Here is a 57,671-nt window from a genome sequence, read left to right as displayed (position 1 = left end):
GAACATCCCCGCTCCCGCCCCATGGGGGAAGGACTGGATCTTTTCGGCTTGCGCAAGGATGGAACCGAATTTCCAGCGGATATAAGCCTAATTCTCCTAGAGGCCGAGCAAGGTCGTTTCGTATTGGCTACGGTTCACGACATCAGTCGCCGCAAACTCGCCGAGAAAGCCTTGGCGAACCAGACGGTGCGCTTGCGCGCGATTCTCGAGACCGCCGTCGACGCCATCATCGTGATCGATGAGCGGGGGCTCATCGAGACCTTCAATCCCGCGGCCGAGCGCATGTTCGGGTACACCGAAGCGGAGGTGAAAGGTCAGAGCATTACTCTCCTGATGCCCTCCCCTTACCGCGACGAACACAACGCCTACATTGCCCGCTATCTCAGAACGGGGGAACGCCGGGTCATCGGCATCGGCCGCGAAGTCCTCGGGCTGCGTCGGGATGGATCCACTTTTCCCATCGAACTGACGGTCGCCGAAACCCCTCTGGGCAACCATCGCCTGTTCACCGGAATCATTCGCGATGTGACCGAACGCCGAAAAGCCCAGGAACAACAGGCTGCTCTCCTCGAACAGCTGACAGAAAAAAATGCGGAATTGGAGCGGTTCATTTACACCGCCTCGCACGATCTCAAGAGTCCCTTGATTACCATCCAGGGATTTTCAGGCATGTTGGAACAAAGCGCGACGCGGGGAGATTTCGAGCGTATGCGCGGAGACATCCGGCGGATCCGTGCGGCGGCGAGCCGAATGCAGACCTTGCTGGAAGATCTGCTGGAGCTGTCTCGCATCGGCCGCGTCGCGAATCCGCCCGAAAAGGTCTCGATGCGCGCTCTCGTCCATGAGGCGGTCGAGCTTGTCAGGGACCGGCTTTCCGGGCGTAAACTGCGGACCGAGATCAGCCGCGGTCTGCCCGACGCGGTCGGCGATCCGAAGCGGATCTTCGAGGTGTGGCTCAACCTGATCGAAAACGCCGTCAAATTCATGGGTGACCAGGATGAACCCTTGATCGAGATCGGCGCGGAAGCAAGAGAAGGAGAAATCGTCTATTTTGTACGTGACAACGGTATCGGAATCGAGCCAAGCTACCATACGAAGATCTTCGGCCTGTTCGAGCGGCTCGATCCCAATACGGAGGGTACCGGAATCGGACTGGCGATCGTCAAGCGAATCGTCGAGGTGCACGGCGGAAGTCTCTGGGTAGACTCGGAAGGTCAAGGGCTGGGTTGCACGTTTTATTTTTCCCTGAGGGATCCAGCATGAAGGGAGAAGTCCTGAATATCCTGTTGGTCGAAGACAATCCGGATCATGCCGAACTGGTCATCCGCTGTTTTCAGGAACACCGCGTGGCGAACCGGATCTATCACGTCAGCCAGGGCGCGGAAGCCTTGGATTATCTGCTGCGACAGGGCGCGTATGCCGATCCGCAAACCAGCCCGAGGCCGCACGTCGTCCTGCTGGACCTCAACCTTCCCCGCATCAATGGCATTGAAGTCCTGGGTAGAATCAGGGCATCGCCGTCCATTGCGACTCTGCCGGTCGTCATTCTCACCACCTCACGAGCCGAGCAAGACATCGCCAGAGCTTACGGCCAGCATGCCAACAGCTATCTCGTCAAGCCCGTCGATTTCGAGAATTTCACCCGGATGATGGAAGATCTGGGCTTTTATTGGCTGGCCTGGAATCACTACCCCTGGTCCGACCGAACTGTTCATGAAACCTGAGCCATCCGCAGCTGCGCCGATAGCCGACACCATCCTTCACATCCTTTTGGCCGAGGATGATACTAGCCACGCCGAGCTCATACAGAGAGCATTCGAGGCTCAAGGCGAACCCGTTCGTCTGACGGTGGTACGCCATCTCCACGAGGCGCGGGAGGCGCTTGCCGTCGCCCTACCGGATCTCGTGATCACCGATTTGCGGCTGCCCGACGGGAAAGGTACGGAGCTTTTGCCGCAGGAAGGCTCGAATACGTCTTATCCGGTCATCGTTATGACCTGCTACGGGAACGAGGCGATCGCAGTCGAGGCGATGAAGGCCGGGGCTCTGGATTATCTCGTCAAGTCCGAGGCCACCCTGTCCGCCATGCCGCATATCGTCAAGTGCACCTTGAGCAAATGGCATGAGATTATCGAGCGGAAGCGGGCTCAGGAAGCATTGCGCCAAGCTTACGCCGAACTGGAAACGCGGGTGCAGGAGCGCACCTCCGAACTGGTGCAAGCCAATGAAACCTTAAGGCGGGAGATCGTCCAGCGCGCGCGGGTGGAGCGGGCGCTGCGCGAAAGCAAGCAGCGATTCCGCGCCCTAGCCGAGACAGTGCCGGATATCGTCTTCACGGTTTGTCCGGATGGGCGGGTCGACTACACCAACCCGCGCTTTCATGAATTCACCGGACAGCCGTGCGACTCAGAAAAGGGCTTCAGCTGGATGCGGGCTCTGCATCCCGAAGAAGTGGAACCCGTCAATGAACGCCGAAAGCATTGCCTCCAGACCGGCGAACCTTACGAGATGAAGCATCGGCTCCGCCATCGAGACGGCGAGTACCGGTGGGTGATGTGTCGCGCCCAACCGATCCGCGACGAGGCCGGCCACATCATCAAGTGGTTTGGCTCATGCTCGGATATCGACGATCTGATACAGGCCCAAACATCACTCCAAGAAGCCGACCACCGCAAGAACGAATTCTTGGCCATGCTGGCCCACGAACTGCGCAACCCCTTGGGCCCGATTCGAAATGCGGTGGAACTCCTGCGGCGGATCGGTCCGCAACATCCGCAACATCAATGGGCGGAGGATGTAATCGATCGGCAGACGGCCCATCTGGTCAGGTTGGTGGATGACCTTCTCGACGTTTCCCGCATCACGCGCGGCAAAGTGGAACTCAAAAAAGACACGATCGAGCTGAGCGATATCGTGGCCCGCGCCATCGAGGTCACGCGACCTCTCCTTGATGAACGGAAACACGCCTTCACCGTCACTCTCCCCTCCGCTCCCGTATACTTGGAGGGCGACAGCATCCGGCTGATCCAAGTCTTGGGCAATTTGCTGAACAATGCCGCCAAATACACGCCGAAAGGGGGCGCCCTCTGGCTCACCGCAAATCGGGACGGCTCCGACATCGAGCTTCGCGTGCGGGACACCGGTCTCGGCATACCGGCCGAGATACTGCCCCAGGTCTTCGATCTCTTCACCCAGGCCGAGCGCACGCTCGATCGATCCCAAGGCGGTCTCGGCATTGGTCTCACGATCGTCCGCCGCTTAGTGGAATTGCACGGAGGAACCGTGTGCGTCTCCAGTCCCGGCCCCGGCCAAGGCAGCGAATTTGTGGTCCGCTTGCCCGTGCTGCCGGAACTCTCACCTACCGACACGCTGCCCAAAAAGCCCATACGCTTGTAGGGACTCCCGCTTCCCGTATCCCTCTCTGGTCGGTGTCAGAGAGCCCGATAGGTAGGTCGGCAATCCCTTCCCAATCGCAAACGGTTGCTTTAGTCGCGACCCTTCCAATCGCGGCCTGCCCGTTTCAACAAGGTCCGAGCCGTGACCAAAAAGAAAACCGGCAGACGGCTCCGTCGAGCTCATCTGCCGGCTTCGGGAAAATCGCCGGGAGTCTTTAAAAAAGCTAAAGCATCCCGGCCGAAAGGCTAAAGTCGATTACACCGCATTACTGCTGCGCCGGCTGCTGTTGGTCGGAGCTGCTGTCGGAGGGAGATGCGCCGGAACCGGAAGGCACATGCTCGCCATGCCCGCCGTGCCCACCACGGCTGACGCCGCCGCCGCTCTGGCCGGGACCCGCACCGCCGCCGCCCGCTGCCGCGCTCGCGCCTTGGCGCTGGCGCAAGCCGATCGCGCCGCCGGACGCCTTGGCGATGTTCGCTTCGGTCAAGCCGCCCAAGGTCATGGCCGAATCGACCACGATGGTGGTGACGTCGGTGATGTCCATACGGTCGGCTAGTGAACTGGTTACCACGGCCTTGACCGGACCGCGACCCGGCGCCGGATTGTTCGGAGTGGCGGTCAGCACGATGGGATACGCAGTGCCCGCGGGGACGGTAATCGAGTACTGGTTCGAGGTGCTCGTAACCTCCGTCGTCGTCACTAACTGACCGTTCTTGTCCCGCACTTCGATCTTGGCATCCGTAACGGGACCGTGTTGATCCTGAACGTTCCCGCTGATTTTCGCTTCCGACATGGCCGGCGCAGAAGAACTGCCGCCGGGACCGGCATCGCAGCCGGCCAATAGCCCAGCCACGGCGATAGAGAAGGCGCAAAAACCATTTCTCAGAACAGAAAAGCGAGTCTTATCGAATTGTTGATTGGTCATACTCTGTAAACCGACTGTTTAGTTGAGTGGGTTCTAACTGTCCGCGTATTGAAACATCGGCGTGATAGCGCGGGGTTTATAGCATATAAGTTCTTTTTCTGTACATATTTCGGCCGCTTGACGAAAATCCGCGAAATTGCCTACGGCGGCCAAGGCGTTTGCTGGATCGGTTCACCCCAAAAGGCGGCATGAAAATCCATCATCTCCAACCCGATCAGGCCTTGACAAGCCTTCATACTCAACCCGAAGGGCTAAGTGAAACCGAAGCGGCCCGCCGGCTCCGTGAATATGGTGCCAACCGGCTTACGGAGTTCGAGCGGGAATCCGTCGCACTACGCTTCGCCAGGCAGTTCACTCACTTTTTCGCCCTGCTCCTCTGGCTTGCCGCGGCATTGGCGTTTTTCGGGGATTGGAAAGCGCCGGGGGAAGGCATGGAAACTCTGGGTTTCGCCATTATCGGCGTGATCCTCGTCAACGGGCTGTTTTCGTTCTGGCAGGAATACCGGGCCGAAAGAGCCATCGCCGCGCTGCAAAAGCTCCTGCCGCTGCAAATCAAGGTGATGCGCGAAGGCAGCGTGCGCCTTGCGGATGCTTCGGACATCGTGCCGGGCGATGTGATCCTGCTGCAGGAAGGCGACAACGTACCCGCCGACTGCCGGGTTCTGGAGGCTTTTGCCCTGAGGGTGAACAACGCCACGGTAACCGGCGAAGCCTTACCCCAAGCCAGAGACGCGCAGCCCTCGGCGACGGACGAGCTCATTCACGCTCGCAATGTCCTGCTGGCGGGCACCGCCGTCGTCTCCGGCGAAGGCCGGGCGGTGGTCTTCCACACCGGCATGCACACCGAATTCGGCAAGATCGCCCACCTCACTCAAACGGCGGGCGAACCCGTTTCCCCTCTCCAAAACGAAATCCTCCGCCTGAGCCGGATCGTCGGCATGCTTGCCGTCTCATTGGGCATCGTCTTCTTTTTCATCGGGCGGGCGGCCGGCCTGTCGTTTTGGCAGGATTTCATCTTCGCCATCGGCATCATCGTCGCCAACGTACCGGAAGGCCTGCTGCCCACGGTTACCCTCTCCCTCGCCATGGCCACCCAGCGCATGGCCAAACGCAATGCCTTGGTACGCCACCTGCCATCGGTCGAAACATTGGGCTCGGCCACCGTCATCTGCACGGACAAGACCGGCACCCTGACGCAAAACCGCATGGCGGCGAGACAAATCTTCTTCGGCAATGAAGTCTGTCATCCGGAAGATATCGACGAACAACTCGCGGCGACATACCCGAGACTTTGGGAGTGCGCGCGCAACTGCCAGAACCTCAAGGAAACGAGCCGCGACGGAAAGCGGGAGCTACTCGGCGATCCCATGGAGATCGCGCTGGTGCGGATGGCGGAACGGTTCCTGAAGGATACCGCCGCCTATCCGAAAATCGACGAGATCCCTTTCGATACGGACCGGAAGCGCCTTTCGATTTTGAGCCGCACGCCGGAGGGGAACCGGCTGTACGCCAAAGGCGCCCTGGAAACCGTGCTGCCGCTGTGCTCCGATGTGCAGATCGGCGAAGAAATCGCGCCGCTGACCGAGGAAATACGCCGCCGGTTTGTCGATGCCCAAGAAACGATGGCGGAACGCGGGCTTCGCATTCTCGCCTTCGCCGATCGCGAAATCCCCGAGACATACGCGCGCGAGCGGCTGGAAGAGCGGCTGACACTGACCGGCCTGGTGGGACTGGAAGATCCGCCCCGCCCAGAAGTACCGTCCGCCATCGAAAAATGCCTTCAGGCAGGCATCAAGGTCATCATGGTCACCGGCGATCACCCTCACACCGCCAAGGCGATCGCCCGGGAAATCGGTCTGCTCCGCGGCAATCACCCCCACGTGATCACCGGCGACGAATTGCGGCGGCTCTCCAACACGCAGCTACAGCTCGCGCTCGACAAAGAAGAAGTCATCTTCGCCCGGCTCGGCGCCGACCAGAAGATGCGCATCGTCGACGCCCTGAAACGCAAACGGCACGTAGTGGCGGTGACCGGCGACGGAGTCAACGACGCCCCGGCGCTCAAGACCGCCGACATCGGCATCGCCATGGGCATTGCCGGAACCGACGTGGCCAAGGAATCCGCCGACATGATTCTCCTGGACGACAATTTCGCGAGCATCGTCAGCGCGATAGAGGAAGGGCGGGCGGTATTCGGCAATATCCGCAAGTTCATGTCCTACATACTCACGTCCAACATTCCCGAACTCGTGCCTTACCTCGCTTTCGCCCTGTTCAGCATTCCGCTGCCCCTGACCATCATCCAGATTCTGGCGGTCGACCTCGGCACCGATATGGTGCCGGCCCTCGGACTCGGAGCGGATCGCCCGGACCCCGTCTGCATGAAAAAGCCGCCCCGATCGGCCAGGGAAAAACTGCTCACCTGGCCGTTGCTCACGCGCGCCTACCTGTTCCTCGGAGTTCTCGAGGCCCTCGCCGCCATGGCGGCCTTTTTCTACGTGCTCCATGGAGCCGGCTGGCAGTACGGCCAAACCTTGGCCCGAGACAACCCGATTTATCTCCGAGCCACCACGGCCTGTCTGTCGGCCATCATCGTCATGCAGGTGATGAACGTCTTTCTGTGCAAACATCCGGACCGCCCCCTGTTCCGCTCTCCCCTTTTCAACAACCGATTAATCCTGGTCGGCATTCTGCTGGAAATCGCCTTGATCCTGTTCATCGATTACACGCCTTGGGGCAACAACATCTTCGGCACCGCGCCCATAGAGCTCGACGTCTGGCTGTTTACCCTGCCGTTTGCATTGGGAATGTTGTTGATGGAGGAAATGCGGAAGGGACTGGCGAGATTAATGGCGGCGCCCTAAACCGGTGGCAGAATCGTACACCGTTTCGAAAGCGCGCGGGTTAGGCATCGATCTTATTCCATTCGGCATTCGAGTGAACATTCATCGTAGGGTGGGTTAGCGAAGCGTAACCCACCGATTCGAGGTCGCTCGGTGGGTTACGGCCTCGCGGCCTAACCCACCATCGATGGGTTTCGCTTCGCTCTACCCATCCTACAAAATGAATGCCTTATTGAAAGCGATTTGGAATTAACCCACCAAACAGCCGCGGTCTCTGCGGCTCTGCGGAACGAAATGCCGATTGCCCGGTAAGTCAGAAATTCTTTCGTTGCCGTGAAGCGGTTTTTGCTCTACTGACTCTTTCGGAGCGATAGATGAAACGCATGCCCATAATGAATGCGCCGAGAACGATCAACAGTACGGCAAACGGTATCGCCAAGGCGGTCTGACTCATGACCACGGCGGCCCCGATCAGAATCAGCACCAAAGGCTTCACTTCGTAAAACATCTTAACTCCTCGTCAACTCTTCTATGGCCGCACGGATCACGCGGGTTCGTTCGGCGCCTCGCGAGAAGTCCCGGTCGGCCGAAACTGGCCGACCGGGACCCACATGTAAACTGAGCCGTCGTTAAGAATAGCCGCAAGCCGATATTTTTATTGCCGCCTGCCCGATAACGAGTTCGTAAGATGCACTGAGTGCCCGAAACGCATTGATCGCGAACGATGCGGTTCGTCCCTCACCGCATCCTACCTTTTGGTATACCTGATAACGTCCACCCTACCTTTTTCTTCCCGTCAAAGACCCCAGCACGCCCCTAAGAAGCTGCCGGCCGAGTTCGCTGCCTATGCTTCGGGCGGCGCTTTTGGCGAAGGCCTCCATCGCGGTTTGCCGTTGTTTGCCCTTACCGCGCGACGGAGTGCCCAGAATGCTCCCGAGCGTATCGAAAATGCCTCCGGCTGCCGAACCGGAAGCAGGACGACCGGCTTCTTCGGTCCTTTGCTGGAGATCCTCGGCGGCACGCGCTTTGAGCATTTCGTAGGCCGACTCCCGGTCCACGGCTTTTTCGTAATGGCCCGCGATGGGCGACTCGCCGATGAGTTGCTTTCGTTGAGCGGCATCGATGGGGCCGATCTTGCTTTGAGGCGGCAGGATGAAGGCCCGCTCGACGATATGCGGACGGCCTTTTTCGTCGAGTAATGAAACCAAGGCTTCGCCGACGCCCAACTCGGTAATGACGGTCTTCTCGTCCAGGTCCGGATTGTCGCGCATGGTTTCGGCCGCCGAACGAACCGCTTTCTGATCCCGCGGCGTAAAGGCCCGAAGCGCGTGCTGGATGCGATTGCCGAGCTGTCCCAAAACCTTGTCCGGAACGTCCAGAGGATTTTGCGTCACGAAATAAACGCCCACGCCCTTGGAGCGGATCAGGCGCACGACTTGCTCGATCTTGTCCAGCAAAATCTCCGGAGCGTCGTCGAATAGCAGATGCGCCTCGTCGAAGAAAAACACCAGCTTGGGTTTGTCGCGATCCCCCACTTCCGGCAGATGCTCGAACAGTTCGGACAACAGCCAGAGCAGAAAGGCTGCATAGACTTTCGGTGCCTGCATGAGCTTGTCGGCGGCCATGATATTGATTACGCCCTGCCCGTCCGGCGCGGTTTGCATCAGATCGTCGATGTTCAGGGAGGGCTCGCCGAACAGCCGGTCTCCGCCCTGGCTTTCCAAGGCCATCAAACCGCGCTGGATGGCGCCGATGCTGGCGGCGGAGACGTTGCCGTACGAGGTCGTGAATTGGCCCGCATTTTCGCCCACGAACTGAAGCATCGCGCGCAAGTCCTTCAGATCGAGCAGCAGCATTCCGCTGTCGTCCGCGATCTTGAAAACCAGGTGGAGCACGCCCTCCTGGGTTTCGTTCAGGTTGAGCATGCGCGAGAGCAGCAAGGGCCCCATCTCGGAAATGGTCGCCCGAGCGGGATGTCCCTGTTCGCCGAAAACATCCCAAAAGGTCACCGGAAATCCGGCGAATTCATGACCCTGGATGGCGAGCAACGATAGCCGCTCGGCCATCTTCGGGCTGGCCACGCCCGGCTGGCTCAAACCGGACAAATCGCCCTTGATGTCCGATAAAAACACCGGCACGCCGATGCGGCTGAAACGCTCCGCCAGAACTTGCAACGTAACGGTCTTGCCGGTGCCGGTCGCTCCGCTGATCAGGCCGTGGCGGTTGGCCATGGACGGCAGCAGTGAAAGCGAATCCCGGCCTTTGGCGATTAACAATGCGTCGGTCATGAGTGGTCTCCGGCAAATGAAGTGATCCGTTAATAGTAATCGGCAACTAGCCGGTTGACCGGAAAAAGTCCGTACCCGGCGCGGGACAATGCTGTTGAACTAAGCCGTCATACCGGCAGGGAGTGCCGGTATCCAGTCGACAAGGACGTTACTCCGCAAGTCGTCCCGAACGTCTGGGTTCCGGCATTCCCTGCCGGAACGACGAGCCTGAGCCTTAACTCAAAACAGTATCGGCCGGCGGGAGCGGCCGAGCAAACTCAACCATCAATAATGACCGGATGATTGGCGAGCTCGTCGCCGTGCAGATCCGGTCCCGCGAAGTGCTTTTCCAAATGAGAGCCCACGGCTTGAACCCCGGCCACGATACCCGCTTCGAAGTCGCCTTTCCGAAAAGCCGCTTCCATCTCATGGCAGATACGCTCCCAAGCTTCCGCTCCGACCAGCCGGTCGATACCGCGATCGGCGACGATCTCCACGTCCCTATCCGCGAGCAGCAGATAAATCAAAACGCCGTTGTTCCGTTCCGTATCCCAGATGCGGAGATCGGAAAACACTTCCAAGGCCCTTTCCCTCGGCGTCTCCCGCCGCAGCAATCTCCGCCAATCGAGCGAAATTTCCACGGCGACGCGGATTTCTCCGCCGTGCTTCGTCTCGCTTTCACGGATCTCCTCGGCGATGGCTTTAAGCGCGTGGCGCGGCAGGACCCGCCGAAGCCGCCAGGGTCCGTAACACAGATGCTTTAGGATACGACCGAAATGCTTGAACATCACCAGCGCCCCGAAGCTCCGCCGCCGCTGAAACCGCCGCCGCCCCCTCGGAAACCGCCACCTCCGGAGGAGCCGCCGAATCCACCGGGCCCGCCGTACCAGCCGCCCGGCCCTACCCGACCCATGCCTCCGAACACCGTCATGAACACGAAGAAGCCGACGAAAAGCGAAAACAGGATCGGCAGACCGAAAAAGGCGACCAGCAGTCCGGCGCCCGCGCCGGCAATGAGCCCGCCGAGAAAGGGGCCGAACAGAAACCGGAGTATCCGCCCACCGAAGATGCCGCCCAGAATCGAAAGCCCGAAAACGCCGCCCAGATCCTCATCCGGAACTCTTTCGCCATCGGCTGGCGCGGGCAGAGGCTCCCCGCGAATCAGGGCGAAAAGGCTATCGATGCCTTCGGACAGGCCGCCGTAGAAATCGCCTTGTTTGAAAAACGGGAGCATCACGTCTTCCACGATCCGGTTGGCGACGGCATCGGGGATCACGCCCTCGAGCCCGCGCCCCACTTCAATCCTAACGGTACGGTCCTGCTTGGCCAGGAGGATCAGGACGCCGTCGTCGATCCCCTTGCGGCCTAGCTTCCAGGCATCCGCCACCCGTATGGAATATTGCTCGATGGTCTCGGGCTCGGTGGTGGGCACCAGCAAGATCGCGATTTGGCTGCCCTTTTCAGCCTCGAAGGCTGACAGCCGGCTTTCGAGTCCCGCCTTTTCGTCCGGCTTCAAGGTCCCGGTCAGATCGGTCACTCGCGCCTGAAGCGGCGGCACCGCAACCTCGGCCCTAGCCTCGGACCCGACAAACGCCAGAAGGACGGCAAGAATCCAAACCGGAAGCATGTTCGGCATCGATATCGACGTTCGCCTACCGGGCCGGAGCGGGGGCCGGAGCGGGGGCCGGGGCCGGCGTGCCGAAATCGACCGTGGGCGGCCGAGAGATTTCGCGTTCGTTTTCCACCGTGAAATTCGGCTTGACCTCCATGCCGAAAATCCGCGCGGTAATGTTGGTGGGGAAGGAGCGGACCGTGACGTTATAGTCCTGAACCGCCGCGATGTAGCGATTGCGCGCCACGGTGATGCGGTTCTCCGTACCTTCCAGCTGCGCCTGCAGATCGCGGAACAAACTGTCTGCCTTGAGCTGCGGATAGTTCTCCGCCACCGCCATCAATCGCGACAAAGCGCCGGACAATTCGCCCTGAGCCGCCTGGAACTGGGAGAAGGCCTGCGGATCGTTCAACAGTTCCGGCGTGGCCTGAACGGACCCGACCCTGGAACGCGCCTCGGTCACCTGGGTCAACACCTCCCGTTCGTGTCCGGCGTAACCCTTCACCACGTTGACCAAATTGGGCACCAGGTCCGCCCGGCGCTGATATTGGTTTACGACCTCCGACCAGCTCGCCTTGATCTGCTCGTCTTGCTGCTGCAGGGTGTTGTATCCGCATCCGCTCAGCAAGAGCACGTGTAATAAGACCAAGCCCGCGATCAATGTGCGCATGTTTTTCTCCCGAAAAGGCTGTCGGACGATGTCCGGAAAACGAATCCATAAAGTGTGCTACGTACAACAGGCATAAGACAATCTGTCAAAAGGCTTATTCGGAGTATCCCGTTCAGGAGTCCCGGCAACTCGTGTTTGTTCCGAAGTACGGATTCGTAGGATGGGTTAGGCGCGCATCGCACCGAGTCCGCAAAGTTCCTTCGGTGTTTCCGCGCGCCGTAACCCACCGGGGGGGGCGTGGACCACACCTTTTGGTGGGTTACGGCGCGCTCGCGGCACAGTGACTAATACCAAATCTGTCGCTATGCGCGCCTAACCCACCCTACGAAATCCGGTTTTCAGGACAAAACGAGGATCGCCGACGAAGCCCGCGCCCATTTGCGGTACCGGCGAGTGCTTTAGTATCCTACAAGGTTTAATTCGGCGACCGAAATCCCCGCGTATGGAAGACATTTACAAGCCGCAGACCATCGAACAAGAAGCCCAGGACGCCTGGGAAGCCCAGGGCGTTTTCCGCGCCGTCGAAGACCCGGCCAGGGAAAAGTATTACTGCCTGTCCATGTTCCCCTACCCCAGCGGGCGGCTGCACATGGGCCATGTCCGCAACTATACCATCGGCGACGTGATCGCCCGCTATCAGCGCATGCAGGGCAAGAACGTGCTTCAGCCGATGGGCTGGGACGCCTTCGGACTGCCGGCGGAAAACGCCGCGATGCAGAACAAGGTCGCTCCGGCGGCGTGGACTTACGCCAATGCCGATTACATGCGCAAGCAACTCAAGTCGCTGGGGCTCGCCATCGACTGGAGCCGCGAGATCGCCACCTGCAAGCCCGATTATTATCGCTGGGAACAATGGCTGTTCACCAAGCTGTTCGAAAAAGGCCTGATCTACAAGAAGGTCGCCCCGGTGAACTGGGACCCCGTGGACCAGACCGTGCTGGCCAACGAACAAGTGATCGACGGCCGCGGCTGGCGGTCGGGCGCGCCGGTGGAAAAGCGCGACATCCCCATGTACTTCATGCGCATCACCGCCTACGCCGAGGAACTGCTCGCCGGGCTGGACCAGTTGCCGGGCTGGCCCGAGCAGGTGAAGACCATGCAGCGCAACTGGATCGGCAAGAGCCACGGCTGCGAAGTGCATTTTCCCTACGAGGACGGCAGCGACGTCCTCAAGGTTTACACCACCCGCCCCGACACCCTGATGGGCGCGACTTATGTCGCCGTGGCGGCGGAACATCCGCTGGCCCTGGCAGCCGCGGAAGGCCATCCGGAATTGGAAGCCTTCATCGAGGAATGCAAACACGGCGGCACGGCGGAAGCCGATCTCGCCACCATGGAAAAGAAAGGCATGGCCACAGGCCGCTTCGTCATTCATCCATTAACCGGCGAAAAACTGCCGGTTTGGGTCGCCAATTACGTATTGTGGGGCTACGGCGAAGGCGCGGTGATGGCGGTGCCGGCGCATGACGAGCGGGATTTCGAGTTTGCGCATAAATATGGACTGCCGATCAAAACCGTCATCGCGTCCAAATCGGACGCTTATGAGACGGTCGATCCGGAGGGCGAGTGGATAGACGACTATGCCGAGTACGGCGTGTGCGTGAATTCGGGAAAATACGATGGCCTCGATTTCCAGCAAGCCTTCGACGCCATCGCCGCCGATCTCGAGGCCAAGGGCCTCGGCCAGAAGCGCACCCAGTTCCGCCTGCGCGACTGGGGCATCTCCCGCCAGCGTTACTGGGGCTGCCCGATTCCCGTCATTCATTGTCCGAACTGCGGCGACGTGCCGGTACCCGAAGATCAGCTCCCCGTGGTATTGCCGGAAGACGTCAAGATCGATGTGGGCTCTCCGCTCAAGAAAATGCCCGAGTGGTATCAAACAACCTGCCCGAAATGCGGAGGCCCGGCTGAGCGCGAGACGGATACCATGGACACCTTCGTCGAATCGTCCTGGTACTACGCCCGCTATGCCTGCCCGGACAGCCACGACGCCATGCTGGATCAACGCGCCAAATACTGGCTGCCGGTGGATCAGTACATCGGCGGCATCGAGCACGCCATCCTGCATCTTCTGTACGCGCGCTTCTTCCATAAGCTGATGCGCGACGTGGGCCTGGTGGACAGCGACGAACCCTTCACCAATCTGCTCACCCAGGGCATGGTGGTGGCGCCGACCTTCTACCGGGAGCAGGCCGACGGCAAGAAGCACTACTACAACCCGGCCGAAGTGGACGTGCAATTGGACGAGCGGGGAAGGCCGCTGGGCGCGAGCTTGAAGGCCGATGGACAGCCGGTCACGATCGGCGGCACCGAAAAAATGTCCAAGTCCAAGAACAACGGCGTCGATCCGCAAGCGCTGATCGATCGTTACGGCGCGGACACGGCGCGCTTGTTCATGATGTTCGCGTCCCCGCCCGAGCAGTCGCTGGAATGGTCGGACAGCGGCGTGGAAGGTGGATTCCGGTTCCTGAGGCGCCTCTGGAAACAGGTCGCCGTCCATGTCGACCAAGGCCCCGCCCCTAGGCTCGACAAGACGGCGCTCGACGAGGCGCAAAAGGCCATGCGGCGCCAGACGCACGAGACCCTTCGCAAGGTCAGCGACGATATCGGCCGGCGTTACACCTTCAACACGGCGATCGCCGCCAACATGGAACTGCTCAACGCCTTGGCGAAGTTCGACGATGCGAGCGATCGGGGACGCGCGGTGCGCCAGGAAACGCTGGAGCTCGTGGTGCTGATGCTGTCTCCCATCGTGCCCCATATTTGCCACCGCTTGTGGCACGAGCTCGGACATCCCGAAACGGTCGCGACCATGGCATGGCCAAGAGTGGACGAATCGGCGCTGGTGCAAAACACCGTGGAGCTGGTGGTTCAGGTGAACGGCAAGCTGCGCGGCAAAATCACCGTGCCGGTGGATGCCGCCAACGACGCCGTCGAGGCCGCCGCGCTCGGCGATCCCAACGTGCAGCGCTTCGTCGAGGACAAACCGGTCAAAAAGGTTATCGTGGTTCCGCGCAAGCTGGTCAACATCGTGGTGTAGTCAATGACAAGACGGTCTCTCGCAAAAGCGGCGGTTTCGGCAATTTTCGCCCTATTGCTCTCGGCTTGCGGATTCCATCTCCGCGGCAGCTTGCCGGCCACGATGGTCGCTAAAACCTTCTACATCGACGGTTTGGGGCGCGGAGACCTGTTCGTTCAGGAGTTTTCGCAGATTTTGTCTTATTCCGGGGGCAACCTCGCGGCGGCTCCCAACCAGGCCGGCGCGGTGATCCACATCGTCCAGGCGAGACAGGACCGCCGCCCGATCGGTCTGAGCAAGCAAGGCCGGGCCAACCTGTTCGATTTGAGCTATCGGGTCGTCTACGAGGTCTCGACGCCACAGGGCGAGATACTGCTGCCGCGCCAGGAGCTCGAGCTGAAACGGGATTATTTCAACGATCAGACCTCCCCGCTCAGTCAAACCCAGGAGGAATACCAAATCCAACAGGAGATGCAGCGCGAGGCCGCCCAACTCCTGTTTCGCCGAGTCGCTTACGCACTGAGCCGCCCGCCTGCGGACAAGTCGTGAAACTATCCGCCGAGCAGCTGGGAGAGCAACTGAAGAAGCGTCTGGCTCCGGTTTATTTCCTGAGCGGAGACGAGCCCCTGCAGCTTGCGGAAGCGGCCGACGCGATACGGCAGGCGGCGCGTGCCGCCGGGTACGGCAGCCGTGAATTGTTCTACGCCGATACCGGCTTCGACTGGGGCAGCTTGCAGGAGGCCGCCGATTCGTTTTCTCTCTTCGGCGAAAAGCGCATTTTGGACCTGCGCCTTCCCGCGAAGCCGGACAAAGCGGCGGCGGCAGCCCTGGCGCGTTATGCCGAGCGGCCCGCGGAAGACGCAGTCCTCATCGTCAGCAGCGCGAAAATCGGGGGCGCCGAACAAAAAAGCCGCTGGTACCAGGCCATCGACCGCATCGGCGTGGTGGTCCAGGTCTGGCCCCTGGAGGGCGAGCAATTGCTGCGCTGGCTCGACCGGCGCTTGAACGCGAAAGGTCTGTTGGCCGACCGCTCGGGCATCCGCATATTGGCCGCCCGCGTCGAAGGCAATTTGCTGGCGGCCGCCCAGGAAATCGAAAAATTGCACATCTTGTACGGCAAGGGCAAGATCGACGACGACCAGATCGTCAAGGCCGTCGCCGACAGCGCCCGTTACGATGTTTTCGATCTGGCCGAGGAAGTCTTGCGCGGTCACACTCAGAAAGCCTACCGCGTACTCACGGGACTCAAGGCGGAAGGCGTGGCGCCTGCGGTCGCGCTATGGGCGCTCACCCGCGACGTTCGCCTGATCGGCAACATCATGGCTCTGGTCGCCCAAGGCACCCCGACCGAATCGGCATTGGCGAAATGCCAAGTGTGGGACAAACGAAAATCGGCCGTGCTCCAGGCACTGCAGCGCCTGAACCGCGACAGCATTCACCGGACCCTCTTGCTCAGCGCCAAGGCTGACAGAGTGATCAAAGGCATGGAAACGGGCGACCCCTGGGAAGAACTGTTGTCCGTCTGCGTAAGCCTCACGGCACCTTCGGGAACACGCATTACGGCGAAGCCTCATTGACGTTTCATAGCTCACCGCTTTCGATTATTCACCTTTCCTTGAACGACCCATGTTAAACGACCTTCAAACTTACATGCTTAGGGTGGGCGAGCAGGCTCGCGAGGCCGCCCGCTCGATGAGCCGTGCGGAGACTGCCGCAAAGAACAGCGCTCTCCTGGCCATCGCCGACGCGCTGAAAAGCGATGCGCAGGTGTTGATGGCGGAGAATCACAAGGATCTCGAAGTCGGCCGGCAGAGGGGACTCGACGGCGCGATGCTCGACCGGCTGGACCTCACCGAAAAGCGCATAGACGCCATGGCTCAAGGTCTACGCGAAGTGGCCGCGCTTTCCGATCCGGTGGGCGAAATCACCGGCCTCACCTATAGACCCTCCGGCATTCAGGTCGGCCGGATGCGGGTGCCTTTGGGCGTCATCGGGATCATCTACGAGTCCCGCCCCAACGTGACCGCGGACGCCGCGGCGCTTTGCCTCAAATCCGGCAACGCCTGCATCCTGCGGGGCGGGTCCGAAGCCATACATTCCAACAAGGCCATCGCCGACTGCATACGGGACGGTCTTGAGCAAGCGGGACTGCCCCGCGACGCCGTGCAACTGATCGAAACCACCGACCGGGCGGCGGTCGGCGAGCTGATCCGCATGGAACGCCACGTGGACGTGATCGTGCCGCGCGGCGGCAAGAGCCTCATCGAGCGCATCACGGAAGAATCCCGCATCCCGGTCATCAAACACCTGGACGGCATCTGCCACGTCTACATCGACGACCGCTGCGATTTCGACAAGGCCATCAAGATTGCTCTGAATGCCAAGACCCAGCGCTTCGGTGTCTGCAATGCGATGGAAACCTTGCTGATCGCTGCCCCGATTGCGCCCGTTCTCCTTCCGGACCTGGCGCACCTCTTTCGGGAAAAGGGCGTGGAGCTCCGCGGCTGCCCTAGAACCGTGCAAATCTTGCCGGACTGTACGCCGGCAACCGCGGAAGACTGGGACACCGAATATCTCGCGCCCATCCTGTCCATCCGCGTGGTCGAGGGCCTCGACGAGGCGCTGGATCATATCAATCGGCACGGATCGCAACACACGGACGCCATCGTGACCGAGGACTACACCCGCGCGCGCCGTTTTCTCCGGGAAGTGGATTCCAGCTCGGTAATGGTCAACGCCTCCACCCGGTTCGCCGACGGTTACGAATACGGCTTGGGCGCCGAAATCGGCATCAGCACCGACAAGCTGCACGCCCGCGGCCCGGTAGGACTGGAAGGATTGACCACCCAGAAATTCATCGTTCTGGGCGATGGGCATATCCGCGCCTGACTTGCAACACGTAGGGCGGATTAGTATCGTAGGTCGGCAATCCTTTGCCGACGAATATGTCGGGAAAGGGTTCCCGACCTACTGCTACGGCCTCTCCCCCCAAGAGCGCTCATGATCGGCATATACGGCGGAACCTTCGATCCCATCCACTACGGCCACCTGCGGACGGCCCTGGAAGTCAAAGAAGCGGTCGAACTGGACGAGGTCCGCTTCGTCCCCTGCCGTTTGCCGCCCCACCGCGCTGCGCCGGAGGCCGAACCCGATCATCGCCTTAAGATGCTGGAGCTGGCCCTGCACGACGCCGAGCCCGGCTTCCGTATCGATACACGGGAACTAGACCGGCCCGGGCCGTCCTACATGGTGGATACGCTTGCGTCCATTCGAGCGGAGATCGGCGCTCGGCCGTTGTGCCTGATCGTCGGGCTGGATGCCTTCCTCGGCTTTCCCCGCTGGCACCGCTGGCGGGAGCTGTTCGATCTCGCCCATATCGTCGTCATGCAACGGCCGGGCGCGGCGCCCGATTTTGCGGGCGATTTGGCATCGCGCATCGCAGAACGCCGTACCGAACAGCCAGGTGCCATACGCCCTCAGCCGGCGGGAGCAATCCATTTCGTCGAGGTCACCCAGCTCGATATTTCGGCGACCCGCATCAGGGAAGCCGTAAAAACCGGCAAGAGCGCCCGTTATTTGATTCCCGAGCCGGTCCGGCGATTCATCCAAAGCGAAGCACTTTACCGGTAGCCCAGAAACGGCAGTCCCGCGCGTCCGCAGGCGCGAGCAAGGATGATTTCAAGCATATCGAACGAAAGCGACCGCAGGTCCAATCCCTTTGCCTCGGTCGGCGTGTGGATCTTGCGATGCATTCCCGCATCGCGGCGAAGAGCGGAATGGGCCCGGCCCGCGCTACTTTTGGCCGAATTCCTCCGGTACCCAAGATACACGCGGCGCTTATCGGCCGATGATGTTTGTTATGCGTGTAAAAGCACGCTGCGGCGCTTCTTGGCGGCCGCCACGCCGCTCAAACCGGCGAGTCCGGAGGCCAAGAGCCACACGGCCGCGGGCAAAGGCACCGGGGCCGGTTCGCCGCCGGACAGAACCGCGCCGATGGTCACGCGGATCGCGTTCAGATCGATCCAGGCCTCACCCTGACTGCCCACCGGAACGGCCCCCAGCATCGTCGTCAAGAGGACGTCCAGTTCTTCGCTCCGGGCGATCGACTGCTCGAACAGCGTGGTCCAGCTGCCCGCCTTTTCGCCGCCGCTGCCGCCGAGGCGGAAGGATTTTTCACCCGAGTCGCGGAACAGTTCGTCGTTGGTAAAGTCGTCGAGCCGGAGCCGACTGCTGGCCGAAGCGCTGCTGTTCTTTCCGGCGAGTGCGTAGTCGCCGCCCTCGGCCAAGTGAAACTGATCGATCAGAAATCCGTCCTTGGCGATGACCTGAAATTCCATGGTTTCCCTTAGGCGCTGGGAAGCCGAGGCGGCAGAACGATCGGAAAAGGCGAAGCTCAGGGTATCGCCGTCGATGGACGGTGTCCCGAAGTAATCCAGGTCCTCGTCCGCAAACTGGAAATAAACCGATTGGCCTTCCAGCAGGGCGGCCTGCGCGGCAGTCCCGCCGAAAAAGAAAAGAATCCCTGTGATCACACCGATAAATGTCTTCATGAGCAATCCACTCCCTAATCAGTCGGTTAAAAAGGCGAATCAGACGGCTTGCCGAAGCAAGCCGCCGATTGTTACAAGCACGTTTCATTCCACATACCGGATCAGCCAGAAATCGCATGCGCAAACGGATTATGGCGCGCCTTTTGCGGGAAATGCCTGGACCATAGGGCAAATGCCTCACCTGTTCGGCGTATTGTCACAAGAATTTAACATTCGTCGACTAGGGTTAAATATTTTTCGAATAATGCCAAGAATGAACGCTTTCACCGTAGCCGTTTCGTCAGCGCTCTCGCTGCTGACTTTCGCCGGTTCGGCCGACGCCGCCCCAACCGTCAAATCGGTCGAATTCATCGGGATGCCTGCTCCCGTCACCGCCGACGAGAAAACGGACATTTACAGCAAAGCCCGGATGAAAGTGATTTACCGGAACGGCAAGAGCCGGACTTACGATCTGAGTTATCACGAACTGATGGGCACCGCCGATTCGATCGCCGGGCATACCGTGGGCGGCTTGTACGACTACCATGATCACCCGCTGGCCGACACCTACGGACAAATCGCCTCGGATTCGCCGGACGGCAACTCCCTGATGGCGATACCGGGCATGAAGGCCCACGATCCTCTTCGAAACGAAGCCCTGGCCCTGGTCACCCAGTACGAATACAAGGAACTGCCGCCCGCCGGGCAATCGGGACGCTTCTGGAGCAAGCTGCCGGCGACCGCGAGCTTTGCCAAGCTCGATCAAAACAAATCCACCGGCGCCCTGACGGTTGCGGATTACCACAACATCAGCTTCGGCAGCATGAACGGCCTTTGGATAGCCTGCGCCGCCTCGCTTTCGCCCTGGAACACGCATCTCGGCAGCGAAGAATACGAACCGGACGCCAAGGTTCGCGGCGGCGGCGCCAAGACCGAGGACAGCGACGACACCACAGACATCGACTCGTTCAGCCGGTATTACTTCGGCGATGCCGCACACGCCAATGCCTATCACTATGGTTTGGTGCCGGAGGTAAAGATCGACGCCAACGGAACCGCATCGGCCGTCAAGCACTACGTCCTGGGCCGGTTTTCGCGGGAATTGGCCGAAATAATGCCCGACCGGCGCACGGCTTACATGGGCGACGACGGCGTCAATACCGGGCTGTTCATGTTCATCGCCGACCACCCCGAGGATCTGTCGTCAGGCACGCTTTACGCCGCCAAATGGAAACAAACCACGGCGTCGAAAGGAGGAGCGGCGAAGCTGACCTGGATCAAGCTGGGCTCGGCCGCGGATGCCGAAATCAGGGCCCTGGTCGATAACGGCATCAAGTTCGCCGACATATTCGACGCCAGCAATACCGACCCCCATGAGCATGGCTACAAGAAAGTCACCACCTACACCGGCACCGAATGGCTGCGGCTCAAGCCCCATATGGAAAAAGCCGCGGCTTTTCTGGAAACCCGCCGTTACGCGGCCTATCTCGGAGCCACGACCGAATTCTCCAAAATGGAAGGCGTCGCCCACGATCCGAGCGGACGCAAGGCGTATGTCGCCATCTCGCGTATCGAAAAAGGCATGGCCGACGGCACCGGCGATATTCGCCTGCCTCAAAACGACGGCGGGGCGGTTTACGAGCTCAAGCTGACCGACGGCCATGAAGCCGGAATCGATAGCCGCTTCGTGGCGTCCGCCATGAGATCCGTGCCGGAACTCCTGGGCGGGTGGCTGGGCAAGAATGACAACGGCGAAGACAGAAAGGATGCCGAAGGCAACCGCTGCGAGCAGGACAAGGTTTGCGGACCGGACAATCTCAAGTTTTCGCCCGCGAGCCGCACGCTTTTTATCGGCGAAGACACCAGCCGCCGCAACAATAACTACGTCTGGGCCTACAACGTCGACAATCGCCGCTTGGCGCGCATCCTTTCCACGCCGATGGGCGCGGAAGCGGCCGGTTTACAGATCGTGGAAAATGCCCACGGCTTTTCCTACATCATGAGCAATTTCCAGCACGCCGGCGAGGAAGTAAATAAAAACTACACAGGGCACGACAAGGATCTCGTGATCGCGAAGCTGAACGAGAAGTGGCACGCCCTGCATCGCGCGGTGATCGGTTACATCGGCACTCGCAAAGGCGCATTGCCCGCGTTGAAATAAGAGACGCAATCGGAGCGTTTTTCCGGTCGGTGCGGCAGTAGGTCGGCAATGCTTTGCCGACACACTGGGTCGACGAGGGCTTTGTCGGCAAAGGATTGCCGACCCACGCATTTCCCAATCCGCACCGCTAAACCGCGGGGAAAAACTCTAGGGCGGGCGCTTACGAGCATCGGAGCCTCAAACAGCGGAAGTTCGATGACCTCGCTGACCGGGATCCGCTCCGGTCATGAACGATTCGCACCCTTTGATCCAGGTCTTTTCACGCAATCGCTCCAAACGGCTCACCAGTTCGTGAACCAGACACGGATACGGGTGAACGTAATGCCGGGGCACCAGCCAGGTTTCCGGAAGTTCGCGCTCCGCAAGCCGGAAAAATTCGTCGCAGAACGCCAAACTGGCATCGGTAAGCCCGGTGAAATCCAATTCGATCCTGCGTTGAGGACAGCGGCGCAGCGCCGCGATGATGCGTTCGGCCTGGTATTCGGTTTCCAGCGCCTTGGTAAGAGGCTCGGCGAACCGGACCAACGGAATCGATAGCGGAGCGAGGGGTATGGCGGTCATTTCGTTCCCGGATCAGCTGCTCTTGACGATCTTGAAGACGATCCGGCGCCCCATGGGCCGCCGCCTTCGCCGTGCGGCCAAGGGATGGTCGGCGTAGGGTTCGTGGTTTTCGAGACCGGCAAGATGGCATTCGCCGCCGCGGTCGCGATAGTCGCGGCGGAACTGGTCGAGGAACTCCATCACCGTGTGGTCGATGAGGTAAGCATCCGCCAGATCGAAGATCACTGTCTGACCGACGGGCAATTCCGCCGCCACGCGCTTGAGCGCCAGAAAATTGGAGAAGATCGCGGAGCCGCCGATCCTGATGTGATAAGTGTCGCGCGATGTTTGCTTCAACGCATAATCGAGCCTGGCCAGGTGCTTGAGTTCCACGCCGCGAAAGATGTGGATCATCAGCTTGGCGGCAATGCCGATTGCAACCCCCACCAATAGATCGGTCGTCAGAATGCCCACAATCGTGACGCAGAAGAGCGCCAACTGTTCCTTGCCGATGTCCATGGTCTTGGCGAACTGGCGGGGCGAAGCCAGGCGAAAGCCGGTGTACACCAGAAGCGCCGCCAAAGACGCCAGCGGAATCTCATGGATGACATGGGGAAAAAACACCACGAAGAGGCCCAGCAGGAGGCCGTGAAAAAAGTTGGCCCAGCCGGTCTTCGCCCCGTTGTTGATATTCGCCGACGAACGGACGATCTCGGCGATCATCGGGAGCCCGCCGATCAGTCCGGACAGCAGGTTCCCCACGCCTACCGCGGTCAAATCCCGGTTCAGGTCCGAACGGCGCTTGTAAGGATCGAGCTTGTCAACGGCCGTGGCGCTCAGGAGCGATTCGAGGCTTCCGATCAGGCCGATCGACATCACGGCTCCCCAGAACTCGACCGTCGCGATCTTCGAAAAGTCCGGAAAGTAAAAGCTCGCCAGAACGTCTTCCGGAATCGAGACCAGGAACCTCGGCCCTATCGTGTACTCGTGGTGCGGCAGGAACAGGAAGACATGTTCGTGCTCCAGGTCGAAATACCGGCCCAGGGCCATGCCGACGACGATGACGATCAGGGGGGCCGGGATCATCCTGAGATACGGATTTCTGACCCACGACCAGATCATCAAAATAACCAGCCCCAGCAATCCGATCAGGGCGATTTCAGGGTTGGCGGCCATCACGCTGCACGGAATCCCGGCGATCGCGGAGAGTATTTCGCCGTCTTCCGGTTTCACTCCGAGCATCACGTGGATTTGCTTGGCCATAATGATGATCCCGATGGCGGCCAGCATGCCGTGCACTACCGCGGCCGGGAAATAGGCGTTGAGCTTCCCGGCTTTCAAGAGGCCCATGAGAATTTGCAGAACGCTGGCCATCACAATGGCGGCGAGAGTGTAGCGGTAACCCGCCATGGCATCGCCTTGGCCCAAGGATTGGACCGCCGAGAGGATCACTACGATGAGTCCGGCGGCGGGACCGTTGACGGTGACGTGAGAGCCGTTGATCCTGGACACCACAACCCCGCCGATCACGGCACTGATGATCCCCGCCATGGGCGGAAATCCGGAGGCCATGGCGATGCCGAGGCACAGAGGCAAAGCGATGAGAAACACCAAAAAGCCGGATACGAGATCCGATCGCCAATGGTCTCTAAGCCCCGGCAGACCGGTTCGGGGCACCCGGCGCAAAGCTTGGATCGAAACCATAGTCGCACTCACAAAACTGCATTAACCGAGTCCGGTGAAGCGACTTCCATGCCAGATGCAGAAAAATTCTATCTTATTGATTTTTCATATAAATGACTTATTTGGCGAGGTATTTGAGTGTGGACTGGTTCAAGACCACCCGCTTAGGCGGTGTATTTGAACCGCATCCGGGTCACCGAATGAACTTCTCCCAGTCGTTCGGGGCGAGAGTTTTCATCATGCTTGTGCGGACACGGCAACGGGCGGGATGAAAACCATTCCGCCCGCCCTCTTTTGCACAGGGGAATCGAGAGGGATTCAAGACGCTTGCCGAAAGCCGGCACTACGTCGGCTCCCTCACCGTACAATCGAACTTAGAGTGCTCCGGCAAACCGGCCAGCAGAAACCGGAAACGGAACGAAAACCAGTCAAAAATGCGATGTCCTGTACCGGCACTGGGACGCGTTAGCCTCGTGCCGGTGCTGAAAGCCGATAGCCGGATCAGCTCGATTCTTTCAACCCGTACTTCCGGATGCGATAGCGCAGCGTTTCGCGGGTCGTGCCGAGGGCGCGGGCGGCGGCGGTGACGTTGCCGTCGTGGCGCTCCAGGGTGGTTCGGATGATGTAGCAATCCATATCGTCCAACGCCATGCTCCCGTCGAGCGGAATGAACAATCCGTCCGCGCTCGCGGCATCGATGCCCGGCATTCCTTTTTCGCCGTGCCGGCGCAGCTGCAACCATTCGACCGGCAACAGCGGCCCCTCGGCGAACAGCACGCAACGCTCGATGACGTTCCGCAATTCCCGTACATTGCCGGGCCAGTCGTGCGCCCGCAATTCCGCCCAGGCCGCTTCCGGAACCACCTTGACGTGCTTGCCGGCCTTGGCGTTGAACTCGGCCACGAAAAGCTCCACCAAATCTTCCAAGTCCTCCTTGATGTCCCTGAGGGGCGGCAGGGTGAGCTTGAACACGCTCAAGCGATGGTAAAGATCGCCGCGGAATTCGCCGCGCTTGACCATGTCCTCCAGATCCCTATGGCTTGCCGCGAGGATTTGCACATCGACCGAGATTTCCTTCTCCGAGCCCAGCCGGCGGATTTTCCGGTCCTCGATCGCCTTGAGGAGTTTGGACTGAAGATCCGGAGCCATCTCGCCAATCTCGTCGAGGAACAAGGTGCCGCCTTCGGCCTGTTCGATCAATCCCCGGTGCCGTGACAGGGCGCCCGTGAATGCGCCGGCCTCATGCCCGAACAGTTCGGATTCCAGGAGCTCGCGCGGCAGCGCCGCGCAATTGAGCTCGATCAACGGGTTTTCCGCCCGTTTCCCGCCATAATGCAGGATGCGGGCCGCGAGGCCCTTGCCGGTGCCGGTTTCGCCGCCGATGATCAAGGCGCTGAAAGGCACTTGGGTCAAGCGCGTCAACATCTCGCGCACCCGCTGCGCCGCTCGGCTCTTGCCGACATAGGCCTCCGGCGAATAACGGCGATAGCGCTGGCGGACTTGCTGAGCCAGGCGCTTTTGGGCTTGGGCGCTGCGGGCGGCGGCGGCGATCACCAAGTCGAGCCGCGACATCTCGCACGGTTTTTCGAGGAAGTCGTACGCACCCAGGCGCAAAGCCCGCACCGAATCCGGCACGCTCCCGTACCCGGTGAGCAGCAGCCATTCGGTATTGGCGATCTGCCCTTGAAGCGATTCCATGAAATCCAGAGCGTTGCCGTCCGGCAGATTCATGTCGGACAGGATCAAGATCGGCTCGAATCCCTGTTCCAGCAGCAACTCCTTCGCATCCTTGAGGTCTTTGGCCCATTCCACTTCCCAACCCGCCTTGCGATAGTGGCGCGTCAGTTCGGAACCGAACAAGGCCTCGTCTTCGATGATCAGCAAGGTATTCAGCACGGCAAACTCAGACCCATTGACAAGGAAGCGTTAAACTCACCCGAGCTCCACGGGGCTCGACATTCGAAATATCCAGCTGCCCGCCCAGATCGCGCGTGAACCGCTGAACCATGGCCAGCCCGAGGCCGGTACCGCCGGGCCGCCCGGTTGCGAAAGGACGAATGCCGGTTTGCAGGATCTCCTCGGGAAACCCAGGCCCATCGTCGGTCACCGTGAGGAGAACGTGGTCATCCCCTCGACAGGCACAAATTTCTATCGTTCCGTTTTGATCTCCGATAGCCTGCGCCGAGTTCAGAATCAGATTGAGCAAGGTCTGGCGCAGACGGCATCCCGGCAGCCGGCAGACCAAATCGTTCGATGCGCTCCAATCGAGCCTGATGTTGGGCTGGATCTGATAACGGGTCAGTGTCACCAATTCGCGGATCAACACGCCGACGTCGCATTCGGCAACGGGCGCCGGGGTATGTCGGCCATTATCGAGCAGTTCGTTGAGGAGCCGTCCCATCCGCTTCAGCTCGGCGATGATCAAATCGACCCTCTCCGCCTGTTCGGTATCGTCGATCTCGTTGCGGAGATTGACGCAGGTCATCTGGATGCCGGCGAGAGGGTTGCGCAATTCGTGGGCGATACCGGCCGCCAGCTCGCCGACCGCCGCCAATCGTTCGGTACGGGACAGACTGGCCTGTTGCTCCAGCAAGGCCCGCGTGGCCGCGCGCACCTCCGCTTCGAGGGATTCCGCGTGGTGGCGCTTGACTTCCTCCAGCTCGGCCAGACGCTTGACCATATCGTTATAGCTATTGAACACCGGCAGCAAGAGCGGGTCGATCCGCGCGGTTTCGATCGGCGTGAAATCTTCGTGGGCGAGGCGCAGCAGCAGTTCCTTGAGATTGTTCAGCGGCGCCAGGATTTGGCGGCGGAAGAACACTCCCCCGAACAGCAGAATGGCCGCCAGTACTCCGAATACCAGCGAGATTTCGGTACGGGTCGCCTGGCCGATCTCCTCCACCAATCTTTCCCGCTCCAGTGTCTCTTGGTCCAGCATGGCGCTGGTTATTTTGAGTGCGCGCAGCAAGAGCGCTTCCTGGCTCTCCGGAGGCAAGCGCTCCCGGCTGATTTCGACGATCAGTCTGCTGACTTCGGTCAGTTTGTTCGGCGTATCGGCCGCGACGTGATAATCATGCCGCGCCAGTTCCGCAAGCCGGGTGGAAAGCTCGGAAAGCTGTTGCGCATGCAAGCGGCGGTTTGACCCGGTCGTAAAGTACCCCGTCAGCGCGTCCTGCAACTTGAATGCGACCTCCTGAATATGATGGGCGTAGCCGACGTAGGCGCGCACGGTTTCAAACCGCTCCAGGTTGCGCCAAATCATGCCGCCGAGGAGGACGAGCACCAACAGCAAAAGGCCGAGCAGCGCCCAGCCCCTTACTTGGGCATAGCGATAGGAAAATGGTTTCACGGTCTGATTCTCAAAGGCGCGAAGATACCCATGCTCTGATTCTGTCCCCCGGCCCATGATTCGGCGGCAGCCGGTCGTTCAGGCTGCGTATTCTAGCCCAGAGAGCGAGGCTCGCTTCAAAAAGCGATCTGTCCGCCAACGGCATTCAAGTGTCGACGCGTCTGATAACGCAAGAGGACAAACAGAAAGCACATCGACAAGGAGTAGCCGTAAGCCGCGCCCACCGCGCCGAATCGCTCGGACAGATAAAAACCGAGCACCAGATTGATGACTACCGCATAACTGGTGGAAACGAATACGCTGCGGCTCTGCTTCATAAACTGTAGGTAATAGGGCGAATCCGAGAAAATGGCGTTGACCGAGGCGCCCACCGCAAGCACGCACAGCGCTTCGTAGCCATGGCTGAAATTGGGGCCGAACCAGTCGAGAATGGTTTGTCCGAGCACCACGACGACGGTCAGAAAAGCGATCGCCAGCCCGCCCACCACCATTAGCCTGTGCCGCATCAAACGCCGCAAGGACAAGCCGTCCGCGCGCTCCATGAACATCGACGTCAGCGGCAGATAAAACCGGTTCGCCGTATTGGCCAGAAGCACGATGAAGGTGCCGGTCTGCGCGGCGACGGCATAGGTGCCCACGATCGCATCGGACGGATAGAGCAGTTCCAAGACGATCACTCCCGATCCGGCCATCACGCTCAACATCCAACTGTTCAGCAACAGCGGCACCGCCCGCCGCACCCATTTGGCCCTCAAAAAGTCGGGCCGAGCCCGCCACGTATCTTCCGGCATCGTGAGCCGGGCCAACTGGTGTATCGCACTCAGGGTCCATAGCCAGGCCAAGCCATAACCGCAGGCGACGCCGACCGCCGTCATCGGCAAATCGAATAGAAAAATCAGGTAGACGAAAAAAAGAAAGCTGGTCGGCAAAAGCAAGCGGTAGATCATGACCGCCTCGATTTGCCTGCCGTTCGCCGTAACCACCTCGACCAGAAACAAGGCGGGGGCGATGGCGGGCAAGAACAGGACGAGAATGACCAGGGCGATGGGAGAATTCGCTCCCGAGGCGATGCCGAGCATCAACCCAATGAAGGCGAGGAGTAGGCTGAAAAGTACGATCGTACGCAGGGAGAAGGTCCAAAACCCCAAGCTGCGCGTCCAATCTCCTCGCTCCCGATAAACCGGAATGCAGCGCAATGCGTACTTGTCGAGTCCGAGCGTGGCCACGGTGGACAAAATGGTGATAGCGGACAGAGCTACGCTGAAATCGTCGAAATCCCGAACCGAAAGGTTGCGCGCCAGCGTGATATTGATCACGTAAAACAGCAGATAATTCACCAACGCAAGAACGCACAAGATCAGAGAGCCGGAATAATCAGCGCGCGATAAGGACTGAGTCAGCATGAATGCGAGTGTGGGTTATCGTGGAGTTCCGGCCAATCCGTTCGAGCCGATTTTGTTCTTGGTCATCGATGTGGATGTTTTGCTTGTTTTATGACCGACTGATGAAATTCGGCAATCGACTGCCCTAAAAGAGCCGCCTTGGCGCATGGTCTCCAGATTTCTATTATGCCAGTATCGGCTCGATAATTATTCGACATTCGACAAAATCATCGGGGCCTTCCCAGGTTTTCCCTAAAAGAACTTTTTCAAACATTCGTCAAAATCGAATCGCGCCGTTTCGGCGCCGTCTAAGTCAGGAAGACGTGATGAAACGACGCCGACATCCCCGAAAAACGGAGCATGATCATGAAACAGACAGGAAAAGCCCTGGCGATTATCCTGGGCTTGTGCGTCTTGAATCCACTCCTTCCGGCGGAAGAAAAACCGGCTCGACCGCAGGCGCGTTCGCCTGAAATCCAGGGAGGAGAACAACAGATAAAACGTCTGAAAGAGCGGCAAGAGTATCTATTGAAAATGCACGACCTGATGCACCAGATTCGAGATGCCAAGACTGACGAGGAGCGGGAGCGTCTCAAATTGGAGCACCTCAAACTCCTCCAGATTCGGACGTCCCCGCACGATCCGGATATGATGCAGGAACATATCCAAAAACTTATGGAACAAGGTACCGAGATGAAGGAGCGATCAAACAAATAATCAAAACCTCGCGGCCGATCTATTCGCCGGAAACGTTCGGCTCTTTGTTCCGTCTGCTTGCCTCATTTCCTCACATGCCTGCCTCGACTGCCGCCGTACAGCTTGGATTTTATTATTATTATAATTAGTTATAAGTTTTATATCTTTTATTCTTTTTAGTTTTAACCTTCGCTGTTAACATGCCTCCAACGACGATTCGGAAGCATGGCCTTGTCCCTCACAAAGCACACGGAATCAAGGCGCCCGAACGCGGAACCGTAGGATAAAGACTAAACAGGAAAATAGCCAAGGCTTGCGCTATGACGCTCAACAACCGTTTGCCTTATCAAGCTTCACAAACATCGCTGACAACCCAAAAGATCCTGGAAGCCTTGCAGGGGCTACGTTTTGGCTCGGTCGAGATCATCGTGCATGACGGACGCATCGTCCAGATCGAACGCAAGGAAAAGCTTCGCCTCAATCTCGCCTGTCCCGCCGCGTCCGCGGACTAAGACAGCGATCAGCAGTACACATTCTTTTTTCCATTATCGAAATCAGCCCACCGGTTCACCGGAGGTTCAACAAGAAAAATACGACTCGGCACGCTGACCGGATCACCGGAACTGCCTGAATGTGATAAGGGGTCACGATCATGCAAAACCGATGGTCTTTACTGTGGGCGGCGGGGGTGGGCAGCGCCTGGCTGGGGTTCGCACCCGAAGCTTCGGCCATTACTGCCGAACAGCGTTTCGAAAAGCTGGAACGCCACATCCTGGAACTCGAAAGACGACTCGAAGCCTCAGAGGCGGAAAACCAGAAGCTGCGTTCGAAGAAGCCCGCATCCACATCAACGGCATCCGAGCCGGACGTGAAAGCGCTCGATCAAAAGGTGAAAATTTTGGAACGCAAACTGGAAGTCGAACACGAGGTCACCGAAGCCAACGCCAAGAAAACGCCGCGGGTAGAAGCCGGTTCCGCCGGTTTCAGAATCACCTCGCCGGATGGGGACCACCAACTCAGGTTACGCGGCTACGTCCAGGCCGACGGCAATATCTTCATGGACGATTCCTCGGGCGATGCCATCGCGGACAAGTTCACCATCCGCCGAGCACGCTTGAACTTCGACGGCACCTTGTTCAAATACGCCGACTTCCGCATTGCGCCTGACTTCGGCGGAGGTCAATCCCGGCTCTTCGACGCCTACCTGGATCTCCATTACTTGCCTTTCGCCAGTCTCAACGTAGGCAAACAAAAAGCGCCGATCAGCTTGGAGCGTTTGCAGTCGGCCACCGCATTGACCTTCGCCGAACGCGCTTACCCCACGCAATTGGCACCGAACCGTGACGTCGGCGTTCTGCTGCACGGCGAATTCGCCAAACCCGGCTACACCACCCAGTATGGCGGTCCGCACAATTTCAACGACTTCATCACCTATCAGTTGGGCGTATTCAATGGCGCTCGCGACAATGGATTCATCGACACCGATTTGAATGACGATTTCGAGTTTCAAGGACGGGTGTTCGCCCATCCCTTCCAGCACAGCGGCATCGGACCTTTGGAAGGACTCGGTCTCGGCGTTGCCGGCAGTTGGGGACACCCGCGCAACGAAACAAGCATCCCCGGACTTACCAGCCCCGGACAGCAAAGAATCCTGATGTATAGCGAAGCCAACAGCACGGCCACGGCCACCTCGGTAAACGGCTATCACTATCGGGTCTACCCGCAGCTGTACTGGTATTGGGGACCGTTCGGACTGCTCAGCGAATATGCCATCTCATCTCAGGAACTCCGCCGATCCACAATCACCGGCCCTACCATCAATGCGAAGACGAGGCAGGACAATACCGCTTGGCAGGTGGCGCTCTCCTATGTCCTGACCGGCGAGGACAGCAGCTTCAACGGCGTAAAGCCCCGCCATGCGTTTAATCCGTTCAACGGCCAATGGGGCGCGTGGCAAGTCGCGGGACGTTGGAGCGAGCTGGATGTTGATGACGATACCTTTCGCGATTTCGATCCGCGTGCGACCAGCACGCTCTTTTTCGCCAACCCGGCCCAATCCGTCAGCAAGGCGACCTCCTGGGCGCTGGGCTTGAACTGGTATTTGAACAATAACGTAAAAGTCATGGCCGATTACGAGCAGACCCATTTCGACGGCGGCGCAGCCGGCAACGGCGACCGGCCCACCGAAAAGATCTTTTTCACCCGATTCCAGTTCTCTTATTAAAAGGAGCCAGCCTCATGACACTCAAAAATTTAAGAAACACCTTGAACACCGCTCTGCTCGGCATGGCCTTGGCCGCTTCGTCCACCACCGAAGCCGCCGCCGTCAGCCTGCTTAATGTCTCCTACGACCCCACCCGCGAGTTTTACGAAGAATACAACGCGGCCTTCGCCAAGTACTGGCGCGAGAAGACCGGGGACACGGTTACCGTCAAACAATCCCACGGCGGCGGCGGCAAGCAGGCTCGCGCGGTAATCGACGGGCTGGACGCGGACGTGGTGACGCTGGCCCTGGCTTACGACATCGACCAGTTGTATCAAAAAGCCAAGCTGATTCCGGAAAACTGGCAGTCGCGTCTGCCCAATAACAGCGCCCCCTATACCTCCACCATGGTGTTCCTGGTGCGCGAGGGAAATCCCAAGGGCATCAAGGACTGGGACGACCTCGCCAAGCCCGGCGTTTCGGTGGTCACGCCCAATCCGAAAACATCGGGCGGCGCCCGCTGGATCTATCTCGCCGCCTGGGGCTACGGACTGAAAAAGCACGGAAACGAGGCAGCCGCCAAGGACCTGGTGCAGAAGATCTACAAGAATGCGGCGGTATTGGACACGGGAGCGCGCGGCTCGACCGTTACGTTCGCCGAGCGGGAAATCGGCGACGTACTGGTCACCTGGGAAAACGAAGCCCATTTGATACTCAAGGAATACAGCCGATCCAGCAGCACGGAATACGGCAGACAGAAGTTCGAGATCGTCACGCCGTCCCTCAGCATTCTGGCCGAACCGCCGGTTACGGTGGTGGATAAGGTGGCCAAGCGCCACGGCACGGAAGAGCTCGCAACAGCCTATCTGGAATATCTCTACAGCAAGGAGGGCCAGGATCTCGCCGCAAAGCATTTCTATCGGCCCGGCGATCCGGAGATCCTGGCCAAATACGGCAATCAATTCAAAAAGATCGAACTGTTCAGGATCTCCGACGTTTTCGGCGACTGGAACAAAGCCCAAAAGACACATTTCTCGGACGGTGGCGTGTTCGATCAGATTTACGGCTCAGGACGCTAAGCGTTTTCCGGTTTGCCTGAGTAGGTCGGCAATCCCTTGCCGACAACAGCGTCGGGAAAGGATTCCAGACCTACTTGCCGACCGCGGGAGCCTTAAACCCGCTGGCAGACCGGGACCGTCTGCCGCCTCTGTGGTTACTTTATGGAATCTCTGATTAAGTCCTTCGACAGGCCTGTCCTGAGCTTGTCGAACCATGAACGGAATCCACTTGTTCAGAGCTTCCTTATGCAAAGGAGCTTTCCCATGCCTCTGCGACAACTCGTGGAATATTTCAATCAGCGCTTCACCGAAGAGCAAGGACTTAACAGTCCGCCGCTCCGGCTTAAAGGTACGCGGGTCGAAGGATATCTCGGGGATCTGCATGTCGGCAGTATTCTCCAGCCGGTGCGGCTTGCCGAATCGCCGTCGCTGGTAATCGGCCACGACGCATCCTCGTTCATACCGGACGAGACGAATGGTTCGAATCGGCCGCTTCACAGCTCGGCCGCGGATGAAGCTCTCAACATCGTGAACCTCGACCGCCTGACCCGCACGGTTCACATGCTCAATTACCTGCCGGTCGCCCACCAGGACGGACACCTGTTCCTGCACGTGCACCCGCGCCATGTCCTCGCCGTGAAACGGGACCATGGCGCTTATTTCGAAGAGATCATCCGACGCTGCGGCCTCTCGACCCGCCGCGTGGTCATCACGCTGCAAGTCAGCCCGATCTACGACCGCCATCTGATTCTGTTGCTCGAAAGGCTGAGAAACTACCGCGACCGCGGCTACTCGACCGCGATCAAATTCGACGACCGCGCAGGCGAAAGCTTCCTCGAACGGTATTGCATCGAATTCCTCTACCGCTTCACGCCAGATTTCGTGCGGTTCGACACCCGATTTTTCCCGAAATTGGCCCGCGATGCCGAGAATTACCGACGGCGCTCTTCCCTGCTGTCGGCTGTTCGCCGCCTTGATACGCAGTTATTGATCGAGGGCGTCAACAGCGAGGCCGATGCCGATGTGGCGAAGCTGCTACAGGCCGATTTGGTCAAAGGAAGCTACTACGAACGGAATGCCGTTCGGGGGGTGGAGCGGAGCCTCGCCGATTGCACGGAATAGCGTCGTGCTCTCGTTGCGGTGGACGGCGTCGGCCATATCCTGTTTCTCGATCGCCTCGTAATGATCGAATCGGATATCCATGAAATCGGTACGGATGCCTGCATAACCCTCGTTCAGAAGCGGAGCGACCGGGGAGCCCGTATCTTCGACCTCGAGCACCTTGGTCCAGTCGGCCCCGAGTAGAGGATCATTCAGATAAAGCGCAATGATGACATTGCCGGCAGCATTGTCCGATATAACCGTTCTCAAACCAATCCATTGGTTGGTAGGAATAAGATTGGGTTTAGAAACGCGGTCATATCCCCCCTGATAGATCCCTACGGTTTTCAGCGTATAGTATTTCCCGTTGAGCTTTTTCTTGATTACCGCATAACCATCGACACGTATTCCGGCGTAATACAGATTATCGCCGTTCTGATATCGATGAAAAAACAATACTCCATTGGATTCGTTCCGATTCGGACTACCCGACGCATTGATCCGCTCGATATTGAAATAGACTTGTTGAGTAAAATTCTTGAATTTCGATCGTGTGACTAGGCGGAATATATTTTGTGGCCGATACCCATCATCGGTATCGACCGGATTGGTCGTGGCATACAGCAACCGCCACTGATCATCGTCGGCAAGCTTTCCCTGCACGGTCATTCCTATTCCGCCTGACCGGTAGAAATAGGCCCCGGAGTTCAGCCACCAATCGTTGTCGTTACTGTCGCTCATGTCGGCCGTCTCATAAAGCACGACATCGCTATCGAATCCGTCCGAAAATCCCGAGGCCGAAGGTGCAGCAATCATCCCGACCGCGGCAACGAACATGGTTAAAGGTTTGAACAAGCTCACTGCGTCCATGTCTGATTGATCCTATTCCTAGTCAATTGTCCCTTGAAGCCGATAAAAATCCTTCAGATACAGCCCGTCGGAATGAGTGTCAAAACTCGATCAAGGCGCCGGCGATGGCAGCAAAGTTAGAATAGGTCGCAGCCTCGTACCTCGAAGCCGTTACATACAAACTAAAGTTGTCGGCCACGTTCCATTTGACACTGCCACCCGCACTCAGCTGAAAACTAAAATCGGTGCCGGCTTCTTTGCCAACACCCGGAGCCACGGTGACCTCTGCGGAGACGGCATCGCCGAGCCGGGTTCTTAAGCTGAAAGGCGCCATCAATCCGAAATAGTTGTCCGGTGTCCAGAACAAGTCGCTCATTTTACGCGTATCGTCGAAGGTGAACTGTGCGCCTATGCTAAAGTCCGGATCTTTCCAAAACCTGTTTTCGATAAGAACTTCAGTCCGGTTACGCTCGTTGTTATCGCTATAAGAGAAGAAATAATGGTTGGCCGCTAAGCTGAGCGTATCCAAGGCCCTGAGCTTGAATCCGCCTACGGCCCTGAAAAACGAGATATGGTTGGCTATGGCGCCCGCCGTGTTGACATAGCTGTGATCGGCTCCGATCGAGAAATCGACGTTATCGCCTATGCCGGTATTGAAATGAATCGAGCCCAACGGGTAGGTCGGAGAGGAGTCTGGGGAACCGGCGGGAGACGATCGGCTCGAGAAACCGGCAGCCCCCGCCGAAAATGCGATCGCCGAACGCGGCCCCAGCTCGTTCAGCTCATACCGCAGTTTGCCCTCGAATTGGTGGCCTACCGCCTGAAAGTCCGTTTCCACCGGCGCTCCGCCCGTTCCTGACGGCCTCAAATCGACGGTCTGATCGAAATCGATGTATCTGTAATAGCCCCAGAAGGAAAGTCTGTCCGAAATACCGTAATTCACGGATGGCGCAATGCTGAAGTACGACCGATCCGAGTTGTCTTCAAAGTACAGTCCCTCGATTTGCATAATGGGTCTGAGACGGCGGTCTAGCTCGGCTAGCTCGTAGCGAATCACCGGGTCATTCGGACGAAGAACCGCCGCCTTCTCCAAACGCTCGCGAGCACCCGCATGATCTCCGCTCCACCGAAGCACTTTTCCCGTCCTGACGAGCAGTTCCGCATCGTCCATCGCCCCTTCCCGCCCTAACCGATCGAAGATCTCCATGGCTTGCGAATATCGGCCCGCACTGGCGTAAAGCAACGCCAACTCATTAGAGGTCGATGCGATAGGATCAATGGCCTTCAAGCGCGCAACAAGATCGTTTCCGGTGTACTCGCGCGGAACTTCAAACCGTGGGAGATAGAATCGAGGAGAATTCCTGGTCAGGAGATAGTCATTCTCCACGTGAAAGGCCATCCGAAAATATTTTTCCGGAAGCTCCCGGTTGAGCTTGAAAGCGGCAGGCTCATTGGACAGCGATTTATGTCCTTGGTCGCTGTAGGGAAACGAAAAGGCGATAATCTTCGAACCCGGCACTTCCCGACTCAGAACATCCCGGCAGTCGCGATAATCCGCTTCGATCCGAGCGGCGTACTCCTCATAGGTTTCCAGTCGGCCCTCCCCGTCCAGCCACATTCGGTTGACCAGAAACCTTCCCAAATGGCCGTCCTTATCGACGGGCACATAGTGCTGTCCTTCGGTACTGTGACATTGCATATCCCAACGTCCCGTCGCAAAGTAGCGCCTGATTTCCGGCCAGGCGACGGTATAGGCGCCGCGGGTGGCAACATCCGCCACCGGCACGAACATCGTTGCCTTGAATCCGGTCTCCGCGAGAACCGGATCCGCATTCCGAAAACTGTCCGAGCGAGCATCATCGAAGGTGATGAGTATCGGTTTAGGGGGCAGATTCACATCTTTTTTCTCGAGAAAATCGAGAAGCTGATCCATGGTGATGGATTGATAACCTTCCTTCTTGAGCGCGATCAGCTGGTCTCGGAATTGCCTCTGTGGCACCGTATCCTCTCGATTCGAGCCGGTGATACCGTGATAGAGAAGAACCGGAATGCTCGGCGATTCGGTGTTTTCATAAAGTGCGTTCAGCGCCTCCAATGCGCGGCCCTGTTCGCCGCTATAAAACGTCAACTTGGCCAGATTCTGCTGTAGGGTGACTTTGCCCGGATATAGCGGTTCCATCACTTCAAGCATATCGCGCGCGGCAGAAAAATCGCCCTGCCCCCAATACGCATTGACCAGCTGATGGAGCGTACGGCCAGAATTCGGATACTTCGCATGAAGCTGTTCGGCGAGCTCGACGGCCTCGGCGATCTGTCCCCGCAAACGTTTTGCCTCTATGAGCTCTATCGGCCCTCCGCTCTTGATCGGATCCAGTGCCACGGCATGCTCGAATTCCTGAAGCGCCACCGCGTAATGAATGGCAGAAGCCTCCTGCTTACCCTCTTTGTCGAGGCGCCCAGCCAGTTCAAGATGCAGATTTCCGAGCTGGATCAACCGGTCCGGAGATGGCGCGACGGCGGTCAGCCGCGTAAGCCAGCGAACGCCAGCCTCGGTGTCTCCGGAGTAGACGGCATCATCTGCAATCAGGCCTAAGGCATTTACATTGTCCGGTTCTTGCTCGAGGACCTGCTTGGCGAGCCGTACCGCGTCCTCATGACGCCCTGCCCAAACCAGAAGCCGAGCAAGCCTGATTGTCCATTTACTGTCTTCCGGATGCTTGGCAACGAGGAATCTCCACTCCGACTCCGCCCGCTCCCAATTACCGAGCGCGGTATAGTGCTCGGCGAGCCTCGCGCGGGCGACATCCTTCTCGGGATGGGCTGCCAAATAGCGTTTCAGGACTTCGACGGCTTCATCGTACCGATGCTCATTCCAATACGCGTGGGCAAGACCCAATGTCGCCAGATAATCGTCGGGCGAAGCCTGCAGACTCTGTTTCAGATAGGCAATCGACTCCTCATTTCTCCCGAGATCGGCCAATAGGGTGCCTAGGCGGCGCAAATGCTCGGGGGCGTGATCAAGTTCCACCAGCGATCGTAAAATGGCCTCCGCCTCCTTCCGATTTCCGGTAGAGGTCAAGTTCTCGACGAGAGCCAGTTTGGCTTCCACATTCTCGGGCGAGCGATCCAGGATGGACCTGATCTCTCGCTCGGCCGAAGCATAATCCTTCTGCGCCGAGAAAATCCTTGCTCTGCCGAGGTGCGCCGCTTCGTCCCCCGGTGCTTTTTGCACCACCTGCGCGTAATAATCGAGCGCCTGAGACAAAAGCTGGTCCTGCTCGCTAGCCCGGCCGAACGCCAAAAGAGTCGGTACGTCGCCCGGAAAATCCTTCAAAAGACCGCGCCAAATCTCATAGGCCCGCTGATGCTGTCCGAGCCGCCTAAGCTTTGAGCCCAACTGACGCCAACCCGCGACCAAATCATCGTCACGCTGAATCTGAAGACATTTTCTGTAATATTCGGCCGCTTCCTCATATCGGCCGAGCTCGGCCAGGGTGTGGCCAAGACGCCGCTGGTTTGCCGGCACCGGTTCCGCCTTTACCAAGGGTCTCAAGATCTCCTCGGCGTCTTTGTACCGCTGCTGGCCTATCAAGGCATCGGCAAGAAGCGAGCTCACTGCGGCATCCGCAGGAGCACGCTTCATCACGGCCCGAATCTCCCGCTCGGCAGGCTTATACGCTCGCTGGGCCAAAAAAATCCGCGCCCTTCCGAGATGAGCCTGTTCCTCTTCCGGATCGTTTTTCATTACCCGCGAATAATAATCAAGCGCCCGGTCCCAATGGCGATCCTGCTCACAGGCCTTGCCCAAAGCCAACAGAATCGACACATCGTCGGGAAAGGCCGCGAAAAGATCCGTCCAGATTTTATAAGCACGCGTCTTCTCGCCCAGCGCCCAATAGCTCCAAGCGAGCCCCCGCCAAGCCGCCACCGAGCCTTTATCGATCGCGATCGCCCGCTCGTACTCGCGGCGAGCGTCTTCATACTTCTTCTCGGAATAGAGCGCATCGGCACGGTTCAAAACCGTGTCGGCGGATTCGGAAGTCGACTCCTCTGCTGTAACTGCGGCCGCGAATACGAGGGCGATCAGGCTGAGCAATACACGTTCGAAGATGAGGCTTGCGGCCGACGGGCCGAAGAAATGACAGTTCCCTAACATCACACGCTGACTCTTCTTAGTTTGAATTCGTATCGAGCAACGGAGCCGGATTCACCGCGCGGATACAGCAAGCATCACACAGCGATGAAAAGCCAACGGCAATCCGGCCGTTGTCATTCGCTTGCGCATCCGCGACGGCTAGCCGCCGCGGATGCGCAAGCGCAGAGATGGACTTCACTGAATCCCGAGCGCTGAAGTCATACAAGATCGCCGGGGGGATCGTCGCCGGACGCTGGCAATCGATCCATGAGGCGCCGCCCGGCAAAAGTCCCCGGAAACCGGACGCGCAGCGGCAGGGGGCGTGCGCTGAGGCAGCACATTGCGTGCCCGCCCGGAGAATAAGAATGGTAATGATGAGACGCCGCGAGAGGCATCGCGGGCGAGGAGTATGGCGGCTGCGATAGGCGGCAGCCCCGCCAGCGGTAGATCGAGAATCGACAGTACTTTCCTTTTCCTCCTTGGCCTGCCTACTGCTCCAACCGAAGTCTTCCCCACAGTCATCGTCCTTAAGATCGACAAGCTTTTCATTATTTGACCTCCTCTTCTTGGATAGCCGACACCGCTACCCTCATCCACTCGTACCGACAGCCCGTGTCCAGCCGACTGCCTATCCGATTATAGCCATACTTTACCGCTGGCTGTCCAATACGATGAATCCGATGATTTGTTTCATCTGCTTGCCAAGATCTGTGCCATTGGAAATTTTCTGCGCCACGTTTCCCGTGGCTCCGACTGCCGTCACGGCACAGAAGCCACGGTATATTCATCTTCAGAGACTATGTTGCCCCCATCCTTCACCAGCACCAAGTCGTCGCGGCTGAGAGAGAATACGTCCTGCCCTATGTCGCCAACCATGGTGACGGCCAAGATCTTGCCCTTCGCCGCCATGCGCGCGTCGAGATTGGCGAGAAAGTCTTTCGATTGCCGATCCCCGGCGGTGGAGCGTTTCATGATGATGTTCAGGCCGTCGAATGCTGGGTCTGCCGCCCAATTCAATGCCTGCTCGGCCAGCGCGACGGTCTCGGATGACCGAATGTTGTCCTCAAGGATCAAGGCCGGCAAAAACTTGAGCCGATGATGGCGGGCGAAGATCTCCACGGCAAGGTCGCGATTCTCTACCTCTTTATGCGTGCCCCCGCTCGCCCAGGTGAAATACTTTGGGCTGAGCATGTAAAGATCATCGACTTCGCGGCGAAGCTTTGTCCAGGCGGCTGCCCCGGGTATCGCGGCCACGATCCCGTATTTTTGCGGCAACGGTTCTGCCTTTACCCAGTTCAGGCGCACGGATGCGCTGCCCGCGCCCGCCGGATCCTCATCGCTTTCGTTCCAGACCGCGAGCGTTAAGGGACCGTAATCGGATCCCGCAGGCATCTCGGCCGGCCGCTTTAACAGCGGACGTCCGTTTACCGATGCGACCACTCGGGAATCAACGACTCGCAACGCTAAGGTGATAGTCCCTGAAAGCACTTCCCGACTCGCGAGTTGATTGAAGCTACCGTCCTTATTGCGTGCCTGGAGCAGAGCCAGCCCCTCGGAAACGCCCAGCCGGACGAACGGCTCGCCTTGTCGTTGCCGCAAGGAAATCCAAAATTGACCTTGCGGTTGTCCCTCGAGTTGCACTTCCACGCCGGCATTTTGCCAATGCTCCGTGCCGCCGAGCATGACCAGCGCCCCCTGCTCTCCCTCCTTGCTGGCCACCCGAAGCGCGCCATCCTCGATGGCGATTTCGCCTCTGTCCACCACCCAGTCCGGGGCAGAACGAGCGGCTTGAAAGTGATCGATGAAAGGCTTCCGGCGCGGTGCATGGGCTTCGAGCCGAGCGAGCAGATCCGCTTCGCTCCACTCCTTCGACACCCGAATTCGTCTGAGACCGGACCAGGGGTCATCCCGGTAGTTGGCTCCCCAAAGACCGGTAACAAAACCCACGGAAAGAGACGCCGCTTTCAAGGTCTGGGGCCAGATGTCGGCTTCGCCGCTCTGATCCGCGTTCCAGGCACGCGAACAATCCGCGGCGATAATGGGCTGTCCGAGCCTCTGCTCCAGTACCTTGCGCTCTCGGGCGTATCTCTGCGCCAGAACTTCGGTCGATGTAAAGCCTCCAACACCGGAATCCTGACAGCCGGATACGCCCACTTCCCAGCGACCGCTCTTGACCAGCTGTTTGAGTCTGTGCCAAGAAACCATGTGGATATTGGCCTGATCCAGCAAGCTCGGATTGACGAATACGACTCCCGTCATGCCCACGGACGCGAACACCTCGTCCGCGGTCTCCAGGGTTTCCCTGTACGCTTCGTCGAATGTCAGCAACAGAGGTTTTTCCGGCAGCGCAGCCTCGTCATCAAGCTGCCACCGGCGCACTTGTGCGAGCCGCACCGTGGAATAACCGGCCTTTTTCAAAGCTGTCATATCAGCCCGGAATGACTCCGTCGGAATCGCGGAGTCGCGCGAGGAGCTGATCTTGCCGAACACCAGCGCGACGAACGCTTCTCTCTCCTGTCCAGCCATAATCGGGGCCGGCGGGGGTGAGGACGACGCGCTAGACATGTATTCCACACCTTGCAGAATCGCTGTCACCGTGACGGCCAAGGCTATCCACCAAAACAGATTGCGCCAATGTCCGACCGGGTGCGCGCTGCTGGGAAACTCGCTTACGACAACTGTTTGCTTCGTGGCCATCACCGCGTCCCCCATCCGTTGTTTCGCTGAGTGGCAATCGCATACGGCATCTGCCAAACCAAGAAGATCATGTAATAAATCGTAAAATAAAGGCCATAAATCCAGTTTCTATCGGATTTCCAGAAAAGGTAATAAGCCGAAAACATAAGCCCTATCATTACCGTGCCGAGAAAGTACACCATCGGCGATATGAAATCGTTATTGGCGATCGGCAGCCATAGACACATACGAAGTATCAGGATGGGAGCCACTATCGGGAACAGCAATTGGGCATAAAAAGCGACGGCTGCAAGCGGAGGTTTTTTCCACATAAAAGTCGCGGCGATTAAACTTTCTCGGAACCACGACTTTTTCCAGCGCAGCTGCTGTTTGAGAAATTTCCGATGCTTTTCGGGGACGATAGTCGTAGCAATCGCTTCTCCCGAGTAAATCACGCGATATTTGCGCAGCAGCATATTGGTCAAGCTGCGGTCATCTCCGAAGGTAGCGCGAACGCCGAGAAAATGCTGGTTGAGCCAGCGATCGAGAACCTCCATCACACAACTACGGCGGTAAGCGGAGAAACAACCGGGACAGCAGGTAACGGCGCCGAATATACTCTCAGCGGCCTTGATAACTCGGAATGCCACATAGTAGCGTGCCTGTTGCATCCGGGTGAGGCCATTTTCTGCGACGTTTGCGACCTCGGTATGTCCGGCTACCGCGGCGACCGTGGGATCGGCAAAGCCCTGGACGATTTTTTTTATCCCATCTCGCCGGACAAAACTGTCCGAGTCCACATAAACCAGGATTTCCCCGCTCGATACGCGGGCTCCGGCCGCCATCGCCTCGCGTTTCCCTTTATTGCGATCGAAGGACACCAGCGTGAGTTGCGGCCAGCGTTCTTGAGCGCGACTGACTTCCCTCAATGTACCGTCGGTCGATCCATCGTCGACGACAATCACTTCGAAATTCTCGGGCGGATAATCGACGGAATAACAGCATTCGACAGTTCGGTAAATCGCTTCTTCTTCGTTGAAAGCGGTAATGATGATACTGACTGTAGGCGCTATACCGACATCCTTCGGCGGTTTATAAAAAACGGAAAGCACGAAGCGCGAAATAATAAATACTCCAACCGTAATCGAGTAGGCATTCACGAACGGCTGGTACCAGTAATAGGTAAAATTGCTCCAGCGTACCCCCAATACGACCGCCATGCATAACGCTATCAATGCTATTGCGATCAGACGAATGAATGTGCGGTTAAATCCCGTAGATTCAGGATTAGTCGGGTGCTGAATATTCTGGTCGGGCAAACTTTCTAAAGACAGGAAATATTCCGTTGTTGACATTCGTTTTCTCCTTAAAACAGCTATTGACCGGCAGCAATAGCGGAATGTCGAAAGCCTCGATGTGGTGGGCCGAGGCCGATCAAAACCCGATCGGGAAATCGAGACAGCTTTTCAATAAGCTTGATTGAAACCTGGCGACGCTCGCGCTATTGAGGACCACCAGACTAGCCCGCATTTCTCACACCCTTTCGTCGCGAGGGCGTCGAGACGCCGCTGTGGCGCGCCGCACGGACTGAGCGACGGCGAAGGCGTAGCTGACACTACGTCGAGCCAGCGAGAGGGGCGAGGCGGAGAAGCCCATCCTCCGGTGAAGGATGGGCCCGCTGAGCGGGCGGCCAAGGAAGGCTGCCCTGGACTTTGTGCGCAGCCGGATGGCGTAGCGCAAAGACGGCGTGTCACAGTAAGTGGAAGGGTCGCGACTAAAGCGACCGTTTGCGATTGGGCGGCGTCCGCAGTAGGAAGGGTCGCTTCGGCGCTCCCGATGCGACCGTTTGCGATTGGAAGGGGCCGACTAAAGGCCCGTTTGCGATTGGAAGGGGTGTGAGAAATGCGGGCTAGTACTTTTCCTGCAATCGTTTTCATACGACATCATCCTTATCCTTGTCGGTATGTAGGCGTGAAGACAGCAAATGCCGATTATTTCGCCCGGCCGCGTCCTTGAGATCCGCGAGTCTCGCTCGACGAATGCCCCTCGCCGGGACGCAATCCTAATAAAAGATGAACGGCCGGATTGCGCACAAAGCGCCTTTTCCAGACGCTGCCACAGTTCAGTCAATTTTTGTGCCAGACATTCATCTATTTGTTCTTCAATACACTTTCTAGGTAACACGGAAATTGGCGCCGTAAAGTCCCTGAAACATCCGGATCCTTCGATGTTTCGTAGAAACCTGATATGCAGTTAGCTTTGAAAGCTCAGCCTTGCCAAAAACCTGACCTGATCTTTCGTAAAAGTTTGATTTTTCTTAATTTCGTGATAGCAAATGCGCTACCGGCGACCGGCCCATGACTTGTAAAATTTTCTGACACCGGGGCGGCGGAACCCTTGCTTTTTTTTATGATGCTTTGAAGACTCAGATCAATGCGCAAGCGGTGGCTCTTCCACCGCCGGTTCGCCTGTCACGAGAACATGCCCATAGGATCGTGCCGGTGGTGGAAGCAAACCAAGCCCGGACGGATCTACCGTCGGCACGAGGACCAGGCACCTGTGCCTGCGGTGACGAATCGCTCTCACCCGCTCGGTAGCGTGTCCCACACAACCGGCGGGCGAGATCATCGCGCTGCCAAGAATCTCTCATACGACCCATGCGGCTGCGTTGAGCCAAAACTGCTTCCGAAATTTCTGCGGCAAGGTGACACTCCAATTGCCGTGCGATCAGATAGCCAAGCCAGGTCGATTTCATTGAGTGACCTTGGCCGGTTGTACCTGCCCAATAATGACTTCTGGTTATAATAACAAGCATTTTTATTATTTTTGAGAATAACCGTGCGCTGTTATCGTACAAGCAAACAACCTCACACCTGATGGGAGCTCTCTTGGCGATGCTGAAAAAACATGGAGTATTGCCCGGTTTTTCGATAACCCTGGGATTCACGTTGACATACTTGAGTCTCATCGTGCTGGTGCCCCTCTCGGCAACGGTTCTGAAGAGCGCCACGCTGGGTTGGGACGGATTCTGGACAGTGATTACCGCCCCGCGGGTTTTGGCCTCTTACAAGCTGACTTTCGGGGCCGCGCTGGCCGGTGCCTGCATCAATGCCGTATTCGGGCTGCTGGTGGCCTGGGTTCTGGTCCGCTACGACTTCTTCGGCAAAAAGCTCGTGGACGCCTTCGTCGACTTGCCGTTTGCCTTGCCGACCGCCGTGGCCGGCATTGCGCTGGCGACACTTTATTCGAGCAAGGGCTGGATCGGCCAGATCTTTACTCCCTTGGGGATCAAGATCGCGTACACGCCGCTGGGCGTGATTCTCGCGTTGACCTTCATCGGCCTGCCCTTTGTCGTCCGCACGGTTCAGCCGATCCTGGAGGATTTCGAGACCGAATTGGAGGAAGCCGCGGCCAGCCTCGGCGCCAATCGCTGGCAGACCTTTCAAAAGGTTATCCTGCCGACGCTGCTGCCGGCGCTCCTGACCGGATTTGCCCTGGCCTTCGCCCGCGCCGTCGGCGAATACGGTTCGGTCATTTTCGTCGCCGGCAATATTCCTATGGTTTCGGAAATCACGCCGCTCCTCATCATCACCAAGCTGGAACAGTACGACTACGCCGGCGCCACGGCCTTGGCCGTGTCCATGCTGATCGTATCGTTCGGCCTGCTGCTGGCCATCAACGGGCTCCAGCGCTGGAGCCAACTGCGCCGCGCTTAACATTTGCAAGGAATACCAAATGTCTTCGATTGCCCTCCCTTCATCGATCAGCCGAACCCGCACCGCCAGCCGTACGAATCGCGAGCCGGCGCTCGTCCGCTGGCTGCTGACCGCTTTGGCCCTGGCTTTTCTGTTCGGCTTTCTGTTTTTGCCGCTGACCGTCGTATTCACCCAAGCCCTCGGCAAAGGCTGGGCTGCGTATGGAGCCGCGCTGATCGAGCCCAATGCGCTTTCCGCCATGTGGCTGACGGTCTTGGCGGCGGCCATCGCCGTGCCGCTGAACCTGGTGTTCGGCATCGCTGCCGCCTGGGCTATCGCCAAATTCGAATTTCCGGGAAAAAGCCTGTTGATGACCCTGATCGACCTACCGTTCTCGGTATCGCCGGTGGTCTCGGGACTGATCTACGTGCTGCTGTTCGGACTCCAGGGCTGGCTCGGCCCGTGGCTGCAAGAGCACGACATCAAGCTGATCTTCGCCGTCCCCGGCATTGTCCTGGCCACGATTTTCGTCACCTTTCCGTTCGTAGCCCGCGAACTCGTTCCGCTCATGCAGGCGCAGGGCACCGAGGAAGAGGAAGCCGCGATCGTCTTGGGCGCCTCCGGCTGGCAGGCCTTCTGGCGCGTCACCCTGCCCAACGTCAAATGGGGCCTGCTCTACGGCGTGATTCTCTGCAACGCGCGCGCCATGGGCGAATTCGGCGCGGTATCGGTGGTGTCCGGCCATATCCGGGGAATGACCAACACCATCCCGCTGCACGTGGAGATTCTGTACAACGAATACAACAGCGCCGCGGCGTTCGCGGTGGCTTCCGTGCTGGCGCTGCTGGCTTTGGTGACGCTGGCGGCCAAGAGCATTCTCGAATGGCGCATCAAACAGCAGACCGTCGATCGATCGTAGGTCGTAGGGCGGGTTAGCGCAGCGTAACCCGCCGAAAGCGTAACCCGCCGAATCAGAAGGTCCATCCCTGCTAAGCCGCTCTACAAAAATCCAGGAGCACTCCGATATGAGCATAGAAATCAACGACGTGGAAAAATCCTTCGGCCGATTCAAGGCTCTTAAGAACATTACCTTGAACATCGGCAGCGGCGAACTGGTGGCGCTCTTGGGGCCTTCCGGCTGCGGCAAGACGACCTTGCTGCGCATCATCGCGGGGCTGGAGGCACCCGATTCGGGCTCTATCCTGTTTTACGGCGAGGATGCGACCAACCGCCACGTACGGGAACGGCAAGTCGGATTCGTGTTTCAGCATTACGCCCTGTTCCGCCACATGACGGTATTCGAGAACATCGCCTTCGGTCTTCGGGTCCGGCCGCGAGGTCAGCGACCTTCGGAAAGCGAAATCCGGCGCAAGGTACACGACTTGCTGAACCTGGTGCAGCTGGATTGGCTGGCCGACCGTTATCCCGGCCAGTTGTCGGGCGGCCAGCGCCAGCGCATCGCCTTGGCCCGAGCCTTGGCGGTCGAACCCAAGGTGCTGCTCCTCGACGAACCGTTCGGCGCACTCGACGCCAAGGTCCGCAAGGATTTGCGCCGCTGGCTGCGACGTTTGCACGACGAATTGCACGTCACCAGCGTGTTCGTCACCCACGATCAGGAAGAGGCTCTGGAAGTGGCCGACCGCGTGGTGGTGCTGAACGAGGGCCGGGTCGAGCAGATCGGGACGCCCGACGAAGTTTATGACCACCCGGAAACGCCCTTCGTCTACCACTTTCTGGGCGACGTCAACCTGTTCCACGGTCGCGTCCACGACGGCCATGCCCGCATCGGCGAAACCCAGGTGGACCTCACCGGCGGCTCCGATCATCCGGAATCGGCGATCTTCTACGTACGGCCCCATGAAATCGAGATCCTGCGAGACGGCGGCGGCACCGGCACCATCGCCGCCAAGATACGCGATATCCGTCCGCTGGGAGCCACCGTGCGCATCGAACTGGAACGCATCGACGATCGCGGGTCCGTGGAAGTCGAACTGACCCGCGACCAGTTCGGCCGCAAAGGCTTGAGCGAAGGCGATAAAGTTTACTTACAGCCGAAGCGCCTTAGGACATTCGACGGCAACACGAAGCGGGAAACGACGCTGGAAGCCGTCAATCGGTAGCCGGGGAATCGACATGGCTTATCGACCTGCGCCCATCCGACGAGACGTTGTACCGATAGTTGAGGTTCGCATTCAAAACCCGGTACTCATAGTTCCCGGTATCGGCAACTCCGGGTCCGAACACTGGCAAACCCGATGGGAAATCAAGCATCCCGAGTTCCGCCGGGTTCAACAAAAAGAATGGAATAATCCGGTTTGCGGCGACTGGATCGAGCAACTCGAAATCGCCGTATCGGAATCCGGACCGCACACCGTACTCGTTGCACACAGCTTGGGGTGTCTCCTCGTTGCCCACTGGGCCCAGCAGATGGGGCGTTCGATTCATGGCGCATTGCTGGTCGCACCTCCCGATCCCTCTTTGGCGACTTTTCCAAGTGGCGCCGTAGGCTTTTCGCCGGTGCCCCGCATGAACCTCCCATTCCCGAGTACGGTCGTCGCCAGTCCCGACGATCCCTACGGCAGCCCGGATTACGCTCGGCGCTGTGCGGCGGCTTGGGGCAGCCAACTTGTCGAGATCGCGCCGTGCGGACATATCAATGCATCGAGCGGCTTGGACGATTGGGAAGAAGGATTCGAACTGCTGCGCCGGTTGATTGACGGTTAAAATATGTCGCGGCCGTTATTGGGTCGCCCAAGGTTTCGGCACCAATAATCCTAGAAACGGCAGTTGACCGCTTCGATGCACCAGAAAAGCCCGATGAATCCTGAACGTCCCGCCCTGCATCAATCTCACCTTTTGGGTGAAGCCGCTACGCACCCGATTGCACGGCGGGCGGGCCACCTGGCGGCGTTGCTCCTTCTTGCGGGAGACTACCCCGCGGCGGCGTCGCGCCTTGCCAGGCGACCCGCCCGCCGCACACTCCGTCACGTCCAACTGCCGTTTCTCGGATAATAATGGATCAGCAAAACGGCCCGATCGAATACCTCGCTACAAACGAAAATCCCACCGTCAACTTCGGCGAAGCCTTGCGGTTCTGGCTGAAACTGGGCTTCATCAGCTTCGGGGGGCCAGCCGGGCAAATCGCCATCATGCACCAGGAACTGGTGGAACGGCGGCGCTGGATTTCGGAGCGGCGCTATCTTCATGCCCTCAACTACTGCATGCTCCTGCCGGGGCCGGAAGCCTTGCAACTGGCCACCTATATCGGCTGGCTGCTCCATGGCCTCAGAGGCGGAATCGCCGCCGGCGTCCTGTTCATCCTGCCCTCTCTGGCCATTCTGATCCTGCTGTCCTGGATTTACATGACTTTCGGCAGTCTGCCGGCGGTTGCCGGCGTGCTCTACGGCATCAAGCCGGCGGTGGTGGCGATCGTGGTTTTCGCCGCCTATCGCATCGGTTCACGGGCACTGAAAAACGGCGTCCTTTGGAGCATCGCCGTGCTGGCCTTTCTTGCCATTTCGGTGCTCTCCGTTCCTTTCCCCGCCATCATTCTGGCTGCGGCCCTGCTGGGTGCCCTGGGCGGACGTCTCGCACCGCGATTTTTCCGGGCCGCGGATGATCACGGCAACCCCGACAAGAACTTCGGTCCATCGATCATAGACGACCGCACGCCGACGCCGGATCACGCCAGGCTGTCCCGGCCGAGGCTGATGGCCCTGGCGATCGTCGGACTGATTTCGTGGGGAGGAATCCTGGCGCTCCTGGATCAGGATCGGGGCTGGCAGGGAGATGCCGTTCAGATGGGCTGGTTCTTCACCAAAACCGCCCTGCTGACTTTCGGCGGCGCCTACTCGGTGCTGCCTTACGTTTATCAAGGGGCGGTCGAGCATTACCACTGGCTGACCGCTCCCCAAATGATGGATGGGCTGGCATTGGGAGAAACCACGCCGGGTCCTTTGATTATGGTGGTTACCTTCGTGGGCTTCCTGGCCGGCTGGAGTAAGGATTTGATCGACGGCGCGCCCTTGCTCGGAGGTGCCGCCGGGGCGGTGATCGCGACCTATTTCACGTTTCTGCCGTCGTTTCTGCTCGTCCTGCTGGGCGGGCCGCTGGCGGAAGCGACCCATGGCAACATCAAGTTCACCGCGCCCCTGACCGGCATAACCGCCGCCATGGTGGGCGTGATATTGAATCTTGCCGTGTTCTTCGCTTATCACCTGTTCTGGCCCAACGGCCTGAACGGCCCTGTCGATTGGCTGTCCGTGGGAATCGCTCTAACCTCGGCGACGGCATTGCTCCGCTTCAAGCTGGGCGTTATTCCTCTGATCGGTATTTGTGCCATGGCGGGGCTCGTTTATCGGCTCGCGGTTCTTTGATCGGGTTTCGGCATTTCCGAGCGACCGTCTGCGATTGAAAAGGTGGCTCCGGCGCTCCTGGAAGGGTCGTTCTAGCGCTCCCAGAGAGCGTTTTCCGAATCGGTGTAAGGGATTCGGATATGTAGGTCGGCAATCCCTTGCCGACGTATCGGCTCGGCGAAGGGCTTTGTCGGAAGGGCAGCTCTGGCGCTCCCAGAGATGCCGTTTGCGATTGGAAGGGACCGACTAAAGGTCCGTTTGCGATTGGAAGGGACCGACTAAAGGTCCGTTTGCGATTGGAAGGGACCGACTAAAGGTCCGTTTGCGATTGGAAGGGTGCGAGACGCAGGCCGGACACAAACGGCTTCCTCATTTGTTCGGGGTTTCCCTAGCTATCGGATGCTATTGTTCTCTATACTTTTCTGGATATTTTTTACCCATCCATCAAGAGAACTTCTATGCGCCGCGTTATTTTCAATCAAAAGGGGGGCGTCGGTAAGTCCACGATTGCCTGCAATCTCGCCGCCATCAGCGCCGCCGAAGGCAAGAAAACCTTGGTTGTCGATCTCGATATCCAGGGCAACTCCACCCATTATTTGCTGGGCCAGAAGGTGGCCGATCCGGACGCCAGCATCGCCCACTTCTTCAAGGACACCTTAAGCCTGAACCTGTTCGGCAAGAGCCCGAACACCGGGCTGGATAGCGCCATACACGAAACGCCGTTCCCTAACCTCTATGTGGTGCCCTCGCATCCCGAATTGGAACCGCTGCAGAGCCGGCTCGAATCCCGTTATAAGATTTACAAGCTGCGCGAGGCGCTGGATGCTCTCGGCGAATTCGAGCGCATCTATATCGACACGCCGCCGGTACTCAACTTCTACAGCCGATCGGCCTTGATCGCCGCCCGGCGCTGCCTGATTCCCTTCGATTGCGACGCCTTTTCGCGGGAAGCGCTGTACAACCTGCTGGCCGTGATCGGCGAGATCAAGGCGGACCACAACGACGCGCTGGAAATCGAAGGCATCATCGTCAACCAGTTCCAGGGCCGCGCCAATTTGCCTCAGCAACTGGTCAACCAGCTGATCTCGGAAGGCCATCCGGTATTGCAGACCAAGCTTTCGCCCTCGGTGAAGGTGCGCGAATCCCATAGCGAATCCAAGCCGCTGATCCATTACGCGCCGGAGCACAAACTCTCCGAGGAATACAAGGCACTGCACCGGGAAATTCACGAGAGGCATCACTAAGGTTTTTCCATAGCCCCATGAGTACGCTCGCATTTCTCGATCGAATCGCGGAAGAAAAAATCCGGGAGGCCATCGCGCGCGGCGATTTGAACGATTTGCCCGGCGCCGGCAAACCCGTACCCGACGAAGAGGAACTGGCCCTGGTGCCTGCCGATCTGCGCATGGCGTACCGGGTTCTCAAGAACGCCGGCTATGTTCCCGAGGAAGTGCGTTTGCGGCGGGAGATCGAAGACGTCGGCCGACTGATCGAGCTGTGCGACGATTCATCGGCGCAATACCGGGAGGGTTTAAATCGGCTGCATCTGCTCGTGCAGCGGCTGGGAGAAATGCGCGGCGGCAACCTGGCGCTGCACGACCGTTATTACAAGCAGGTCGCCGAAAAATTCGGCGAGCGGCATACCGCTTCGAAACGCGATGAATAGCCTATAAGGACCAGAGCCGGTGCAAACGGAGGACATTCAAAAGGCGACCGAAGCCGCCCAACTTTTACGCGCACGGGCCTGGTTTCTCGGGACCCGCATCGATATTCGGGATCTGGAGCGCGGCAGCCGGCTCGCCGTGGGACCGCTGACCATGCTGGTGGGTCCAAGGGGTTACAGCCTCATTTTTCGCTTCGGCGTCGTCGTGCTCGTCGGTCTCACCCGATCCGAAGAAACGGAAATCCTCGAGCGCCTGGCACCGTCGGTCCAAAATCCGTTTGCGCACCCCGAATCGGACGAGGTAGACATCATCATCGATCCCGACCGGCCCGAGCGCTTCGATACAAATGGGCGATTGAGTCTTACCGAAGCGACTACGGGCCGGCTGCAAGTCGTCGCCCACGTGCTGGCGAAAAGCTGCGTGCTGGGTTATTACGAACGCAGCGTCGGAGAGGTCTTCGACCGCGTCGAGCGGCTGGCGGAACGCCTGAGCCAGGGCCTAGGCCCCGCCCGGGACAAGAAAGAGATACTCAACGAAATCGGCAACGTCTTGTTGATTTTGACCCGGACCGTGGGCCGCGTCGAAGTCACCGAAAAGCCGGAAATCACCTGGGAAGACATCGAACTCGACCGCCTTTATGAGAGGCTGGCCTACGAATACGAACTGCGTGATCGGGATCTGGCGCTATCGCGCAAGCTGGAACTGATCTCCCGCACCGCCGAAACCTATCTGGACCTGGTCAACAGCCGCCAGACGCTCCGCGTGGAGTGGTACATCGTCATTCTCATCGTGATGGAAGTCATCCTGTCTCTGCACGAGAAGTTCTTCTGACCGTCCTGCCCCCGTTTTCCGATATTTCAGCGCGCGCAGGTTTTTTCCCGTACCTGCGTATATAGAGATATGAAAGCGTTTTCGCGAATTTCCCCGGTACCAATCTCTTTTGGTAGGTCGGCAATCCTTTGCCGATACATGCGTCGGCAAAGGATTGCCGACCTACGATGCTCGCCTATCGGGGACGCCGATCCACTCACCGCCGTTCCGATCGAATCGGCGTACCTAAACAGCAACTGGTCGTGAACGATTTGTCCTGCTCGATCATGACATCCGGAACCGGATTTCAGTCCCGCCGACAGGAGCAGAACGGCGATACCGCATCGATCCGCGACGAAATCCTCATGAGTCGGGTCGCTCAAGGCGATCACGACGCATTTTCGTTGTTGGTCCATCGCCATACTCCCCGGATGTATGCGCTGGCGCGGCGGATCAGCGGAGTATCGGCCGAGGCCGAGGAAGTTGTGCAGGAAGCCTTTCTGCGGGTTTGGGTAAACGCCGCGGCGTGGTCCCCGCAAAAAGGCACTTTCGCCGTCTGGTTGGGACGGATTGTCGTCAATCTGTGCATCGATCGCCGCCGCAGGGACCGATACGAGCCCTGGGGCGACGACGAACCGCTTATCCAAGCCGCAGATTTGGAATCCGTGCTGACTCAGCAACAGCAGGCCGAACAGATCGCCTCGGCGGTCGAGGAACTGCCGATGCGCCAGAGGAGCGCCCTGGTTCTGTGTTATTACGAGGGGTTCAGCAATGCCGAAGCCGCCGAAATTCTCGAGATCTCGGTGGGCGCTTTGGAAGCTTTGCTGGTCCGGGCGCGCCGCACACTACGCGAACGTCTGGCCCCATTGATCCGAACTTAGGAGGAGTCCGATGCTATTGACCCGCCTCAAACATCATTTCGCCGCCTTCGGCGCCGATACCCGGCGTTGGCCGACAAAGCCGCATGGGATCTGGCGCCGGCTGGCGGGCTCTTCGCGCTTTCGAGCAGAACGCACCGAGGCCGAGCGCATCGACCGTCTGCTCGATCTCTGGCGCATCGAAACGCCATCCGAGCAGCTTGCGCAACATATCTGCCAACGAGCCCTCGCATTGCCGCAGCAGCCCGTTTCCGCTATCGCGCCGCCGACCGACATCGTCGTTTGGCCGTTTGCGTCGTATTGGCCGGGCGTGGCCACCTTCGGTCTCGCGCTCATCATGGGTTGTCTTTTAGGTTGGTACGGCGGAATCAACGGCACGACCTCCGAGGACTGGCTCAACACGGCTGCCCTTACCCCCATGCAAGAGGATTTCAGCGATCGATGAAGCCTTTCAGCTTGTCGTCCCGAACCACCGCCTGGATTCTTCTGGGCTCGCTCCTACTCAACGTGTTTCTGTCAGCCTGGCTCGGCGTCGGCACCTATAAACACACGCACCGGCGTCCGTGGTTGTCGATCGAATCTTTCGAAGAACGGTTCACGTCACGATTGCCGGAGCACGATGCCTCGACGTTCCGCAGCATCCTCGATGCGCAGCGGCCGGAACTCGTATCTCGCATCGAGGCGGTGCGCGCCTCCCGCGACGAGGTCAGACGGACGCTCCAAGCCGAGCCGTTCGACCGGCACCTTCTCGAAGCGGCATTGGAGCGAAGCGACCATGCTATGACCGCCCTGCAAACCACGCTGCACACGGTGATCTTGACGGCCGCGCCCGAATTATCGGGTGAGGGACGCCGGCGCTTGCTCGAAAAACCCGAACGCTAAGAACGCATGAATGCCAGACCACGCCCCGCGTCCGGGCTGAGATTCTTATTGTTGGCCGGCATGCTCTTGGCCGACGATTTGCCGGCGGCGGAACGTCCGCCGTTTCTCGAAGATCCCCTGGACACTCGCAAAGCCGTGGCGCCGACTCCGGCGCGATCGGTCCGGAAACCCGGACTGGGCGATCCCTGCCCGGCGGATGCACGCGCCGGCCATGCCTGGTCCTTGCTCGAAATCATCGACCAGGCGCTTTGCCACAATCCGCAAACCCGCCAAGCCTGGGCGAACGCACGGGTTCAGGCGGCCCAGTTCGGTGTGGCGGAAGCCGCCTACCTCCCTACCGTCAACCTGAACACCACGGCCTCATACGGCCAGACCGGCTCCGGAAGCGTATCCCAAAGCCAATTGCAAGGCTTCCCCCTGGGAACGGGGGTTAGTGGCGGAACCTTCGGGGGCAGGGAACAATTCCGGATCACGCCCTCGGTAAGCCTCAACTATCTGCTGTTCGATTTCGGCGGCCGATCCGCGCGACTGGAAAATGCGCGGGCGGCGCTCGATGCCGCCAACTGGAGCCACGCATCGACGCTGCAGAACGTGCTATTCACCGCAGTGCAAGCGTATTACCAGTTGTTCGCGGCCCGCTCGGCGCTCGAAGCCACCGAAGCTTCCGAACGGTCCAGCGAGGAAGCATTCGAGGCGGCGGCATTTCGTTACGAGGTCGGCGCGGCAGCTCTCGCCGACAAGCTGCAAGCTCAAACCGCCTACGCGCAAGCCAAACTCAACCGCCAGAGAGCCACCGGCGACGCGCAGAATGCCTTGGGAGTTCTGGCCAACGCCATGGGCCTCAAGCCCCATGCGTCGTTGGACATCGAGCCGCCCGCCTTCATCGAGCCGGATGCGGAACGGGAACGCGACGTGCAAGCCTTGATCGAAGAAGCGAAAGCGTTGCGTCCGGATTTGGCTGCGGCCGAGGCCCAGGTCCGAGCGGCCGAGGCGAATGTGAGATCGGCGCGCTCGGGCAGCCTGCCGACTGTTTCGCTGGTGAGCAATTACGCCTACAGCGATTCCAGCATCTCGCAAAGCTTCCAAAGCTGGTCGGTCGGTCTGCAACTCAGCGTGCCGCTATTCACCGGATTCGCCAATACCTACCAGATTCGGAGCGCCGAGGAACAGGTATCGGTCCAGGAAGCCACCCGCGATCAATTGGATCAAACGATCGCTCTCGACGTGTGGCGCGCCTATTTCGATTTGAATACCACGCGGGAAACGCTGTCCAGCACGAACGATCTCTTGGCAAGCGCGACCCAGGCGGAAAAGGTAGCCTTGGGCCGTTATAAAGCCGGAGCGGGCAGCATTCTGGAACTTCTGAACGCCGAAGCCGATCTTGCCAATGCCCGCTTGCAGCACGTCCAGGCCCGCTATAACTGGCACATCGGCAAAGCCCGCCTCGCGCAGGCGATAGGCGCTCTGGATCCGACCGAGATCGGCGCCAGTTCGCGGGCGGTGGAAAAAAAGACCAATTTCCCTTAATCAAGGTTCATGATGTCGCGTTCGAAACTCTTAATCTTGTTGCTCATCTTGGCCCTGGTCGCCGGCGGATTCGTACTGTGGAACAAGAACCGGCATGCCGCCGATGCCTCCGCCTACCGCACGGCTCCGGTCGCCCGGGGCGATATCCAGCAAACCGTTTCCGCCAATGGAACCTTGAATCCCGTGGTGCTGGTCAACGTCGGCACCCAGGTGTCCGGTACGGTCCAGACGCTCCACGCCGACTTTAACGATCGAGTCCGCGAAGGCCAGGTGCTTGCCGAATTGGACCCGGCCCTGTTCCGCGCCCAGCTCGATCAGAGCCGCGCCAACGTGGCCAATGCCCGCGCATCTTTGCAGCTGGCGGAGGCCAACGAGCGGCGTGCTCGCGCCCTGTTCGGGCAGGACTATATCTCCCGCGCCGAATTGGATGCGGCGATACAGGCGTTGGGTGCGGCCAGGGCGCAAGTGGCCGCCGCCACCGCTCAGGTGCATCGCGACGAGACCAATCTGCGCTACAGCGTGATCGTCTCGCCGGTATCGGGCGTTGTGGTGTCGCGGAACGTGGATGTGGGCCAGACCGTAGCCGCGAGCTTCCAGACCCCTACCCTTTTCACCATCGCCCAGGACTTGAAGAAGATGCAGATCGACACCACGGTCGCCGAAGCGGATGTGGGAAAGGTGAGAGTCGGCCAAACCGTACATTTCGCGGTCGACGCGTTTCCGGGACGGGATTTCGTCGGAACCGTGCGCCAGATCCGTCTGAACTCGCAGGTTCTCCAAAACGTCGTGACCTATAACGTCGTAATCGATGTCGACAATCCTGACGAGATCCTGATGCCCGGCATGACGGCTTTCGTCACCATCGTCGTCGACGAGCGCAAGAATGTACTCAGGCTGCCGGTGGCCGCGCTACGCTACGAGCCGACGGAAGGCGCAGAAGAGACGAAAACCCCCAAGCCCAAGGGGAAGGCGGTTTATCGCTTGGAAGAAGGAAATCCGGTGGCTGTCCCGGTGCGCACCGGTATCGCCGACGGCAAGTTCGTGGAACTGGTCGAAGGCGATCTCAAGGAAGACGATCCGCTGGTCACCGAAGACCAGCGAAAAGACGCTGCCGATTCGGGCCGAGGCAGCGGCGGTACCGGCGGCTCCTTTAGGGTCAGGATGCATTAAGGGTATGCCTCCGTCACTCATCGAAGTCGTCGATCTGGTCAAGACATATCCTGTCGGCGATTCCGGAACCGTACCCGTGCTGCATCGTCTGAACTTCACGATCGATGCCGGCGAGTTCGTCGCCATCATGGGGCCTTCGGGCTCCGGCAAATCGACCTTGATGAACATCCTGGGCTGCCTCGACATTCCGAGCGACGGCCGTTACGTGTTGAACGGCACCGATACCGCCCGACTCGGGCCGGATGAACTGGCCGCATTGCGCAACCGCACCATCGGCTTCGTCTTCCAGGGCTTCAACCTGCTGCCCCGGAAGACGGTCGAGGACAATGTCGCGTTGCCGCTTCTCTATGCCGGCGTGGGACGCGAAGAGCGCGAGGCGCGCGCGCGGAAGCTGCTCGAAGAAGTGGGCCTCGGCCACCGTGTCGGCCATCGGCCGCCGCAACTCTCGGGCGGACAGCAACAGCGGGTAGCCATCGCCCGCGCTTTGGCCAATTCGCCGAAGCTGATTCTGGCGGACGAGCCCACCGGCAATCTGGACACCCATACCAGCGAAGAAATCATGGCTTTATTCGAACGACTCAATCGAAACGAGGGCCTGACCATCGTCCTGGTGACGCACGAGCCCGACGTGGCGCGCCATGCCCAGCGCCTGATTCATGTCGTGGACGGGCATATCGCCGAGGACGGTCCGGTGGAAGAGATTCTGGGAGGAGTACATTCATGATGTTCGGCACCTTACTGGAAGAAGCGCTGCAGGCGATGGGCGCCAACCGGCTGCGGAGCGCGCTCACCATGCTCGGCATGATCATCGGCGTCGGCGCCGTGGTGCTGATGATGGCGATCGGACAGGGCGCCCAGGCCATGGTGAGCGAAGCGATCGCCTCGATGGGCAGCAATCTTTTCATCATATTGACGGGCTCGTCGACCTCGGGCGGCGTGCGCATGGGCGGCGGAACCGTGCCCACCCTCACCGTCACCGATGCCCAGGCCATCGGCGAACTGCCCGAGATCGCCTCGGTCGCACCCGCCTATTCCAACATCGCGCAAGTGATCTACGGCCCCAACAACTGGGCAACTTCCATCATGGGCACCACCCCGGCCTATTTCGAAGTGCGCGACTGGCATCCGGTTTCCGGCACCGTCTTCACCGACAGCGACGTACGCTCGGCGACGCGGGTGATCGTGCTCGGGCAGACCGTCGTTCAAAACCTGTTCGGCAATGAGGACCCGGTCGGCAAGACGGTCCGCGTCAAGAACAGCCCGTTCCTCGTTGTCGGCGTCCTGGAACCCAAAGGGCAGAGTCTCGACGGACGCGATCAGGACGACACTTCGATGGTGCCCTTGACGACGGCGCAGCGCCAATTGTTCGGCAATCCGTTCCCGGGGATGGTCCGGTTCATCATGGCGAAAGCCCGCTCCAGCGAAGCGATGCCGCGCGCGGAGAAAAGCCTGATCGAACTCTTGCGCACCCGGCACCGCATCCGGCCGGGCCAGGAAGACGATTTCACGGTCCGCAACCTGACCGCCCTCGCCCAGACCGCCGCCGGAACCACCCGCACCATGTCGGTCATGCTGGGCGCCATTGCCTCGGTATCG

Annotated in this window: 47 protein-coding genes (1 of these 47 running past the window's edge); 30 read left to right on the top strand and 17 right to left on the bottom strand. The window is 59.1% G+C overall.

From position 1 onward, the window contains the following. The 3 genes in view from B2A78_RS00240 to B2A78_RS00230 are tightly spaced (each overlapping or abutting the next) and all read left to right on the top strand, a layout consistent with a single transcriptional unit that may run on beyond the window. Positions 1-1,263, top strand: the 3' portion of a protein-coding gene (locus tag B2A78_RS00240) for a PAS domain S-box protein (RefSeq protein ID WP_077728111.1). 222 nt of this gene lie to the left of the window's left edge; only the last 1,263 of its 1,485 coding nucleotides appear in the window; its start codon lies off the left edge, out of view; it ends in the stop codon at positions 1,261-1,263. Next, on the top strand, positions 1,260-1,724 hold the full coding sequence (locus B2A78_RS00235; protein ID WP_077727891.1) for a response regulator: 465 nt from the start codon (positions 1,260-1,262) through the stop codon (positions 1,722-1,724). Before B2A78_RS00240 ends, B2A78_RS00235 begins: the two co-directional genes overlap by 4 nt. Further along, positions 1,714-3,396 carry an ATP-binding protein gene (locus B2A78_RS00230; RefSeq protein WP_077727890.1) on the top strand — a complete coding sequence of 561 codons (1,683 nt, stop codon included), beginning with the start codon at positions 1,714-1,716 and terminating at the stop codon, positions 3,394-3,396. The genes B2A78_RS00235 and B2A78_RS00230 overlap by 11 nt, the downstream gene beginning before the upstream one ends. A gap of 265 nt (positions 3,397-3,661) precedes the next feature. Here B2A78_RS00230 and B2A78_RS00225 read toward each other — a convergent pair whose 3' ends face one another. Then, positions 3,662-4,321, bottom strand: a complete 660-nt coding sequence (locus B2A78_RS00225; protein ID WP_205780626.1) for a hypothetical protein — start codon at positions 4,319-4,321, stop codon at positions 3,662-3,664. Between the two features lie 188 nt (positions 4,322-4,509). On the opposite strand from B2A78_RS00225, the gene B2A78_RS00220 reads away from it, so the two are divergent. Next, positions 4,510-7,185 carry a cation-transporting P-type ATPase gene (locus tag B2A78_RS00220; protein ID WP_077728110.1) on the top strand — a complete coding sequence of 892 codons (2,676 nt, stop codon included), beginning with the start codon at positions 4,510-4,512 and terminating at the stop codon, positions 7,183-7,185. A gap of 292 nt (positions 7,186-7,477) precedes the next feature. Here the strand turns inward: B2A78_RS00220 and B2A78_RS00215 are convergent, their stop codons facing one another. The 5 genes from B2A78_RS00215 to B2A78_RS00195 form a co-directional block, all read right to left on the bottom strand. Continuing rightward, on the bottom strand, positions 7,478-7,672 hold the full coding sequence (locus B2A78_RS00215; RefSeq protein WP_077727889.1) for a hypothetical protein: 195 nt from the start codon (positions 7,670-7,672) through the stop codon (positions 7,478-7,480). A gap of 271 nt (positions 7,673-7,943) precedes the next feature. Then, complete coding sequence (locus B2A78_RS00210) at positions 7,944-9,452, bottom strand: helicase HerA-like C-terminal domain-containing protein (RefSeq protein WP_077727888.1); 1,509 nt, start codon at positions 9,450-9,452, stop codon at positions 7,944-7,946. A gap of 257 nt (positions 9,453-9,709) precedes the next feature. Then, on the bottom strand, positions 9,710-10,219 hold the full coding sequence (locus tag B2A78_RS00205) for a TPM domain-containing protein (RefSeq protein WP_077727887.1): 510 nt from the start codon (positions 10,217-10,219) through the stop codon (positions 9,710-9,712). Continuing rightward, entirely contained in the window at positions 10,219-11,058 is an 840-nt protein-coding gene (locus tag B2A78_RS00200; protein WP_205780625.1) for a YgcG family protein, read from the bottom strand. The genes B2A78_RS00205 and B2A78_RS00200 overlap by 1 nt, the downstream gene beginning before the upstream one ends. Positions 11,059-11,083: 25 nt before the next feature. Beyond that, complete coding sequence (locus B2A78_RS00195) at positions 11,084-11,713, bottom strand: LemA family protein (protein WP_077727885.1); 630 nt, start codon at positions 11,711-11,713, stop codon at positions 11,084-11,086. 442 nt (positions 11,714-12,155) lie between these two features. On the opposite strand from B2A78_RS00195, the gene leuS reads away from it, so the two are divergent. The 5 genes from leuS (at position 12,156) to nadD (ending at position 18,362) form a co-directional block, all read left to right on the top strand. Further along, the gene (gene leuS, locus B2A78_RS00190; protein WP_077727884.1) at positions 12,156-14,753 is read left to right on the top strand and encodes a leucine--tRNA ligase; all 2,598 of its coding nucleotides are present in this window, start codon (positions 12,156-12,158) and stop codon (positions 14,751-14,753) included. Between the two features lie 3 nt (positions 14,754-14,756). Continuing rightward, entirely contained in the window at positions 14,757-15,281 is a 525-nt protein-coding gene (gene lptE / locus B2A78_RS00185; protein WP_077727883.1) for an LPS assembly lipoprotein LptE, read from the top strand. Next, positions 15,278-16,309, top strand: a complete 1,032-nt coding sequence (gene holA, locus B2A78_RS00180; protein ID WP_077727882.1) for a DNA polymerase III subunit delta — start codon at positions 15,278-15,280, stop codon at positions 16,307-16,309. The genes lptE and holA overlap by 4 nt, the downstream gene beginning before the upstream one ends. Before the next feature lie 49 nt (positions 16,310-16,358). After that, positions 16,359-17,621, top strand: coding sequence for a glutamate-5-semialdehyde dehydrogenase (locus B2A78_RS00175; protein ID WP_077727881.1), 1,263 nt, complete (start codon positions 16,359-16,361; stop codon positions 17,619-17,621). 111 nt (positions 17,622-17,732) lie between these two features. Further along, on the top strand, positions 17,733-18,362 hold the full coding sequence (nadD, locus tag B2A78_RS00170) for a nicotinate-nucleotide adenylyltransferase (protein ID WP_077727880.1): 630 nt from the start codon (positions 17,733-17,735) through the stop codon (positions 18,360-18,362). Here nadD and B2A78_RS26810 read toward each other — a convergent pair. Both B2A78_RS26810 and B2A78_RS00160 read right to left on the bottom strand, forming a co-directional pair. Further along, a complete protein-coding gene (locus tag B2A78_RS26810) occupies positions 18,353-18,484 on the bottom strand; it encodes a hypothetical protein (protein WP_276205317.1) in 132 nt (43 codons plus the stop codon). The genes nadD and B2A78_RS26810 overlap by 10 nt on opposite strands. Positions 18,485-18,589: 105 nt before the next feature. Further along, positions 18,590-19,282 (bottom strand): VPLPA-CTERM sorting domain-containing protein, encoded by a 693-nt coding sequence (locus B2A78_RS00160; protein WP_077727878.1) that lies wholly within the window; start codon positions 19,280-19,282, stop codon positions 18,590-18,592. 253 nt (positions 19,283-19,535) lie between these two features. Here B2A78_RS00160 and B2A78_RS00155 point away from each other — a divergent pair, with 253 nt between their 5' ends. Beyond that, a complete protein-coding gene (locus B2A78_RS00155) occupies positions 19,536-21,422 on the top strand; it encodes an alkaline phosphatase PhoX (protein WP_168175304.1) in 1,887 nt (628 codons plus the stop codon). 177 nt (positions 21,423-21,599) lie between these two features. On the opposite strand, the gene B2A78_RS00150 is transcribed toward B2A78_RS00155, so the two are convergent. The 5 genes from B2A78_RS00150 to B2A78_RS00130 all read right to left on the bottom strand — a co-directional run bounded on the left by B2A78_RS00150 (position 21,600) and on the right by B2A78_RS00130 (position 28,397). Further along, complete coding sequence (locus B2A78_RS00150) at positions 21,600-21,983, bottom strand: hypothetical protein (protein ID WP_077727876.1); 384 nt, start codon at positions 21,981-21,983, stop codon at positions 21,600-21,602. Between the two features lie 12 nt (positions 21,984-21,995). Beyond that, a complete protein-coding gene (locus tag B2A78_RS00145; RefSeq protein ID WP_077727875.1) occupies positions 21,996-23,666 on the bottom strand; it encodes a SulP family inorganic anion transporter in 1,671 nt (556 codons plus the stop codon). A 480-nt stretch (positions 23,667-24,146) separates the two neighbouring features. Next, positions 24,147-25,541, bottom strand: coding sequence for a sigma-54 dependent transcriptional regulator (locus B2A78_RS00140; RefSeq protein WP_077727874.1), 1,395 nt, complete (start codon positions 25,539-25,541; stop codon positions 24,147-24,149). Positions 25,542-25,548: 7 nt separating this feature from the next. Next, entirely contained in the window at positions 25,549-26,994 is a 1,446-nt protein-coding gene (locus B2A78_RS00135) for an ATP-binding protein (protein ID WP_240502349.1), read from the bottom strand. Positions 26,995-27,110: 116 nt separating this feature from the next. Continuing rightward, a complete protein-coding gene (locus B2A78_RS00130; RefSeq protein ID WP_077727872.1) occupies positions 27,111-28,397 on the bottom strand; it encodes an oligosaccharide flippase family protein in 1,287 nt (428 codons plus the stop codon). A gap of 345 nt (positions 28,398-28,742) precedes the next feature. On the opposite strand from B2A78_RS00130, the gene B2A78_RS00125 reads away from it, so the two are divergent. The 5 genes from B2A78_RS00125 (at position 28,743) to B2A78_RS00105 (ending at position 33,455) form a co-directional block, all read left to right on the top strand. Next, positions 28,743-29,093 (top strand): hypothetical protein, encoded by a 351-nt coding sequence (locus B2A78_RS00125; RefSeq protein WP_143735027.1) that lies wholly within the window; start codon positions 28,743-28,745, stop codon positions 29,091-29,093. A gap of 299 nt (positions 29,094-29,392) precedes the next feature. Next, entirely contained in the window at positions 29,393-29,584 is a 192-nt protein-coding gene (locus B2A78_RS00120) for a YezD family protein (RefSeq protein ID WP_077727870.1), read from the top strand. Between the two features lie 140 nt (positions 29,585-29,724). Beyond that, entirely contained in the window at positions 29,725-31,296 is a 1,572-nt protein-coding gene (locus B2A78_RS00115; RefSeq protein WP_077727869.1) for a porin, read from the top strand. A gap of 14 nt (positions 31,297-31,310) precedes the next feature. Further along, positions 31,311-32,354, top strand: coding sequence for a sulfate ABC transporter substrate-binding protein (locus B2A78_RS00110; RefSeq protein ID WP_077727868.1), 1,044 nt, complete (start codon positions 31,311-31,313; stop codon positions 32,352-32,354). 243 nt (positions 32,355-32,597) lie between these two features. Continuing rightward, the gene (locus B2A78_RS00105) at positions 32,598-33,455 is read left to right on the top strand and encodes an EAL domain-containing protein (RefSeq protein WP_077727867.1); all 858 of its coding nucleotides are present in this window, start codon (positions 32,598-32,600) and stop codon (positions 33,453-33,455) included. Here the strand turns inward: B2A78_RS00105 and B2A78_RS00100 are convergent. The 4 genes from B2A78_RS00100 to B2A78_RS00085 form a co-directional block, all read right to left on the bottom strand. Next, positions 33,369-34,304, bottom strand: a complete 936-nt coding sequence (locus B2A78_RS00100) for a hypothetical protein (RefSeq protein ID WP_077727866.1) — start codon at positions 34,302-34,304, stop codon at positions 33,369-33,371. The two genes, B2A78_RS00105 and B2A78_RS00100, sit on opposite strands and share 87 nt — an antisense overlap. A 79-nt stretch (positions 34,305-34,383) precedes the next feature. Then, the gene (locus tag B2A78_RS00095) at positions 34,384-38,439 is read right to left on the bottom strand and encodes a tetratricopeptide repeat protein (RefSeq protein WP_077727865.1); all 4,056 of its coding nucleotides are present in this window, start codon (positions 38,437-38,439) and stop codon (positions 34,384-34,386) included. A gap of 738 nt (positions 38,440-39,177) precedes the next feature. Next, complete coding sequence (locus B2A78_RS00090; RefSeq protein ID WP_166642502.1) at positions 39,178-41,115, bottom strand: polysaccharide deacetylase family protein; 1,938 nt, start codon at positions 41,113-41,115, stop codon at positions 39,178-39,180. Further along, positions 41,115-42,449, bottom strand: coding sequence for a glycosyltransferase (locus B2A78_RS00085; RefSeq protein ID WP_077727863.1), 1,335 nt, complete (start codon positions 42,447-42,449; stop codon positions 41,115-41,117). The genes B2A78_RS00090 and B2A78_RS00085 overlap by 1 nt, the downstream gene beginning before the upstream one ends. Before the next feature lie 1,539 nt (positions 42,450-43,988). Between B2A78_RS00085 and cysT the strand changes: the two genes are divergently transcribed. The 15 genes from cysT to B2A78_RS00005 all read left to right on the top strand — a co-directional run. Then, positions 43,989-44,810, top strand: a complete 822-nt coding sequence (cysT, locus tag B2A78_RS00080) for a sulfate ABC transporter permease subunit CysT (RefSeq protein WP_086134954.1) — start codon at positions 43,989-43,991, stop codon at positions 44,808-44,810. Positions 44,811-44,829: 19 nt separating this feature from the next. After that, complete coding sequence (gene cysW / locus B2A78_RS00075; protein ID WP_077727861.1) at positions 44,830-45,708, top strand: sulfate ABC transporter permease subunit CysW; 879 nt, start codon at positions 44,830-44,832, stop codon at positions 45,706-45,708. A gap of 106 nt (positions 45,709-45,814) precedes the next feature. Further along, the gene (locus tag B2A78_RS00070) at positions 45,815-46,909 is read left to right on the top strand and encodes a sulfate ABC transporter ATP-binding protein (RefSeq protein WP_077727860.1); all 1,095 of its coding nucleotides are present in this window, start codon (positions 45,815-45,817) and stop codon (positions 46,907-46,909) included. Positions 46,910-46,922: 13 nt separating this feature from the next. Further along, on the top strand, positions 46,923-47,513 hold the full coding sequence (locus tag B2A78_RS00065; protein ID WP_077727859.1) for an alpha/beta hydrolase: 591 nt from the start codon (positions 46,923-46,925) through the stop codon (positions 47,511-47,513). Between the two features lie 290 nt (positions 47,514-47,803). Continuing rightward, entirely contained in the window at positions 47,804-49,165 is a 1,362-nt protein-coding gene (chrA, locus tag B2A78_RS00055) for a chromate efflux transporter (protein ID WP_077727857.1), read from the top strand. A gap of 437 nt (positions 49,166-49,602) precedes the next feature. Next, on the top strand, positions 49,603-50,388 hold the full coding sequence (locus tag B2A78_RS00050; RefSeq protein ID WP_077727856.1) for a ParA family protein: 786 nt from the start codon (positions 49,603-49,605) through the stop codon (positions 50,386-50,388). A 17-nt stretch (positions 50,389-50,405) separates the two neighbouring features. Next, positions 50,406-50,810, top strand: coding sequence for a DUF1992 domain-containing protein (locus B2A78_RS00045; protein WP_077727855.1), 405 nt, complete (start codon positions 50,406-50,408; stop codon positions 50,808-50,810). Positions 50,811-50,829: 19 nt separating this feature from the next. Beyond that, a complete protein-coding gene (locus tag B2A78_RS00040) occupies positions 50,830-51,639 on the top strand; it encodes an RMD1 family protein (protein ID WP_240502348.1) in 810 nt (269 codons plus the stop codon). Positions 51,640-51,806: 167 nt separating this feature from the next. Next, positions 51,807-52,499 (top strand): RNA polymerase sigma factor, encoded by a 693-nt coding sequence (locus tag B2A78_RS00035; RefSeq protein WP_205780624.1) that lies wholly within the window; start codon positions 51,807-51,809, stop codon positions 52,497-52,499. A gap of 10 nt (positions 52,500-52,509) precedes the next feature. Continuing rightward, a complete protein-coding gene (locus tag B2A78_RS00030) occupies positions 52,510-52,941 on the top strand; it encodes a hypothetical protein (RefSeq protein ID WP_077727854.1) in 432 nt (143 codons plus the stop codon). Then, positions 52,938-53,378, top strand: a complete 441-nt coding sequence (locus B2A78_RS00025; RefSeq protein WP_077727853.1) for a periplasmic heavy metal sensor — start codon at positions 52,938-52,940, stop codon at positions 53,376-53,378. The genes B2A78_RS00030 and B2A78_RS00025 overlap by 4 nt, the downstream gene beginning before the upstream one ends. A 6-nt stretch (positions 53,379-53,384) precedes the next feature. Further along, on the top strand, positions 53,385-54,905 hold the full coding sequence (locus B2A78_RS00020; RefSeq protein WP_077727852.1) for a TolC family protein: 1,521 nt from the start codon (positions 53,385-53,387) through the stop codon (positions 54,903-54,905). Positions 54,906-54,941: 36 nt separating this feature from the next. Then, positions 54,942-56,075, top strand: coding sequence for an efflux RND transporter periplasmic adaptor subunit (locus B2A78_RS00015; RefSeq protein ID WP_240502347.1), 1,134 nt, complete (start codon positions 54,942-54,944; stop codon positions 56,073-56,075). A gap of 4 nt (positions 56,076-56,079) precedes the next feature. Next, positions 56,080-56,799, top strand: a complete 720-nt coding sequence (locus B2A78_RS00010) for an ABC transporter ATP-binding protein (protein ID WP_077727850.1) — start codon at positions 56,080-56,082, stop codon at positions 56,797-56,799. Then, a partial coding sequence (locus tag B2A78_RS00005) for an ABC transporter permease (protein ID WP_205780623.1) occupies positions 56,796-57,671 on the top strand: 876 nt, incomplete at its 3' end. The genes B2A78_RS00010 and B2A78_RS00005, both read left to right, overlap by 4 nt.

It is taken from the genome of Methylocaldum sp. 14B, assembly GCF_002005105.1.
In the GTDB taxonomy this organism is placed as follows: domain Bacteria; phylum Pseudomonadota; class Gammaproteobacteria; order Methylococcales; family Methylococcaceae; genus Methylocaldum.
This window is presented reverse-complemented; position numbering and strand designations above follow the sequence as displayed.

Coding starts and splice junctions, on each gene's coding strand:
- B2A78_RS00235 (WP_077727891.1), top strand. CDS start 1,260: ATGAAGGGAGAAGTCCTGAATATCCTGTTGGTCGAAGACAATCCGGAT.
- B2A78_RS00230 (WP_077727890.1), top strand. CDS start 1,714: ATGAAACCTGAGCCATCCGCAGCTGCGCCGATAGCCGACACCATCCTT.
- B2A78_RS00225 (WP_205780626.1), bottom strand. CDS start 4,321: ATGACCAATCAACAATTCGATAAGACTCGCTTTTCTGTTCTGAGAAAT.
- B2A78_RS00220 (WP_077728110.1), top strand. CDS start 4,510: ATGAAAATCCATCATCTCCAACCCGATCAGGCCTTGACAAGCCTTCAT.
- B2A78_RS00215 (WP_077727889.1), bottom strand. CDS start 7,672: ATGTTTTACGAAGTGAAGCCTTTGGTGCTGATTCTGATCGGGGCCGCC.
- B2A78_RS00210 (WP_077727888.1), bottom strand. CDS start 9,452: ATGACCGACGCATTGTTAATCGCCAAAGGCCGGGATTCGCTTTCACTG.
- B2A78_RS00205 (WP_077727887.1), bottom strand. CDS start 10,219: ATGTTCAAGCATTTCGGTCGTATCCTAAAGCATCTGTGTTACGGACCC.
- B2A78_RS00200 (WP_205780625.1), bottom strand. CDS start 11,058: ATGCTTCCGGTTTGGATTCTTGCCGTCCTTCTGGCGTTTGTCGGGTCC.
- B2A78_RS00195 (WP_077727885.1), bottom strand. CDS start 11,713: ATGCGCACATTGATCGCGGGCTTGGTCTTATTACACGTGCTCTTGCTG.
- leuS (WP_077727884.1), top strand. CDS start 12,156: ATGGAAGACATTTACAAGCCGCAGACCATCGAACAAGAAGCCCAGGAC.
- lptE (WP_077727883.1), top strand. CDS start 14,757: ATGACAAGACGGTCTCTCGCAAAAGCGGCGGTTTCGGCAATTTTCGCC.
- B2A78_RS00175 (WP_077727881.1), top strand. CDS start 16,359: ATGTTAAACGACCTTCAAACTTACATGCTTAGGGTGGGCGAGCAGGCT.
- nadD (WP_077727880.1), top strand. CDS start 17,733: ATGATCGGCATATACGGCGGAACCTTCGATCCCATCCACTACGGCCAC.
- B2A78_RS26810 (WP_276205317.1), bottom strand. CDS start 18,484: ATGCATCGCAAGATCCACACGCCGACCGAGGCAAAGGGATTGGACCTG.
- B2A78_RS00160 (WP_077727878.1), bottom strand. CDS start 19,282: ATGAAGACATTTATCGGTGTGATCACAGGGATTCTTTTCTTTTTCGGC.
- B2A78_RS00155 (WP_168175304.1), top strand. CDS start 19,536: ATGAACGCTTTCACCGTAGCCGTTTCGTCAGCGCTCTCGCTGCTGACT.
- B2A78_RS00150 (WP_077727876.1), bottom strand. CDS start 21,983: ATGACCGCCATACCCCTCGCTCCGCTATCGATTCCGTTGGTCCGGTTC.
- B2A78_RS00145 (WP_077727875.1), bottom strand. CDS start 23,666: ATGGTTTCGATCCAAGCTTTGCGCCGGGTGCCCCGAACCGGTCTGCCG.
- B2A78_RS00130 (WP_077727872.1), bottom strand. CDS start 28,397: ATGCTGACTCAGTCCTTATCGCGCGCTGATTATTCCGGCTCTCTGATC.
- B2A78_RS00125 (WP_143735027.1), top strand. CDS start 28,743: ATGAAACAGACAGGAAAAGCCCTGGCGATTATCCTGGGCTTGTGCGTC.
- B2A78_RS00120 (WP_077727870.1), top strand. CDS start 29,393: ATGACGCTCAACAACCGTTTGCCTTATCAAGCTTCACAAACATCGCTG.
- B2A78_RS00115 (WP_077727869.1), top strand. CDS start 29,725: ATGCAAAACCGATGGTCTTTACTGTGGGCGGCGGGGGTGGGCAGCGCC.
- B2A78_RS00110 (WP_077727868.1), top strand. CDS start 31,311: ATGACACTCAAAAATTTAAGAAACACCTTGAACACCGCTCTGCTCGGC.
- B2A78_RS00105 (WP_077727867.1), top strand. CDS start 32,598: ATGCCTCTGCGACAACTCGTGGAATATTTCAATCAGCGCTTCACCGAA.
- B2A78_RS00100 (WP_077727866.1), bottom strand. CDS start 34,304: ATGGACGCAGTGAGCTTGTTCAAACCTTTAACCATGTTCGTTGCCGCG.
- B2A78_RS00095 (WP_077727865.1), bottom strand. CDS start 38,439: ATGTTAGGGAACTGTCATTTCTTCGGCCCGTCGGCCGCAAGCCTCATC.
- B2A78_RS00090 (WP_166642502.1), bottom strand. CDS start 41,115: ATGGCCACGAAGCAAACAGTTGTCGTAAGCGAGTTTCCCAGCAGCGCG.
- B2A78_RS00085 (WP_077727863.1), bottom strand. CDS start 42,449: ATGTCAACAACGGAATATTTCCTGTCTTTAGAAAGTTTGCCCGACCAG.
- cysT (WP_086134954.1), top strand. CDS start 43,989: ATGCTGAAAAAACATGGAGTATTGCCCGGTTTTTCGATAACCCTGGGA.
- cysW (WP_077727861.1), top strand. CDS start 44,830: ATGTCTTCGATTGCCCTCCCTTCATCGATCAGCCGAACCCGCACCGCC.
- B2A78_RS00070 (WP_077727860.1), top strand. CDS start 45,815: ATGAGCATAGAAATCAACGACGTGGAAAAATCCTTCGGCCGATTCAAG.
- B2A78_RS00065 (WP_077727859.1), top strand. CDS start 46,923: ATGGCTTATCGACCTGCGCCCATCCGACGAGACGTTGTACCGATAGTT.
- chrA (WP_077727857.1), top strand. CDS start 47,804: ATGGATCAGCAAAACGGCCCGATCGAATACCTCGCTACAAACGAAAAT.
- B2A78_RS00050 (WP_077727856.1), top strand. CDS start 49,603: ATGCGCCGCGTTATTTTCAATCAAAAGGGGGGCGTCGGTAAGTCCACG.
- B2A78_RS00045 (WP_077727855.1), top strand. CDS start 50,406: ATGAGTACGCTCGCATTTCTCGATCGAATCGCGGAAGAAAAAATCCGG.
- B2A78_RS00035 (WP_205780624.1), top strand. CDS start 51,807: ATGCTCGCCTATCGGGGACGCCGATCCACTCACCGCCGTTCCGATCGA.
- B2A78_RS00030 (WP_077727854.1), top strand. CDS start 52,510: ATGCTATTGACCCGCCTCAAACATCATTTCGCCGCCTTCGGCGCCGAT.
- B2A78_RS00025 (WP_077727853.1), top strand. CDS start 52,938: ATGAAGCCTTTCAGCTTGTCGTCCCGAACCACCGCCTGGATTCTTCTG.
- B2A78_RS00020 (WP_077727852.1), top strand. CDS start 53,385: ATGAATGCCAGACCACGCCCCGCGTCCGGGCTGAGATTCTTATTGTTG.
- B2A78_RS00010 (WP_077727850.1), top strand. CDS start 56,080: ATGCCTCCGTCACTCATCGAAGTCGTCGATCTGGTCAAGACATATCCT.